Annotated in this window: 43 protein-coding genes; 14 read left to right on the top strand and 29 right to left on the bottom strand. The window is 61.4% G+C overall.

Going from position 1 to position 57,671, the window contains the following annotated elements; translation table 11 throughout:
• Positions 1-63 precede the first annotated feature (63 nt).
• Together ABD903_RS08640 and ABD903_RS08635 are read left to right on the top strand one after the other, a co-directional pair.
• Positions 64-1,416, top strand: coding sequence for a DUF4236 domain-containing protein (locus ABD903_RS08640; RefSeq protein ID WP_345223301.1), 1,353 nt, complete (start codon positions 64-66; stop codon positions 1,414-1,416).
• A gap of 105 nt (positions 1,417-1,521) precedes the next feature.
• Positions 1,522-2,400, top strand: a complete 879-nt coding sequence (locus ABD903_RS08635; protein WP_345223299.1) for a hypothetical protein — start codon at positions 1,522-1,524, stop codon at positions 2,398-2,400.
• 255 nt (positions 2,401-2,655) lie between these two features.
• Here the strand turns inward: ABD903_RS08635 and ABD903_RS08630 are convergent, their stop codons facing one another.
• Both ABD903_RS08630 and ABD903_RS08625 read right to left on the bottom strand, forming a co-directional pair.
• Entirely contained in the window at positions 2,656-3,549 is an 894-nt protein-coding gene (locus tag ABD903_RS08630; protein ID WP_345223298.1) for a hypothetical protein, read from the bottom strand.
• Positions 3,546-4,505, bottom strand: a complete 960-nt coding sequence (locus ABD903_RS08625; protein WP_345223296.1) for a hypothetical protein — start codon at positions 4,503-4,505, stop codon at positions 3,546-3,548. The genes ABD903_RS08630 and ABD903_RS08625 overlap by 4 nt, the downstream gene beginning before the upstream one ends.
• 376 nt (positions 4,506-4,881) lie before the next feature.
• On the opposite strand from ABD903_RS08625, the gene ABD903_RS08620 reads away from it, so the two are divergent.
• Positions 4,882-6,558, top strand: a complete 1,677-nt coding sequence (locus ABD903_RS08620; RefSeq protein ID WP_345223294.1) for a hypothetical protein — start codon at positions 4,882-4,884, stop codon at positions 6,556-6,558.
• Between the two features lie 95 nt (positions 6,559-6,653).
• Positions 6,654-8,753 (top strand): amidohydrolase family protein, encoded by a 2,100-nt coding sequence (locus ABD903_RS08615; protein WP_345223292.1) that lies wholly within the window; start codon positions 6,654-6,656, stop codon positions 8,751-8,753.
• A gap of 62 nt (positions 8,754-8,815) precedes the next feature.
• Here ABD903_RS08615 and ABD903_RS08610 read toward each other — a convergent pair whose 3' ends face one another.
• The 8 genes from ABD903_RS08610 to ABD903_RS08575 form a co-directional block, all read right to left on the bottom strand.
• Positions 8,816-9,454 carry a hypothetical protein gene (locus ABD903_RS08610; RefSeq protein WP_345223290.1) on the bottom strand — a complete coding sequence of 213 codons (639 nt, stop codon included), beginning with the start codon at positions 9,452-9,454 and terminating at the stop codon, positions 8,816-8,818.
• Between the two features lie 5 nt (positions 9,455-9,459).
• Complete coding sequence (locus tag ABD903_RS08605; protein WP_345223288.1) at positions 9,460-10,251, bottom strand: PDDEXK-like family protein; 792 nt, start codon at positions 10,249-10,251, stop codon at positions 9,460-9,462.
• Positions 10,241-11,818, bottom strand: a complete 1,578-nt coding sequence (locus ABD903_RS08600; protein ID WP_345223286.1) for an SNIPE associated domain-containing protein — start codon at positions 11,816-11,818, stop codon at positions 10,241-10,243. Before ABD903_RS08600 ends, ABD903_RS08605 begins: the two co-directional genes overlap by 11 nt.
• 231 nt (positions 11,819-12,049) lie before the next feature.
• Positions 12,050-12,520 (bottom strand): hypothetical protein, encoded by a 471-nt coding sequence (locus ABD903_RS08595; protein ID WP_345223285.1) that lies wholly within the window; start codon positions 12,518-12,520, stop codon positions 12,050-12,052.
• Positions 12,521-12,689: 169 nt separating this feature from the next.
• The gene (locus tag ABD903_RS08590; RefSeq protein WP_345223283.1) at positions 12,690-13,340 is read right to left on the bottom strand and encodes a BRCT domain-containing protein; all 651 of its coding nucleotides are present in this window, start codon (positions 13,338-13,340) and stop codon (positions 12,690-12,692) included.
• A gap of 103 nt (positions 13,341-13,443) precedes the next feature.
• Positions 13,444-14,253 carry a 3'-5' exonuclease gene (locus tag ABD903_RS08585; RefSeq protein ID WP_345223281.1) on the bottom strand — a complete coding sequence of 270 codons (810 nt, stop codon included), beginning with the start codon at positions 14,251-14,253 and terminating at the stop codon, positions 13,444-13,446.
• A 237-nt stretch (positions 14,254-14,490) separates the two neighbouring features.
• On the bottom strand, positions 14,491-14,745 hold the full coding sequence (locus tag ABD903_RS08580) for a hypothetical protein (RefSeq protein WP_345223279.1): 255 nt from the start codon (positions 14,743-14,745) through the stop codon (positions 14,491-14,493).
• Positions 14,746-14,820: 75 nt separating this feature from the next.
• Positions 14,821-16,167 (bottom strand): Y-family DNA polymerase, encoded by a 1,347-nt coding sequence (locus ABD903_RS08575; RefSeq protein ID WP_345223277.1) that lies wholly within the window; start codon positions 16,165-16,167, stop codon positions 14,821-14,823.
• 408 nt (positions 16,168-16,575) lie between these two features.
• Between ABD903_RS08575 and ABD903_RS08570 the strand changes: the two genes are divergently transcribed.
• The 3 genes from ABD903_RS08570 (at position 16,576) to ABD903_RS08560 (ending at position 23,279) form a co-directional block, all read left to right on the top strand.
• Complete coding sequence (locus ABD903_RS08570; RefSeq protein ID WP_345223275.1) at positions 16,576-19,329, top strand: PAS domain-containing protein; 2,754 nt, start codon at positions 16,576-16,578, stop codon at positions 19,327-19,329.
• Between the two features lie 1,612 nt (positions 19,330-20,941).
• On the top strand, positions 20,942-21,772 hold the full coding sequence (gene kduI / locus ABD903_RS08565) for a 5-dehydro-4-deoxy-D-glucuronate isomerase (RefSeq protein ID WP_345223272.1): 831 nt from the start codon (positions 20,942-20,944) through the stop codon (positions 21,770-21,772).
• A 481-nt stretch (positions 21,773-22,253) separates the two neighbouring features.
• On the top strand, positions 22,254-23,279 hold the full coding sequence (locus ABD903_RS08560) for a right-handed parallel beta-helix repeat-containing protein (protein ID WP_345223270.1): 1,026 nt from the start codon (positions 22,254-22,256) through the stop codon (positions 23,277-23,279).
• 166 nt (positions 23,280-23,445) lie between these two features.
• Here the strand turns inward: ABD903_RS08560 and ABD903_RS08555 are convergent, their stop codons facing one another.
• From ABD903_RS08555 to ABD903_RS08525, 7 genes are all read right to left on the bottom strand, one after another.
• A complete protein-coding gene (locus tag ABD903_RS08555; protein ID WP_345223269.1) occupies positions 23,446-24,675 on the bottom strand; it encodes a glycoside hydrolase family 88 protein in 1,230 nt (409 codons plus the stop codon).
• A 226-nt stretch (positions 24,676-24,901) separates the two neighbouring features.
• A complete protein-coding gene (locus tag ABD903_RS08550; RefSeq protein WP_345223267.1) occupies positions 24,902-27,373 on the bottom strand; it encodes a glycoside hydrolase family 2 TIM barrel-domain containing protein in 2,472 nt (823 codons plus the stop codon).
• On the bottom strand, positions 27,370-28,611 hold the full coding sequence (uxuA, locus tag ABD903_RS08545) for a mannonate dehydratase (RefSeq protein WP_345223265.1): 1,242 nt from the start codon (positions 28,609-28,611) through the stop codon (positions 27,370-27,372). The genes ABD903_RS08550 and uxuA overlap by 4 nt, the downstream gene beginning before the upstream one ends.
• Positions 28,612-28,663: 52 nt before the next feature.
• Positions 28,664-29,560: an SDR family oxidoreductase gene (locus ABD903_RS08540; protein WP_345223263.1), complete on the bottom strand. Its 897-nt coding sequence runs from the start codon at positions 29,558-29,560 to the stop codon at positions 28,664-28,666.
• A complete protein-coding gene (locus ABD903_RS08535) occupies positions 29,548-30,738 on the bottom strand; it encodes an alginate lyase family protein (protein ID WP_345223261.1) in 1,191 nt (396 codons plus the stop codon). Before ABD903_RS08535 ends, ABD903_RS08540 begins: the two co-directional genes overlap by 13 nt.
• A 3-nt stretch (positions 30,739-30,741) precedes the next feature.
• Positions 30,742-32,163 (bottom strand): RagB/SusD family nutrient uptake outer membrane protein, encoded by a 1,422-nt coding sequence (locus ABD903_RS08530; protein WP_345223259.1) that lies wholly within the window; start codon positions 32,161-32,163, stop codon positions 30,742-30,744.
• 27 nt (positions 32,164-32,190) lie between these two features.
• Entirely contained in the window at positions 32,191-35,247 is a 3,057-nt protein-coding gene (locus tag ABD903_RS08525) for a SusC/RagA family TonB-linked outer membrane protein (RefSeq protein ID WP_345223257.1), read from the bottom strand.
• Between the two features lie 318 nt (positions 35,248-35,565).
• Here ABD903_RS08525 and ABD903_RS08520 point away from each other — a divergent pair, with 318 nt between their 5' ends.
• Positions 35,566-36,588, top strand: a complete 1,023-nt coding sequence (locus tag ABD903_RS08520) for a LacI family DNA-binding transcriptional regulator (protein WP_345223254.1) — start codon at positions 35,566-35,568, stop codon at positions 36,586-36,588.
• Positions 36,589-36,722: 134 nt separating this feature from the next.
• Complete coding sequence (locus tag ABD903_RS08515; protein ID WP_345223251.1) at positions 36,723-37,646, top strand: alpha/beta hydrolase; 924 nt, start codon at positions 36,723-36,725, stop codon at positions 37,644-37,646.
• Positions 37,647-37,809: 163 nt separating this feature from the next.
• On the opposite strand, the gene ABD903_RS08510 is transcribed toward ABD903_RS08515, so the two are convergent.
• Positions 37,810-39,033 carry an acetyltransferase domain-containing protein gene (locus ABD903_RS08510; protein ID WP_345223248.1) on the bottom strand — a complete coding sequence of 408 codons (1,224 nt, stop codon included), beginning with the start codon at positions 39,031-39,033 and terminating at the stop codon, positions 37,810-37,812.
• 468 nt (positions 39,034-39,501) lie between these two features.
• Here ABD903_RS08510 and ABD903_RS08505 point away from each other — a divergent pair, with 468 nt between their 5' ends.
• Entirely contained in the window at positions 39,502-40,059 is a 558-nt protein-coding gene (locus ABD903_RS08505) for a dihydrofolate reductase family protein (RefSeq protein ID WP_345223245.1), read from the top strand.
• Between the two features lie 294 nt (positions 40,060-40,353).
• Here ABD903_RS08505 and ABD903_RS08500 read toward each other — a convergent pair whose 3' ends face one another.
• A complete protein-coding gene (locus ABD903_RS08500; protein WP_345223244.1) occupies positions 40,354-41,259 on the bottom strand; it encodes a helix-turn-helix domain-containing protein in 906 nt (301 codons plus the stop codon).
• 113 nt (positions 41,260-41,372) lie between these two features.
• Positions 41,373-41,720: an antibiotic biosynthesis monooxygenase family protein gene (locus tag ABD903_RS08495; RefSeq protein WP_345223242.1), complete on the bottom strand. Its 348-nt coding sequence runs from the start codon at positions 41,718-41,720 to the stop codon at positions 41,373-41,375.
• Positions 41,721-42,071: 351 nt separating this feature from the next.
• Between ABD903_RS08495 and ABD903_RS08490 the strand changes: the two genes are divergently transcribed.
• Both ABD903_RS08490 and ABD903_RS08485 read left to right on the top strand, forming a co-directional pair.
• Positions 42,072-42,470 (top strand): Tn3 family transposase, encoded by a 399-nt coding sequence (locus tag ABD903_RS08490; protein ID WP_345223240.1) that lies wholly within the window; start codon positions 42,072-42,074, stop codon positions 42,468-42,470.
• A gap of 40 nt (positions 42,471-42,510) precedes the next feature.
• Positions 42,511-42,882, top strand: coding sequence for a hypothetical protein (locus ABD903_RS08485; protein ID WP_345223238.1), 372 nt, complete (start codon positions 42,511-42,513; stop codon positions 42,880-42,882).
• 117 nt (positions 42,883-42,999) lie between these two features.
• On the opposite strand, the gene ABD903_RS08480 is transcribed toward ABD903_RS08485, so the two are convergent.
• The 4 genes from ABD903_RS08480 to ABD903_RS08465 form a co-directional block, all read right to left on the bottom strand.
• Entirely contained in the window at positions 43,000-44,094 is a 1,095-nt protein-coding gene (locus ABD903_RS08480) for a Fic/DOC family protein (RefSeq protein ID WP_345223236.1), read from the bottom strand.
• Positions 44,095-44,168: 74 nt separating this feature from the next.
• Positions 44,169-44,474, bottom strand: a complete 306-nt coding sequence (locus ABD903_RS08475) for an antitoxin VbhA family protein (RefSeq protein WP_345223235.1) — start codon at positions 44,472-44,474, stop codon at positions 44,169-44,171.
• 73 nt (positions 44,475-44,547) lie between these two features.
• The gene (locus ABD903_RS08470; RefSeq protein ID WP_345223233.1) at positions 44,548-44,907 is read right to left on the bottom strand and encodes a hypothetical protein; all 360 of its coding nucleotides are present in this window, start codon (positions 44,905-44,907) and stop codon (positions 44,548-44,550) included.
• Positions 44,908-45,063: 156 nt separating this feature from the next.
• Positions 45,064-45,393, bottom strand: a complete 330-nt coding sequence (locus ABD903_RS08465; protein ID WP_345223232.1) for a hypothetical protein — start codon at positions 45,391-45,393, stop codon at positions 45,064-45,066.
• A 1,208-nt stretch (positions 45,394-46,601) separates the two neighbouring features.
• Between ABD903_RS08465 and ABD903_RS08460 the strand changes: the two genes are divergently transcribed.
• Positions 46,602-47,552 carry a replication initiation protein gene (locus tag ABD903_RS08460; protein WP_345223230.1) on the top strand — a complete coding sequence of 317 codons (951 nt, stop codon included), beginning with the start codon at positions 46,602-46,604 and terminating at the stop codon, positions 47,550-47,552.
• Positions 47,553-47,724: 172 nt separating this feature from the next.
• Here the strand turns inward: ABD903_RS08460 and ABD903_RS08455 are convergent, their stop codons facing one another.
• From ABD903_RS08455 to mobC, 5 genes are all read right to left on the bottom strand, one after another.
• Complete coding sequence (locus tag ABD903_RS08455; protein WP_345223228.1) at positions 47,725-48,615, bottom strand: ArdC family protein; 891 nt, start codon at positions 48,613-48,615, stop codon at positions 47,725-47,727.
• A gap of 30 nt (positions 48,616-48,645) precedes the next feature.
• Positions 48,646-48,921: a hypothetical protein gene (locus ABD903_RS08450; protein ID WP_345223226.1), complete on the bottom strand. Its 276-nt coding sequence runs from the start codon at positions 48,919-48,921 to the stop codon at positions 48,646-48,648.
• A 220-nt stretch (positions 48,922-49,141) separates the two neighbouring features.
• Complete coding sequence (locus tag ABD903_RS08445; protein ID WP_345223225.1) at positions 49,142-50,581, bottom strand: toprim domain-containing protein; 1,440 nt, start codon at positions 50,579-50,581, stop codon at positions 49,142-49,144.
• Between the two features lie 99 nt (positions 50,582-50,680).
• Positions 50,681-52,255, bottom strand: a complete 1,575-nt coding sequence (locus ABD903_RS08440) for a DUF3945 domain-containing protein (RefSeq protein ID WP_345223223.1) — start codon at positions 52,253-52,255, stop codon at positions 50,681-50,683.
• 413 nt (positions 52,256-52,668) lie between these two features.
• The gene (gene mobC / locus ABD903_RS08435) at positions 52,669-54,678 is read right to left on the bottom strand and encodes a conjugal transfer protein MobC (protein WP_345223222.1); all 2,010 of its coding nucleotides are present in this window, start codon (positions 54,676-54,678) and stop codon (positions 52,669-52,671) included.
• Between the two features lie 692 nt (positions 54,679-55,370).
• On the opposite strand from mobC, the gene ABD903_RS08430 reads away from it, so the two are divergent.
• The gene (locus ABD903_RS08430) at positions 55,371-57,509 is read left to right on the top strand and encodes an FG-GAP-like repeat-containing protein (RefSeq protein WP_345223220.1); all 2,139 of its coding nucleotides are present in this window, start codon (positions 55,371-55,373) and stop codon (positions 57,507-57,509) included.
• Positions 57,510-57,671: the final 162 nt, after the last annotated feature.

Genomic DNA, 57,671 nt, shown 5'->3' with positions numbered 1-57,671 from the left:
AGTAGTGAGTTGGGACATTCACCGACCCATGTATATTGCGCATAGACTTTCTATCCGTTATCCATGGGATTCTCGTTTCGCAAATCCATTAGCTTCGGCCTGATGCGGGTTAATTTATCAACTCGTGGCATTGGCTACTCCGTGGGCGTGAAAGGTGCTAGGATTGGTGTTAATCGGCGGGGCACATATGTTTCGTTGGGGGCTGGTGGCATTCAATATCGCAAATACCTGCAGCAGACTACCCCTCACAGCCCGTCGTATCCTCCCGCGTCGCTGCCGCCTAAGGCTCAGGGGCACCTGCATACCATTACTTCCGATGAGATAACCCAGCTCAGTGACGTTGACTCGCAGGACTTCATCAACGAGCTAACCGAGAAAGCCGCCAAGATTTCATTTGCCATGTGGGGTACGCTGGCCTTAGCTCTTCTATTGTGCTTTGGCTTGTTCAGCTACTTCGGTCAAGTCACGCGCACGGAGGAAATCATCACCCCGAAGGTGGAAATCACCGCCTCCAGCGGTATCAAGATTCGGCAGCAGCCCGACCCGGAAGCTCCCGTGGTCGGCTCGGCGGTTTACGGTAGCATGCTCCCCCTCACGGACAGCACCATGAATCACTGGTATGGGGTGTCGACTGGGCAGTACGTTTCCAAGAAATTCGCCCGCATTACCCGCGTTCCGGAAGTCAAACAATACCTGCGCTTAGACGAGCAGCCTGGCTTGTTCTGGACCGGTCTTGCCTTTTGCCTGGCGGCTGTACTAGCCGCTTCCATTTATCTGGCACAGGTTGACAAAAGGCGCCTGACATTGGAAATCAACTATGAGTTCAACGATGATTTAGCCCAGGTACACGCCGACTTCCTGAAAGCCTTTGGCCAGATTTCCAATTCGCACAGAGTCTGGCAGTATTTGCACTCCGAACGTATCAACGACCGACGGCGCAATGCCGGGGCCAGTAATGCCATTTCGCGCATCGGCCTTGGGGGCGTTTCCTTAAATCGAAAGCCCACCCGTCATTTGCAAACCAATATTTCCATTCCGTATCTGGGTCTGCGCAACACCGAACTATACTTTTTTCCAGAACGCTTAGTCATTCGGCGCAACAACCAGTTCGCGGCCATCTTTTATAAGAACCTACACCTGATCTCGCGGGACTCTACCTTCATCGAAGAAGGCAGCGTCCCATCAGACGCGACCATCGTTGGCCACACATGGCGTTACGTGAACAAAAGCGGCTCCCCCGACCGGCGCTTCAACAACAACCGCCAGATTCCAAAGTGTGCCTATTCCGAGTATGTCTTCCGGTCTGGTACTGGTGTGTATGAGGTGATAACGACTTCGCGAAAGGGTGCACTCGATCTGTTCACCCGCTATATCGCGGCCATTGGAGAAGTGCAACAACGCATGAACCTGAACTAAGCTAAAAACGGAGATATCCTATACTATGTGCCTAGCAGTGAGCATAAAATGGACTGCGAAAATTAGCCACTCCAAGTGTTGAGGCACCCTTTTTTCAAACACAAGGTGCAGTCCATGTTAAAATTAATAATGCTGGCCCTAGCGCTGTTTTTCATCACTGAAAACGTGTTGGCTTACAATGAACCCAACCATTGCCTGATCACCCAGCGAGCAATCGACTTACTGAATCACCGATTCGGACTGGACTACATTACCGAAGCAGAAACCAACGCAATCCTTAAAGGCAACAGCAGCGAAGACGCTTTCGGGCACAAGTGGCTCATACGCCTGTGGAACCAACACTTTTTCAATCCCCTAAAGCCTAGGCAGCTTTGGGAAAGAAACAAATCGATCGATGTTCGATTCGAGCGTATCGCCGACCGGTGCGTCGCCAGGGCCACCGCCAGCGACTTTTTTTTCCGGGTCGGCGAAGTCGTGCACCATATCCAAGACGCTACCAACCCGGCTCACGTGGTTCCCGTCTACCACGGCGGACCGCTCAAGGACAAATTCGACGAGCAGCTTATCACGAATTATCTACCCGAAACGGTGGCTTTGGACACGGTTACCACTTACCCGGCGCCTTTCACGCTATCCATTCTCAAACCCGTGGCCGTGCGCACGCTTGACAACGTCAAGCAACCGTTCGTGATCCAGGTTGCCCACCACAACGCCGTTTCCGCCAAAACAATAGATTGGAGCTACTTCTGGCAGGAAAACGCGACCGCATGGTTTGGCGCGTATGGACTGCTTGGTGCCCCCACCAGCGACAAACCCAGAAAAAAGATAGACAACTACTGGAATACAGAGATACGCCATGGCGACACCTCCTATTCCATAGACAAAAGAGACTACGAGCGTTTCAGCTCGCAGCAGCTGGAAGTAGCAGTGCGGCACACCGCCAACTTTATTCGTTACGCCAAAACCTTGCACGGCCGCCCGTGACAACAAGCATTTCTACGACGCATCATCGCCGCGCAGCGGAGCCACTCGTTGCCGCGCCGCTTTATATACTTCTGGGCCGTACAGGCCCTGCTCGTTAAAGGCTCGTACCCCAACGGTTGGGCAGCAGCCGGATAAAATTTCGCTTCAGCGTCAATCCGTAATCGCGTAGTTCGACCCGTGGGGGAGGCTTTGCATGCACTTTCTCTGTCCATCAGCGGGGTTTGGGAATCGCGTGCCAAGGACCCACGTGGCGGCCTACCGGCCGGGGGCTACCGGTAAGCCCATGACGCGCTCGCCGTGGAAAAAGAGGGCCGTGTACTTGGTTCCGGGGAAAGGCTGGGTAAAGCGCGCGATGAGTTCGTCGGGGACTTTTTCATTCGTGGCCCGCACCCAATACAGGACGTTGTTGCGCAAGTAGGAGACGTTAGCTTGCTCCAAGGTAGGCGCCCAGAAACGCAGGCTGGCGCCGATCCGCCACGCGTCTTTGCGGAAAAACCGCGGGGCTAAGGCCAGCACGCGTCCGGGAATCGAGTACTTGCCGTACCCCGGCCCTTCCTGCGCCAGGGCGTCCAGCGTCAGCACGCTGCCCCCGGGAGCCAGGGAAAACAACCACCGTTCCGGCCCCGGGTACACCCCGGGGCGGGGTTTGCCGCCCAGCCGGTTGAACTGAAGCTCCCCCCCGGATACGCGGCCGATAAAAAAGGTGTTGACCGAGCCCAGGTTAACGAAGTTATCCACCCGAAACAAGGGGCGATCATACCGCAGGGACCCCTGGCTTACGTCCGCCGGCACGGTGGTCAGGTACACGAACCGGTTGCGCTGCGCCGAGACCAGCAGGTACTGGATTTCCAGTTTTTCCAGCTCCCCCGGGCGGGTTGGATCATCGCAATCGCAGCGCTCGACCGACGCCGGCTGGTCCGGGCGGCCGGAGGCGTAGTAACCGGCCGGGGGCCGGGGCCGGCAAACCTGCCGCACGTACAACGAAAAGGTTTGGTCGAGCACCACGCTGTCCACCACGGTCCCGGGCTGGCTGAGAAGTTCTGCCGCTAGCTTAGGGGTAATCATAGTGTAATACTTGTTTTTGAGCCGGCGGGCAATGCCGCAGCTGGCCAGCAACACCGCCATCAGGACGATCAGTACCTGTTTCATTGGATCCCGATGCTGGTTCGCGCCCCGACGTAGCTACCCCCAAAAGACGGGTAACGCGGGTACGGAATGTGGTGGTAGGCGTCGTAGCCGACGTAGTGAATGGTGTTTTGCACATCCACCCGGTTGTAAGGGTTGTTGATCCGCCAAAAGCCCGTCCAGCCGCGCCGTACGCTGCCGGCGGTCACGTTGAGGTAGCTTTTGTTGAAGTATTCCTGCTGCGCGTCTTTGTAGTTGACAAAGCCTTGGTCCAGGTCACTGGCCACTTCGAAGGCGTTGGGGGAATACCCGGAAAACTTGTGGTAGCTCAGCAGCACGTGGTCCAGTTCGCGGGTGCGCGGCAGGCTGAGGCCGAGAAACCCGCCGCCGGTGAAATAGCGGTCTTCCCCATCGCCCAGGCCCAGGTTCTGCATTCCGCCGCCGTCGTTGTAGTAGCCCAGAAAGGCCCCGCCTCCCTGCACGCCTAGGTAGCCGATGCGCTGCCGGCGCGACTTACGCGCGTCCCCGGCCAGCAGGAGAACCGTGCCGACCGAAGCCGAGTAGGCATAGGGGTTCTGCAGCGCCGGATACACCAGGTCGGTGAAGTAGTACAGGGGCCGGTTGCGCACCCGCAGCTCGGCGTTCCGGCGTTCCCGAAACGCGTAGCCCTGCCCGCTGGTAAGGGTCAGCGCCCCGATCAGATCACTGGAAAACCAGCGCCCGCTGCGGGCGCCCGACTGGGTGCCGATTCCTCCCCCGTAGAGCTGCCACTCCAGATTGAGCGTGGGGTAGAGCAGGCGCTCAAAGGCCGGGGCGCCGGCGCCGGCGTTGAAGCCCAGCCGCAGGTGCGGGGCTCCCCGCTGGAACTCCAGGGTGGCCAGCAGCGAGGCCCCCAGCTGCAGCGAGGTTGTGGAAACTACGTCCCGGACTTCGTACTGGGCCTGCGCACGCAGGCAGCCCAAGCCCAGCAGCAGCTGCAACGCCCAGCGAAACGCAGGAATAAGCCGGGACTTAACGCAGCCGCGGGAGCCGACGTTCGTTCCCCTCCCTACACGAAGCGCAGGTGCGCACGTTCCGGAGCTTTTCATTGCCGGTTGGACCAAGGCCCGTCCATAAGCGTGGACGCCGGCTGTTTTATTATGCGATCGCCTGGGATTCACATTGAAATAATTAAGCTGCATCCTTTGGTTATTATAATTTCACAAGTGTAATATTAATCCGCTACAGTAATTCCGGCTTTCATTCTTTTTTATTTCGATGCCCGTGTCGCCTAGTGTACTTCCCCTTGCAACGGCGGCCTTGTTGGTGCTGTGCGGCAGCTGCCGGGCTCCCCAAGCGGCGCTCCTTGTCCACCCCGTGAACGATCTGAGTTTGCGAGTGCTGCAGTTTTCCGGGGACGGCCGCCTGATTACCTCCCTGAAAGGCCTGAAGCGCAGCGAACGAGCCCTGTTTCCCCACCGAAGCGCCACCACGGATGCCTCGGTTTACATCCACGAGATGTTTGCCTCCCTGCGCCGGCAGCGTCCCCGGCACCTGGTGGTGTTTACCCACGGCGGGCTCGTGTCCTTCAAGGCCGGGATGGGGCGCGTGGTCGCCATCGAGCAAGACGAGCGGCTGAAGCTGTGGTCTGCTTCGGCCGACACGGCCTTTTTGTATTTAAATTGGAACGCCGGCCTGCTCTCCACCTACGGGGAGCACTTGGTTACCAACCAGGGCCAAGTACTGCCGGTCCGCTCTTTTTTCGAGCACGGGTTTTCGGGTTTTCGACGAGGCATGGGACTGGTAGCCGGCAACTTGTTGGCGGACGTAGGCCGGGGGGTTACCCGCTTTCCGCTCAATGCCAAGCAGTACGCCAGCGATGCCCCACGCATGTGGCCCCTGGCCACGGGCAACCCCGCCACTTTTTACCGGTTTGAACCCGGGCTCTTGCTGCTCGACCCCGCGTCCAACAACGAGCCCGTGGATGCGGTCAACCTACAGAGCGACAATCTGCTGCGGGCCTTCATCGCCCGGCCGGCCACGGCCATGCCGCTCTCGATGGACTCCGCGCTGGGCAACACCAGCCCGTTCTACAACCATTTCACCCAATCCATGAAATGGCTGCCCGCGCGGGCAGCCACGGTGTTACTCGGTGAGGTCATAGGGCGCCCGGCCTGGCGGTCCATGCTGCGCCGCACCCAAACCATGTACCACCGCCCAATGCCCCGGGCCGCCCTGCAGCCCGATTCGGCTACGAGCGCCGACAAGCAGCTGGCGCTACGCGATGCCGTACAGCGGGCCAGCCGCCGCGAAGAAACCGTGCCCTACCTGTTTCACCCCGGCCTCATGCTGGAATTTGCCGACAGCCTGGAGGCCTACCGCCAGTGGCGCAGCCGTCAGCCCGATGCAACCTGGGCGTCCCCGCTGCCTACGTCCCCTGCTCACCTCGGCAGCTCGGGGAAGCAGAAGCTACGGCCCCAGCGGCCCACTATAACACTCATCGGGCACAGCATGGGCGCGATCGTGATGAGCCAGCTGCTGGAGGAACGGCGAGACCAGTTGCAGGTCGACCACATCGTGTACATGGCGGCCGCCTGCAACCTGCAGGACTTTCGCTACAAGGTGGTGCCCTATCTGCAGCAGCGTCCCCAGACCCTCTTTTACAACCTTACCCTGCATCCTTACAGTGAGGTCAACGAAAACATGCTGCAGGGGGTGCTGCCCGCGCACTTTCCCCCCTTGCGCGTGCCGGTGGACGGGTCGCTGCTCGTGGCCATTGATCGGCTGTTGATTGACCCGCTGACCCCCATGGAACGTACCCTGGGCCGCTGGCACAACTTCGTGCTGGCCACCTTCGACCCGGGGTTCGTGCCCGAGCCCATGCGGCGACGCGTCACCCTCAAGGCGTTCGGCTTTGGCCCCTCGGGAAGTTTCGGGCCGCAGTACCACGGCGACTTCGATAACGTTCGCCTGCCCAAAAAAGGGCTACCGGTGTATCCCCATGCGCTGTGGAGCCGGGAGTTCCGAGAAGCCCGTATTCCAAGCCCTAAGTGAGCCCCGCACCCTGACCGAAAGCATCCTGCACTTGCGGGGCGGTCGCGGTTGGACCGCCATTCATACGAAAGTAATTTTTGCCTTACCGTTTACCTATGAAACAAATCTACCTCTCTTTGCTGGGAATTGGAGCCGCTGGCTGCGTCGGCCTGAAGGTGCCGTCCAACATTTCCTCGCGTTATCCCGTTGACTCGACCCGCAGCGGGTACGTGGATTTTCACAACCACACGACCATGAAGCCCTACACGGCAGGGGTTCAGGTACCGAAAGGCACGCCTGATGATCAAGTGGCTGCGCAACAGCTGCAGGCCGCCCGCCATAGCAATGAACACTTGGCGTGGACCCTTAACACCCGGGGCGAACGCAAGCGCAAAAAAGAAGGTGCTTTCTCTTCTTTCGCGGGGTATCGGCAGTCGCAGTGGGGCGCTTTGGGTACTTACCGCCTGATCTGCACCTCGCTCTACGGCTACGAGCGGGGGTTGGTCGACGACGCCCGGTGGTTTAACCGCTTTATCAAGTCCGTGGGGCGGCGCATAGGCATTGGACTGCCGGCCCACACCCGCCGGGAATTGCGCAACCCCTACGTTACGGCCTTTGACGATTTACAGGCGGAATATGCGTTTTTGCAGCGCCAAGCCAAGGTTGATCCCGAGAAACCGCGCGAGGGCGAAAAAATCAAACTGATTAAGTCGGCGCAGGAGATACGCCAACTCTCACCCGGGCAAACGGGCTTGGTACTGAGCATCGAGGGGGGGCACGCGCTCTTTGGCCCGCAGCCGCGTCTGGATAAAACGTTGTTGGTAGCGGACACCAAGGCAGCGTATGCCGACCAGTTAAAGGCCAATATTTCCACCCTCAAGCAGTGGGAACACCCGGTCATGTTCGTCACCCTCTCGCACCTGATCTGGAACAAACTCTCGGGGCACGGCAAGGGAACCGACATCGAGGGCAGCCCGGGCAAACTGCTCCACTGGCTGTCGCGGTTCACATGGTTTCGGGAAGGCGGCAACACAATGCCGGCCACCGGAATTACCGGTATTTCTGGCTTTTCTGCCGACGAGCCCAAGCCCTACACGGTGGTGTACGACAACGGGTTGGCCGGCAGTACCTCCGACGATCCCCAGGGCTTAGGCAAGCTCGTTGTTGAGCAGCTGCTGGACAAGAAGAACGGGCGGATTCTCATCGATATCCGGCATTCCGGGATCAAAACCCGCTTGGAATACTACACCCTGCTTAAACACCGCCGCGCGCAGGGTGATCACATTCCCATCATGGTCTCGCACGCGGCCATGAGCGGCAAAAGCCTCCGGTTCGCCCTGGCCACCGCCTTGCGTCCCCGAGCCGATAATTACGCGGAGTTTAAAAACCCGGCCGCATTCTACGAAGATGAGTTCCGGCGCTGGAAAACCCCGTCAGGACTGGACACGCTCTCGCCGACCCTCACGCTCTCCACGCATCCGGGCTCCCAAGTCATCCGCTCCCTGCTCATTGCCAAGGCCGGTTTCTCCATCGAGAACACCCCGTATTTCTACCGCGACTTTTTCAAGCCCCAGCCTTTGCGTCGGGATACGCTTACCTACCTGCGCGCCAGCGAAGTGCCCACGCCCGCCCAGCACCGCGCCGGTTACTTTCAACCCTCTAGCATCAACCTGGCCGACGAGGAGGTAGATATTATTTGTCAGTCCGACGGGCTGATCGGGCTGACCGTGGAGCAGCGGGCCCTCGGCACCCGACTGCCCGAAGCGTGGCAGGAACGGCTGCGCATTCACAAGTTACTCACCGACTCCATTAGCCACCACCTGAAGTCCGGGGTTGTCAATTTGCCCGCCGGCGTGAGCCCGCAGGATTTCATCGATCGCTTCGTGGTGGTGGCGCCTTTCGTACGCAACCTCTCCCACATGGTGCACGCCGCATCGCCGGCCAGCGACGTGTGGCGCCATATAGCCATCGGAACCGATTTCGACGGCGTCATTGACCCCCTCGATTACTTCCATACCTCCGATCGCCTGGGGCAGTTAGAGCAATTCGTGCACGATCACTTTGAACTGTACGACCGGTATTACCCCTACCTGAAACTGCGGCAAGCATTAGCCAATACCCCGACCGGAAAACCCTACCCCAAGCAGCAGGCCTTGCGCCAGCTCTTCTCGGAAAACGGCTCAGCATTTATACTCAAGTATTATCCTTCCCGCTAGCCCACTTATGCATACGAGTCCCACTCCGGCTACGATTACCTTTTCAATGCATTTTGCCTTGTCTACCAAGGTGCTCCAGCCATTGCTGATTGACCGTAGTGGCCAGGGAATTCCTTTGATGCAGAACGAGGGCTTTTTTCCCGGAAGTTGGGAAGCCGAGTTGCGGGCGGATGCCCGTGACCGGGTATTTTTTGGGTTTGACCGGTGTCTGAGTCCTTACGAGTTGGCCGCTGGCGATGAAGTGGTTCGTATTGACCATCGGACACACTTCCGAAGCTGAAATTGAATTTTTCACGCCCCATAAAGCGTCCTTCCCACCATACATCAATCCGTTCAAAGCAGTCCATAAGCCTGCTGCACTCGGTGTTTTGCAGCAACCGGGTCGCTTCAGCGATGGCGTAGGCTTCGTTGCTGCGAACCTCCAACACGAATTCCCCACCCCAGGCCAGTACCAAGCAAACGGAGCGGTCCCCAAAAGCGGTCAGGTACCAAATCATGGCCATTCGATCGGTCCCTTCCTGTTTGAAGGACCACCCCGGTACCGTGTGCTCCTGATGAAAGTAGGCGTGCGCTCTGGCAACTACGGTGCGGGTCATAACCCGCATCAGATTCTCGGTCTGCCGGCTTAATGCAATGAAGGCCTCCCACTTATCCAGCGTGTCAAAAAGGCGAACGGCTTGTGCTAATTCTTGGGTTTCCATGGACACTAATGAGCTTTCCAGAATTGAAGGTATTGCAGGGTAAACTCCCGGAGGCGATGGTTGTCGACGGGCAAACGCGGCAGGGCATTGCTAAGCCACTGCACGACCAGGTCCGGAAACAAATGCTGCTCCGGCTCCATGGGAATTACTTCCGGTAGATGTGCGGCCCAGGTCAAGCGTTCCCACTCTTTGGGCTTTCGCATGGATTGTTCGTCCGGCCGCTTCCACGCGGCCGGCGCCAAGTATACCATGCGGTAACTGTCCTTCGGCGGTTGCGCAATTTCCTCAGCTGATCGATGACGAGACACCTGCTGCCGATGGATTTCGCGGTACCAATAGCGATACAACTGGTGGGGTTGATCGACCGCGTAGTTAGATTTGTTTTCGATAACCACCACCGCGTGGGGATGAGCGCGCTTGAGCAGCACGTCGATTCGTCCTTGTTCGGCAGTAACGGTCCAGGTATGGCCGGCGCCGCATTGCGGCTGCCTAATGCCGAGCACTTTTAAAAACTCCTCCAAAAAAAGCCCTCCTTGCCCGTGCTGCGACCGAGGGTTCAAAAAGAAAGCCAGCAAGCGGCTATGGGTGGTTTCTCCGGGAGCGAAAAACCTGAACAGATTGATTTCGGCACTGGTCAACCGGTTGTATTCCCGGTTGACAGCTGCGTGTTGTGTTATGGCAGGAATCAGTTCAAGCAGAGCATGCTGCCGGCGGTGCCCGTTGCGGCGGTAGAACTCGGTAATTGAATCAACCACGCTACCGTAGCGCTCAGCATCTACACATTGATTAGTTACCATTTGCCAACGCCATAGCTCCCGCTTGTTCCGCTGCGTTCAATACCGCCAGCGTTTTGCGGTACTCCGCAGCCTCTGCGGCCAAAGTGAACTCGATTACCGCGTGGTGCACCTGCACCGCCTCCGCGATTTCCGGGAGCGACACGCGGAAAAACTCTTTCTTGTAGTTGACCTGGTTCACGCGCCGCGCGTGGAAGGCCCAGTGCAGCGTGTTCTCCAGCGCCGGGGCATCGTCGCAATAGATGATGGCGTGCACGTCGAACTGAAACGGCACCGACGCGTCGCCCAGTTCACGTACCCGGTCCATAGGCTCCAAGCGGCGGGTCATACCGATTTTGTACACATCTTCCCCAAACGAGCCGATGTTGGAAATAACGTACACGTGCCCGGAGCGGGTGAGCTGGGCCCGCGACAAGGCGCGTTCCTTGTTGGTGCTGGCCTGCGCGAGCTTGAGCTGCAGCTGCTCGATGTCGGCCAGCAGCTTAGCCTGCTTGGCTCCATTAGCCGTGGCTACTTCTTCCTGCGCTTTGCGCAACGCGTCGGCGTAGCGTTTTTCTTCTTTTTCGGCATCCAGTTTAGCTTTCTCGATTTCGCGCTGGGCCAGCTCTTCCTCCCGCATCTGCTCGCGAATTTGCCGCTGCTCTTCTTTCTCGGCTTGGAGCTTTTCTTGGTACTCGTGAGCCAAGTACAATTCTTTCAGTTTCAGCTCCAGATACGTCGGTGCGAGCGTGGCCTGCTGCACCACCACCAGCGAGTTGACGACCTCGTAAGCCTTGCGAATGCGGGCTTCCATGACGGTCACGTTGTTGTACTTGACCTTGGCCACGGCCGCGTCGCATTCGCCATTGAAAGCCCGCAGCATAAGCTTGAGCGTCTGGTTGGTTTGCTTCCGGCCTTCGGCGACGCTGCCGTTGACGGTCCATTCCGCCTCGCACGTGGCGGCCGTCTTGGCGGCTATCATGCGCTTCTGCTGCTCGCGCATGAGTTGCAGCTCCAACTGGTAACTGACCGAGGTGTCAAACGAATAGCGCGGCTGGTAGAAGCCAAACCCCTGCAGGTCGGCTTGCTCATCCAGCGCTTGCAGCTCGCTGCGCAATTGCTGCAAGCGCTGCTGTAAGGCATCGGCTTCGGACTGTTGCGCGTTCATGGACGCCAGCAACCGCTGCTGCTCGGCTTGGAACCCGGCCTCTTTCGCGCGCAGATCCGCCAGTATCTGCTGCCGCTTGGCGTCGGTTTCTGCCAGCACGCGCTGCTGCTCTGTCTGTGCTTGCCGACGCGCCGTGTCCAGCTGAGCCAGCACCTGTGCCTGCTCGGCAGCGGTGTCGGCTTGGATGCGTGCCCGTTCCGCCTCGACGTCCACGATGGTTCGGTAGCGCAGTAACTGCTGTTGGTGTTCGGTGCGCAAGGCTTGTTGCTGGTGTTCAGCAGCCGCGGCCTGTTGTTCCAACTGAATTCGGTGGTCTGCCTCCAACGACTGGCGGCGTTGCCCAGCAGCCCGCAAACGCAGCAATTGCCATAGCAGGACCAATACCGCGAGGCCCAACGCGCTCGCTAACAAAGTGGCATTCATATCAATGGAGGAGTTTATAGATGCGTTCTGATTCAACCTCAATGCCCCACCCCATATCAGTCTGGCTTACCAAGGGTCGCGGTAGTCGATGCCCGCGCGTAGTAGTCGGTCGTTTATACCACCGGGGAATGGGCAGCCAGCAAGAGCGTGCGCATGTTATGCGTACTGATACCATTGCAGCCGGCGGGTTCGTGTTAGCTCTCAACTGTTGAAGCAGCAGGCCAGGAAGGGTCACGCCAGTACGCCCCCGCTCAGCTGATACAAACGCTCCACGCGCTCGTGTTTCGCTTTTTCTACGCTGTTCACAAAAGCAATCACCGTTTCCCGTTTCAGCCCCTTAGTGGCGAAAGCCAAGCGCGTGCCGCCGTCAGAAGTGATGCTGATGATGTGCCGGCGGCTGGCCAAGTACGCCAGCACCAACAGCAACCCGACCGCAAGCGCCCCGGCCCCAAACGCCTGGGCATCGCCAGGTTGGAAGAAGGCTAGCAGGCCGACCACGGCCAGTAGTGCGCCGCTTATCCCTAATAGTGGTTGGCTTTGGTAGCGCACCTCGCAGGCGCTGATCTTCTCCAACATGATCGAGACCAAATGCGATTCGCTGGCGTTAGCGGCGTTGTAGCGAATCCGGTTCGAGGTGAGCAGGACGACCCGGTTGGGCGTGTAATCAAGGAGTTCTTCTCCGTCGAGTAAAAAGTCTTCCATAAGAGAGGGTAGAGAGGCTTCCGCCACGGCATAGGGCCGCATAGGAAATGGTCAAAAGGAATGATTCAACTTGGGTTGCTCCGGGTCCTGTAACTGCCAGCACATTCGCTCGGCAGCAAACCAGAACCGCTGCCAACATGCAAGCAATGCGGAAACCGCGGGCGGGGCATCAGCCCACAAACTGGCGCCAGTGATCCTCGGAGAGAATGCGAATGCCCGTGCCCTTCTCGCGCAGCTGCACCGCCTTTTCAATCTTGCGGCCGTGGCTGGTGTTGATCCAGTCGCGGCTGGCGAATACCCCCACCACCAGGTAGTCAGTCGACCGGGTCGGGGACGCGTCAGTCGCTTGGCCACCCAGGGCGTCGATGGCCTCAAACACCGCCGTGCGGGCCCCAAAGGCAAACTTGCCGGTGACCACGAACTGCTTGTCGGCAAACACCAGCGGGTGGGGTTGCGGCACGCACAGCGGCAAGACGGTCGAACGAGTTTCGGCGGTGGGCGTCGGCGCTTGGGCAAAGCCGCAGAGCTGTTCCATCACTTCCTGAAGTTCGGCCCGCTCCTCGGCGTCGCACACCCCGTCTTCGAAGATGCGCTCCACCCGGTGGAGCACCGCCGTCAGCGGCCATACCGGTTCCTCGGCCGCGTGTTTGCGCACCCACTCGGCGAAAAAGACTGCTTCGCGTTCACTGACCTCGCCGTCGGCCAAAATGCCGGTGCACAGGCCCACGAGCTGGTCCACGGCTTTGGCCGCGTTGTTGGCGCGGTGAAACAACGGCAGCGGTTGGCCGTGCTGATCTACAGGGGTACCGGGAATAGGCATATAGGATGAGGTGATGTGGCAAAAAAGAATAGGTGAAGCAGCGTTACTCCCATCGCCTGCTCCAGCTCGAATCGACGAGCAAAGCAGGGAAAAGTGAGGGCGATTACACCACCACGCGCTCGAGCACTTTGCGCACGGTCAGTTTGGTGGTCTCGGGGAAGCTGTCGCCCATGACCCACTTGATATAGCCCGGGTCGGCGTCGGTGACCGGCAGGCCCCGGTGCTTGCCGAAGTTCCACACGATGGTGCCTTGATCGTTGCGCACCAACTTGGCCGCCGGATCGATGCGGATGGTGCGGGAACGGCCGTGGTGCACCCCGTCGCCCAAGTCGCTCAGGCCACTGGCGCAGAATAGGTCCTCCGCGCAGACCTGCTCGTTCGCCTGCAAAAAGGTCGACAAAGGCCCGTGCGCCAAGGCCTCCAAGAGCTCAAACGTCGCCGCCGTGTCGGCCGCGGCGCTGTGGGCCTGGGCGTGGTCCCGGCCCAGGTACTGGGCCACGGCGGCTGCGAGCGTACGCGGGTTGAACACGCGGTAGATGTCGGACACGTCGATGACGGAGGTGTCCCAAGAGGGAAAATCCAACCCCGCGTGCGCAAATTCTTCGGCCAGCAGCGGCACGTCGAAGCGTTTGCCGTTGAAAGTGCACAAGTCACACCCGGACAAGTAGGCGTACAACCCCTTGGCCAGCTGCTTGAAGGTCGGTTCGCCGGCTACGTCCGCGTCGCGGATGCCGTGCACGGCCGAGGCACCGGCCGGGATGGGACGTCCGGGGTTCAGCCGCCGCGTTTTCGTCTCGCGCGTCCCGTCGGGGAAGATTTTCAGGATGGAGATTTCCACGATGCGGTCGGTGACCGTATCGGTGCCGGTAGTTTCGAGATCAAAGACGGCCAGCGGCCGGGATAAGCGGAGCATGCAGCGGTGCTAGCGGATTCAAACACGGGTAGGATTCCAGCAATGCTACTGAATTTTACAATAATTTATATATTCAATTGGATGAAATAGCCGCATTTATTTGAAGCGGTTGGTTGCGTGTTCGAACATGCTACCGACTGCCGTCCTCGCTCGCTCGCGCTACCAACCCGCAAAAGGAATAGTGGTACCACTCCGGTTTGGCACTCCTGGCGAAACGCGGGGCGTGACGCCGTACCACTACGCCGCCCGGCGGGCCCCGTCTTGTTCCAGCGCCGCCTTGATCAGCTCCGTTACCACCACCCGGCCCATACGCCGGACCTCCTCCGGCCGGCTGGCCAGGTAGCGAATGGCCAGGTAGCGGGCCGTCGAGTCGGGCCCTTCGCGGCGGTAGCGGGCGGCGGCGTGGGTTATCACCCAGGAGTGGTAGCCCTCGGCGTGGATGCGCAGCACCAGCGCATCCAACAGCGCGTCGTATTCAGTGGTTACGTGCATAAGTACAGGGGCATTGGTTTCCATAAAAAAGTTGAGGTTTAGCAAAGTACCAAAGGCCCGGCAACGGGTTTGAGCTCAGGCCGATACGGTCCACAATTCTCTCCAGCTGGTGTAAGCCGGGCTGCGCCGCTCGAAGCGCGTGGCCCACACTGGCGGCGGTTGCTGCTTGCCCACCAACGCGGCGGCCAAGGTGACCGTGCCGCGGCCGAAGCGCTGGTTGAGCCCGTCGAGCGCGGCCAGCACCGCCGCGCGCGGCTCCTCGATGCTCACCGGTGCCGGCGGGGGGCTGAACAAATCGAGCTGGCGCTGCCCCTCGGGCTCGAAGCCGCCGAGTACCACCCCCGTCTTGACGTAGCGCGCCCCGGGGCCGAAGATGCGGCGCAGCGCCGCCCGGGCCTGGGCCAGCAGCAGCCCGGTGTCGGCCGTGCCGGCAGGCAGGGTCACGACCGTGGAGCGCGAGTGTGGTGGCGGGGTGCCGTCGTAGCGGCTGGTTTCTACGAAGACGGTGAGCAGGTGCGCCGCCGAGCTTTGGGCCCGCAGCTTCTCGGCCGCGCGGGTCACGTGGTTGGCTAGGGCCTCCCACACCTGGTCGAAGGTCGTGACCGCGCCGCCGAAGGAGCGCGAGACGCACAAGCTTTGCCGCTGGCGGGTGCCGTCCTCGCTCTCGCCCAGGGCCAGGCAGGGAAAGCCCTGCAGCTCGCGCACCAGGCGCTGGCCCACAACGCCGCCGAGTTGCTGCTTGGCCCAGCCCAAGGGCACCTGCGCGAGCTGCGCGGCCGTGGTAATGCCCTGCTCCTGGAGCTTCTGGGCGTACTGGCGGCCAACGCCCCACACGTCCTCCGCTGGCACCTGTTCCAGGGCCCAGGCGCGCAATTCGGCGTCCTGCAGCCAGCACACGCCGGCCAGCTCGGGCCGCTTTTTGGCCACGCGGTTGGCCAGCTTGGCCAGGGTCTTGGTTGGGGCGATGCCCACGCAGGTGGGGATTCCGGTGTGCTGGTGTACGCGCCGGCGCAGGCGTTTGCCCAGCGCGGCCAGGTCGGGCTGCACCCACCGGGTCATGCCCCGCAGGTCGAGGAAACATTCGTCGACGGAGTACACCTCCACGGCCGGTGCTTCGGCCGCCAGCAGCCCCATCACCCGCCGGGACATGTCGCCGTAGAGGGCGTAGTTGCTCGAAAAGGCCTGCCCGCCGTGGCGCACCAACAACGACCGCACCTGAAAGTACGGGTCGCCCATTTTTAGGCCTAAGGCCTTGGCTTCGGCCGAGCGGGCCACCACACAGCCGTCGTTGTTGCTCAAGACCACCACGGGCACGCCTTCTAGCTTAGGCTGGAACACCCGCTCGCAGGAGACGTAAAAATTGTTGCAATCGACCAAGGCGAAAATACCGGCGGGCCGGCGGAAGGGACGCCGGTCCGGCAAGGCACGAGATTACTAAATTAATTGGCAGTTCGTTTTGCTATAAAATTTAGCAATTGATTATGGATTGGCTATCAGGGGCCGGCTCATCGCTGATTTCCTTAGCCTTGTGCTGCGGGTCGGAGGAACTGCCCACCTTGCGCAGCCTCAACTTAAGCTCCCGCACCCTGCTGGATGGAGGTGGTGGGCAGCTTGAGTTGGACCGCCACCCCTCGCAATAGATCGCAAGCGGATTCCTGTTCTGGACCAGGTACCCGGCCCGGGTAGCGCAGGTAGCAGACGTGCCCGGCGAAACCCCGTCATCGGCTGCGAAACCCTTAACTTGCACGGGCTTACCCGTAGCCGTTGCCGACCCTGCGCAGCCAGCCCCTGCGCAACTATGGTTGGGTGGGCTGCACGCCGCCGATTTCTATGTCCCTCCCGTCCCCTTCTGCCGCGCTGCCCCCGGTCAGCGCCGAGTTTTGGCTACCTCACGTCGCCGCACACCTGCCCGACGGTATACTGCTCGTGGACGCGGCCGGGTGCGTGCAGTTTCTAAACGAATCGTATTGCCGCCTTTGGGGGCTGGCCGAAGGCGCTGCTTACTGGACGGGCCAACCCGCCGACCGCCTGCGGGCGGTGGTACAGACCATGGTTGCCGAATCCGAGGCCTTCCGGCGCCGCACCGAGTCCTGGCGGGCTGACGGCGAGCCGGACCCGCGCTACCCGGTGGCCCTCGCCGACGGCCGCTGGCTGGAGCTGGATTTTGTGCCCTTGCAGGTTCCGGCGGCGGGCCTGCTGGTATACGTCCGCGACGTCACCGAGCGCCACCGCGCCGAAGCCAAGCTGGCCGAGCAGCGCCGGTTTTACGAGTCGGTCCTCAACGAGATTCCCAGCCAGATTGCGGTGTTTCGCCCGGACGGGCGCTACTTGTTTCTGAACGCCCAGGCCGTGCCCGATGCCGGGGCCCGGGCAGCGCTGCTCGACCAGTTCGTCGACGCCTACGTAGCCCACCAAGGTTGGCAGGCGGACATTGCCGCCGCGCGGCGGGCCCATTTCCGGCGGGCCGTCGCTGAGCTGCGGCCGCAAAGCTGGCAGGAAACCACCCCCGAAAACGACGGCCCGCCGCGCCACTACCTGCGCCACTACCAACCCGTGCGCGACGCGGCCGGCGCCTTGCAGTACGTGATTGGCTACGGCACCGACATCACCGCCCGCGTGGCGGCCGAAGAGGCGGTCCAGGCCAGCGAAGCCCGCCTGCGCGAGCAGCAGCAGTTCATGCAGCAGCTGCTCGACACGACCCGGAGCGTGGTGTACGTGCGCGACCCCGACGGCGACATCCTCTTCGCCAACCCGGCCATGCGCGAGCTTCAGACCCAGATGGGCGCCACCGAAGAGCTGCCGGAACCCTTGCAGGACCAGCGCCTGCAGGAACTGGCCAGCTACGCCGCCCTCGACGCCCGCGTGCTGGCCACCGGCCAGACGCTTGACGCCGAGGACCTGCTGACCATGCCCGACGGTTCGGCCCGGTGGTTTTACACCGTCAAGAGTCCGCTGCCCCGGTGCGGGGCCTCGCCCCACGTACTGGGCGTAAGCACCGACATCACGGCCCTGAAGCAAGCCCAGATTACGCTGATGGGCAGTGAAAAGCGGTACCGGGACTTGATGCAGTACGCGCAGGCGCTGATCTGTACCTACGACCTGCAGGGCACCGTGCTGTCGGCCAACCCGGCGCTGTCGCGCCTGCTGGACCGCCCCGAAACCGAGCTGCTGGGCTGCTCGGTAAGTCAGTTCATGCTGCCGGAGGACCAGCCGCACTTTGACGCGTACCTGGCCCAGATGGCCCGCGAAGGCGAGGCCCAGGGCGTGTTGCGGGTGCGGCCGAGCGGCAGCGCGCAGGTGCACCACCTGCTCTACCACAACTTCGTGATGCGCGAGCACGGCCAGGCCCCCTACATCATTTCGCACGCCCACGACATCACCAATCGCGTGCTGGCCGAGCAGCAGATGAAGCAGGCCAAAGAAGCCGCCGAAGCGGCAGCCCAGGCGCGGGAAAACTTCCTGGCCAACATGAGCCACGAAATCCGCACGCCCCTTAACGGCGTGCTCGGGATTGCCGCCCAGCTGGGCAAGACGCCGCTGGACGCACGCCAGCAAGAGCTGCTGCAGGTCGTGCAGGCCTCGGGGCGCCACCTGCTGGGCGTGCTCAACGACGTGCTGGACATGGCCAAGATCAGCTCGGGCAAGCTGGAGCTGGTGTCCGAGTCGTTCGACGTGTGCGAGATGCTCTACGAGGCGGCCCGGCCGCTGTTTGCGCAGGCGCAGGAGAAGGGCATTGAAGTTGAAGCCATCCGCTTGCACGAGTCCTGCCCTAATTCCTGGGTGGTGGGCGACGCGCACCGGTTGCGGCAAGTCATCCTCAACCTGTTTTCCAACGCCATCAAGTTCACCCCGCCCGGCGGGCGCATCACGGCCGGGGGTTACCAGGTGGCCGAAACGGCCGACACCATCACCGTCGAGTTCCGCTTCAGCGACACGGGCGTGGGCATCCCGGCCGATAAGCTGGCGCACATTTTCGACTCGTTTGCCCAAGCCCAGGCCGACACGGCCCGCCGCTTCGGCGGTACTGGCCTGGGCCTCTCGATCAGCCGGGCACTGATCGAGCAAATGGGCGGTTCGCTTACGGTCGAGAGCACCGAGGGCAAGGGCAGCACCTTCGCTTTCGCCATTACCCTGCCCCGGGCCGCACAGGCCCAGGCGGCAGTAGCAGCATCTGCCGCCGTTGGGGTGGGCTTGCAGGGCATGCGCCTGCTGCTGGTGGAAGACAACGAAACCAACCGGCTGCTGGCGCGCATGATCCTCGAGGACTGGGGGGTGGAACTGGACGAAGCCGAGGACGGCGAGCAAGGCGTGGCCCTGGCGGCGGCGGCCGATTACGACGCCATTCTGATGGACATCCAGATGCCGGGCCTGAACGGCTTACAAGCCACAGCCGCCATCCGTGCCCTGCCCGACCAGCGCCGGGCTAGCGTGCCCATCGTGGCGCTGACGGCCAACGCCTTCGAGTCCGACACCCAGCAGTACCTCGCCGCCGGCATGCAGGCCTGCGTGGCCAAGCCCTTCGACGAAAACGAACTCTTTCAAACCTTGGACCGCGTGCTCAGCATCAAGCGCCAAACAAGCTAGGCTGGAGTTTTTTGGCTTAGCCCATTTTGCATGCCAGCAAATAAATCCCGAAGCCGTGTTCCGCTAGGCCGAGGAACCGGATTGCTCCGCTTCATGGACGACCAGCTGAACAAGCTCGAAAGCGCCTTTTGTTCGCGTGGGGCATGTTCTACAAGCAGAACGGGCAGATTGCCTATGCCAGCCAAGAAGAGCAGCAACTGGCCGCTGCCTGCAAAACGTGATTGGGTGTTGGAATTGCCTCTACCCGAACCAGTACCGAAGGGGCAATGCGTCCCGGTAGGTACAGGAATGTTGCAAAGCGAACTGCCCACTCCCTCCCCTAAAGCCCCCGATTGGCGTGTGCAACAAAAGGCATGAAGAGCTTGCCCATCTTCATTAGATCATTCGCCAACTCTAAGGTTAACGCCTTCTAATATGATGGCAAAGACCAAGTAGGTCAGCAACGTTTCGGCCGGCTGGTAGCTGGCGTAAATACAAGCAAGGAAGAGGCCACGCATTGCCTGTTCCGTAGGCTGATTAGGCCAGCTACATTAAGTCAATCAGCGCCCTAACCTACCAGAGCTCCGGTCCACGGCGGACTGCGACCGGGAAAAGCATTTAATGAAGATCCTTAGGAAGAGCAACTCTTCATGCTTTTTGAATCTCGTTGTGGCGCTGGTTAGCGAACCACTTTTGAGCCCCGTAGGTAGGGGGACTAACAGGTATGCGTTAGTCGTTACACTCGAACCAAAGCCTGCTTGAGTTGCTGCGAATGCAACATCTCAAGCAGTACCTACACAACAAATCACGCAGTTCTGCAGTCCTTGCTTTGACCTGTTTCCCCGGAAATCAAGCCGCTAGCAAGCGGCTTGCAACTCCGCTTCGTAGTAGCAGTCCCAAAACCCATCGTTAAGTTGGTACACGTTAAGCCGGTGTACAAGACCGGTTCGGCGAAGGCGGGCCTTGACATGGCCGCGCCAGATGACGGTACAGGGGCCAACACCGGTACCCGGTATTACAGGCTGGCCGATTGCAAAAGCAAAAACCGAGTTTTTAAGGGGTGAGAAAAAAGCAGCCCCTGCCTCCGTTGCCTCGGGAATTACCTTTTCAGCCAAACAGGCTTGCTCGTGCCATGCCAACGGCTCTCCGCAGCTAAAGCATAGGGACGCGTCAAAAACATCGGCCTTGGCGGAACCACCAATGACCTCGGACTCATTCCCTGTCAATGCATCCAAAACCACTGTTCTCGAGGTTCTTTTACTAACTGCCATGTGCGGTTTGGCTTAATCCTTTAGCTAAAGTAACCTGCGCTAACGATTTTGGCAAAAGAGGGAGAGAAACCTAATGCAAAAGGCTATGAGTATAGAGTTAGCTGTTTACCTGAAACACAACCCTTGATGCCCGGTTGTATCCAAGCAAAGCGAATGACAGCACCTAACGGATTTTCCGGCCATACAAAGCAAACAGTGTGGATGCAGTGCCCGATGACAGCCATTTGGCGCGTTACTGGGCCCCGTGTTACTTTGGATAAGGCTGGCTGCATTCTACCAGTTAATTTCAAGCAGCGGATACAGCAGCCCAGGCACCTGATGCCGAATTTACCTTGGCTGGCCTTTTTTGTTAATTGAGCTTCATGCAAACCCGTTACGCCAGCAGCCCGCGCGAAACCGCCGCCCTGACGACCGACCAACTGCGGTCTGACTTTCTCATTGAGCGGGTGTTCACGCCGGGCCGGATCGAGCTGGTGTACTCGCACTACGACCGGATGATTATCGGCGGCGCCATGCCCACGGCCGAGGCGCTGGCCTTGCCCAACCCCGCGAGCCTGAAAGCCGAGTATTTCCTGGAGCGCCGTGAGCTGGGCATCTTGAACGTAGGCGGCGCGGGCCAGGTAACCGTGGACGGCACCGCGTACGCGCTGGGCCCCCAGGATTGCCTCTACGTGGGCAAGGCGTCGCGCGAGGTGGTATTCCGCAGCCAGGACGCCGGGCAGCCGGCTAAGTTCTACTTACTCTCGGCGCCGGCCCACGCGGTGCACCCCACCGCGCGCCGCACCCGGGCCGAGGCCACGCCCGTGGAGATGGGCGCGCTGGAAACGGCCAACCGCCGCACCATTTACAAATACATCTACGCCGAGGGCATCCCGAGCTGCCAGCTGGTGATGGGCCTCACGCAGCTGCAGCCCGGCAGCGTGTGGAACACCATGCCCGCCCACACCCACGACCGGCGCATGGAGGCGTACCTCTACTTCAACCTGCCCGAGGGCCAGCGCGTGCTGCACCTCATGGGCGAGCCCACGGCCACCCGCTCGCTGTGGGTGAGCAACGAGCAAGCCATCATTTCCCCGCCCTGGTCGGTGCACACCGGCTGCGGCACGGCGGCCTACGCCTTCATCTGGGGCATGGCCGGCGAGAACCGCGCGTACACCGACATGGACGCCGTGGCGCTGCACGAACTCCAATAGGCTTTGGGGTGCTGCCCACCAGCATTGCAGGGGCTGGAAAACAATTGCCGCCCGCGGTCCGGCTTTGCTGAGCCTGGCTTAAGGCCTGCCGTGGGAATCCCGGTGGCCAAAACACACATGAATTACTGACCGCACCCAGCAGCTTTCGGAGCTTCTTGAGTGGGCGCAATGCGAGAAGCCGGAGCGTAAACGTTTCCGTAAACGATAACGCTAATAAATCCGGATTGAAGCGAGGAAGCCGCTGGGAGAAAAACTAAGTTTAGGTCAGGCAGCAGGTAAATTTCTTATTAAGCAGGCGGCTGCCTTCCTACTCGCTGCCCCGACCCTACGCACGAAGCGCAGTAGGTTCTACCACTCGGGGAAAGCCCCACGATCTTAAATACCTGTTTCGGGACCCGTTTGAGCGGGTCCTAGGCTACTTATTGACTTTGCTTTTTCCGGGTCCCGGCCCGCCATTCCCTAACCCAACCAAAACCCTCGTATGCGCTCCACTTACCACCTCCTCGCAGCCACGCTGCTGCTCGCCGCTTGCGGCAAAAACACTCCAGAACCTACCCCCTCTGCGGCCCTGGAGGCCGGCACCCGTACCGAAGCGGCCACAGTCTCCGTCTCCACTGCCACCCAACTGCAGAACGCCCTTAATACGGCCACGGCCGGCACCATTATCAGCCTGGCCGATGGCACCTACACCGGGCAGTTCAGCATTCCGGCCGGGCGCCACGGCACCAGCAGCAGCCGCATCATCGTCACGGGCACGCGCCTGGCCATTCTGCAAACCAATTCCCGCAGCAGCGGCAAAGCCGCGTTGAACCTGTTGGGCAACAACTACTGGGAGTTCCGGGGCTTTTCGGTCACGAACTCCAAGAAGGGCATCATGACCGACAACAGCAACAACAACGTGTTCGACCGCCTCAGCATCCGCGACATGGGCGACGAAGGCATCCACTTCCGTACCAACAGCAAGTACAACGTGCTCAAGTACTCGGAAATTAAGAACATGGGCACCGTTACGGCGGGCTACGGCGAGGGTGCCTACATCGGTTCGGCCAAGAGCAACTGGAGCACTTACATGGGCAGCAGCACCACGCCCGACCGCTCCGATTACAACCGGATTGAAAACAACACCTTCGGCCCCGACGTGCGCGCCGAGCATATCGACGTGAAAGAAGGCACCACCGGCGGCACCGTGTCGGGCAACACTTTTAACGGTGCGGGCATGAGCGGCGCCAACTACGCCGATTCCTGGATGGATGTGAAGGGCAACGGGTACACCATCAGCGGCAACAACGGCAACACCGCCCGCCTTGATGGCTTTCAGACCCACGTGGCCCTCACCGGCTGGGGCCGCGACAACAAGTTTTCCGGCAACACCTGCAACGTGGGCGCCAGCGGCTACGGCTTCAACATCCAGCAAACCAGCGGCTCGGCCAACGGCAACATCGTGTACGCCAACAACAGCGTGACCAACGCCGGCAGCGGTTTCGCCAACATCACGGTGACGCCCTGAGCAGTCCAAATGTACTCGACCGGTAACGAAAAGGCCCGCCAGCAGACGCTGGCGGGCCTTTTCGTTGCTTCGTTCAAGCGGCTGACTTTTACCCGGCAGCGACTCCTTAGCTACAATCCATTTATTGATTGAGTGCGTCTCCTCTTCATGGCATCGGGAAAGCGGTTTACTGCACTGGCAGCGCCGCCCCCGCGGCCAGGCTTTTGCGCCGCAGCAAGGCTTCCATAAAGTAGTAGTCGGCGTAGCTCAGGGGCACGTCGATTTCGGTGCCGCCGGGCTTGGAGCCGGTGCTGTGCAGCAGCAGAAAACCCCGGCTGCCGCCGGGCTTGGCCAAGTACTTACCGGCCAGGCTGCTCATCATGCGGTCGGCCTGGCGACGGTACTCGGCACCGTTGGGGCTGTAGGTGCTCAGCTCGTAGAGGCCCGAGGCAATAACCGCAGCGGCCGAAGCGTCGCGGGGCTCGTTCGGGATGCCGGGCGCGTTAAAGTCCCAGTAGGGCACGCCGTCGGCGGGCAGGTTGGGGTGGGTCAGGATAAAGCGGGCCACGTTTTCGGCCTGCCGCAGGTAGACGGGGTTTTTCGTTTCGCGGTAACACAGCGTGTAGCCATATAGCGCCCAGCCCTGCCCCCGCGCCCAGGCCGACTCGTGGGCGTAACCCTGGTGGGTCTGGCGCTTGGTTACCCGGCCCGAGGCCGAGTCGTAGTCCACCACGTGGTAGGAGCTGTAATCGGGGCGGAAGTGGTTTTTGAGCGTGGTGTTAGCGTGGGCTACGGCGATTTTGTAGTATGTAGAATCGCCGCTGAGCCGGGTGGCGGCAAAGAGCAGCTCCAGGTTCATCATGTTGTCGATGATGACAGGAAAGGCCCACTTGTCGCGGCTGTGGTCCCAGGAAAGCAGGGAACCCACTTTGGGGTAGAAGCGCGTGCTGAGCGTGCGGGCCGCCTGCAGGATGACCGCGCGGTAAGCCGGATCGTTGCTGAGTCGGTAGCCCGTGCCGAAGCTGCAATACACCTTGAAACCCATGTCGTGGGTGGTGGCGTTGGTTTTTTCCCCCTCAAGGCGGGCGGTGTACTCCCGGGCCGCGGCCTGCCACTGGGCTTTGCCGGTGGCCTCGCTGAGCAGCCAGAGGTAACCGGGGAAAAAGCCGCTGGTCCAGTCCCGGGCGGGCACCACGATCAGCTCGCCGGTGGGCGTGAGGCTGCGCGGCGAGACCGGTACGGGTTTGCCGGGCGCGGCGGCGACCTGCTGCTGAATGGCCGGCGGCAGTTGGCGTTGCAGGATGGCGGCCTGGGTTTCGGCCCGCTTCAGCACCTTGCGCTGGGAAAAGGACTGGCCCGCGGCGGGGGCAGCAACTAAGGCCAGGGCCGCAGCCGGCAGAAGGATTCGGTAGCTCATGTAAATGAAAAGCGAAATGGGCCTGGCTCTTGGACCACCGGGCGCGGCGGCTTCGCAAGGATGCCATGCAGAACTAGTCGAACCGGACCCGCCGCTTTGCCGCTTCATTCGAGGCCGTTCTCTCCCCAAAAGAAGGCGACGAGGCAGGGGTGGCCGGCAAGTGGCGGCGAGGCTTGCGTTATCGGTCGGTTTCGTTCCGCATGGCATGCCGTGCTACCCGGGTGGGTTATAAGGGAAGCAGGACCGTATCCAGTCCCGGCGAGGCGGCGGCCACGGCCGTCTGACCCGGCCGGGCCTGCAGGCGGATGATGGCCCGGCCGTTATAGGCCTGCACCTTGCGGGCGCCGCTGCTGGTGCCCAAATCGTCGAGCAGCTTGCCGGCGCCGGCCAAAGAGAAGTGCAGCCAGTTGGCCGCGTCCAGGCATTGCACGCCTTGCGCGTCAAAGAGCTTGGCTTCCACGGTAACCAGGCCGTTGGCGTCGGCTATTTTCTCCAGGGTGAGCTTGGCCGGCTTGCCCCACTTCTGGGTTTGGTAGCGGAAGCTGATCTGGTCCTGCACCGTCTGCTTGCCCTGGCGGGCCACTACACGCACTTCGTTCGGACCCGTTTTAAAGGGCACGTTCCAGTACAGGCCGGCGGCCGGGAAATCCTGGGCATTACGCTTGCGCACGCCGTAGCTTTTGCCGTTGACGAACAGCTCGGCCTGTTCGCAGTTGGAGTACACCTTCACCATTTTCTGCTCGCCCTCCTCGCCCCACCGCACGGGCCAGGAGTGGCCGTAGATGTGGGCCATGGGCTGCGCGGTCCAGTAGGATTGGAAGACGTAGAACGCTTCTTTGGGAGTGAAATCGCGCTCCACCACGCCTTTCTGGTTCATGTAGGGCACGGGGTTATCGGGGCGCACGGGCGTCGAGAAATCCTTGAAGGGCCAGTAGGCCGTGCCGCTAAGCCAGGGCATGGTTTCCTGCTCCTTGAGGTGCCAGTCCACCAGATTGCAGAGGTAGGACTCGCTCCAGTCGCCGTCCTTGGAGGCACGGGCCGAGCCGCCGAACAGCGACGCGTCGCCGGCGCGCTCGTCGGCTCCTTCACCCCGGCTGACTTTGACCAGGGCGTTGTCGGGATTCTCGGAGTGGCGGCCGGCGTGGGAGTCGCCGCCCCACTCCACGTGCAGGAAGCGCTTTACGCCCTCGAATTCCTTGCGGCTCACGTCCTTGTAATCGGTGTAAATGCCGCGGTACCAGCCGGCCCAGATCGAGGGCGAGTACACGTCCACGATGTCCTTGCAGAAGTCGCACCGGCGGATGGCGGTGTAGCGGGCCGGGTCGAGCTGGTGCGAGAGGTCATTGAGCTCGGTCATAAAGGCCCGGATTTTCTGCTTGTCGAACTCGGGGAAGTCGTTGGGCCAGTCGTTTTCGTTGCCCAGGCCCCAGATGATAACCGAGGGCCGGTTGTAGTGTTGCTGAATCATGTTGGTGAGCATGCGCCTGGCCTGGGCCTGGTACACCGGCCCGCCCAGCCCGCCCCGGCACCAGGGAATCTCTTCCCAGACCAGTATGCCCAGCGAGTCGCAGAGGTTGAGCACGATGGGCGACTGTTGATAATGGCCTAGGCGAATGAAGTTGACGCCCATCTGCTTCATCATCACCATTTCCCGGCGGATCATGGGCTCGGTCATGGCCGCGGCCACGCCGGCGTGGTCTTCGTGGCGGTGGGTACCGCGCAGCAGCAGTCGCTGCCCGTTGAGCTTGAACGGACCCTTCTCCACGAACTCAATGTGGCGGAAACCCACCTTCTCGGTTTGTTTGTAGGCTTGCGTCCCGCTGCCCACCGTGGTTTCCAGCGTGTAGAGCTGCGGCGACGTGGGCGACCACAGCCGCGGGCTCTTCACCCTGAACTGGTGCACCGGCTGCTCGCCTGCCTGCCCTTGTAGGTTACCGCGAAACTGCCCCACCGACTTGCCGCGCGGGTCGAGCAGGCGCAGCGCCACGGGCGTAGCACCGCCTGCCGCTGGGTTTAGCAAGGCGGCTTTGACCGAAAGCGTCCCGGCTTTGCCGGCGGCGTCCACGTCGGTTTTGGCCATCAGGCGCTCCAGCGACACGGCCGGGCGGTATTCCAGGTTGAGGTAGCGGTAGAGGCCGCCGTAGAGGTTAAAGTCCGACAGGTCGGAAGGAATCAGCTCCAGGTCGCGGGAGTTGTCGCAGCGAATGCTCAGCGGCACCAGGCCTTTGAAGCGGGTTTTGGCTTCGTCGGTTTGCTGGAAAGCGGCCAGGGCCTCGGTGATGTCCACACTCCATTCGTCGTAGCCGCCCACGTGGCTGCCGACTTTGGTGGTGTAGAGGTACACGTCGGTTTTCTGGCCCGCGCCCTCAAAGTGCAGCAGCGTGCGGCCGCCGGGGTACGGGTTCTGCAGGGTCAACTGGGTGCGGTACCAGCCCGGCCCCTGGTAGTAGTTCACGTCCGGATCGACGGCGTCCCGGGCGTTAAAGCAGTGGGGCAGACTGACTGGCTCCCAGAGCGGCACGCTTTCCGGGGCGCCGGCCGGCACCGGGCGTACGGCTTCCCACACGCCGCCCAGGTCTTGGCGCACAAATTCCCAGCCGCCGGTAAGCCGCTGCTTTTGCTGCGCGTGAACGGCGCCGAGCGCGGCCAGCAGCGTGGCCAGCAACAGGTGGATTTTCCTCGCGGTCAGGCGCCTCATGTTGTAGGGGACGAGTGGAGTTGCGCGGCGTACGCCGCCGCAGCGGTGTGGGACGAATCGGCGGCAGGAAACAAGCTGCGGGCAATGCCCATTTCCAGCCCGCGCAGCTCGGCCAGGCCCCGCAGCCGGCCGATGGCGGAGTAGCCGGGGTTGGTTTTTTTGTGCAAGTCGTCGAGCATCTGGTGGCCGTGGTCGGGGCGCATGGGAATGGACTCCTGCCGCAGCTGCATGGCTTCCAGCAGTGCCCGCACCACGGCGTACATGTCCACGTCGCCTTCCAGGTGGTTGTCCTCAAAAAAGTCGCCGTGCTCGTTGCGGCGGGTGCTGCGCAGGTGCACAAAGTGGATGCGGTCGGCAAAGCGGCGGACCTTGGCAGGCAGGTCGTTGTCGGGTCGCACGCCGAAGGATCCGGTGCAAAAACACAGTCCGTTGGCCGGCGAAGGCACGGCCTCAAACAACGCCTGCAGATCCTCCGCGGTGCTCACCACCCGGGGCAAACCCAGGATGGGGTACGGCGGGTCGTCGGGGTGGATGACGAGCTTCACTCCTGCTTCCTCGGCTACCGGCGTCACGTGCGCTAGAAAGTAAAGCAAGTTGGCGCGCAGGCGGTCGGCGTCGATGCCCGCGTAGGCGTCCAGGGCCTGCTGGAACTGCGCCAGGGTAAAGCTTTCCTCGCTGCCGGGCAGGCCGGCAATGATGTTGCGCTGCAGCTGCGTGTGTTCTGTTTGGCTCATGCCCGCCAGCCGCGCCTCGGCTCTGCTTAATTCCTCCGCCGAGTACTCCCCCACCGCGCCCGGGCGGCGCAGCAGCAGCGCATCGAAGGCCACGAAGGCAGCCCGCTCAAAGCGCAGGGCGCGTGAGCCGTCGGCTACGGCGTAGCTCAGGTCGGTGCGCGTCCAGTCCAGCACGGGCATGAAATTGTAGGTCACCACCCGGATGTTGCAGGCAGCCAGGTTGCGCAGGGTTTGCTGGTAGTTTCGGATGAAGACCTCAAAGCCCGGCTGCTGGGTTTTGATGTGCTCGTGCACGGGCACGCTCTCCACCACGCTCCAGCGCAGACCCGCCGACTCCAGGTGCGCCTGCCGCTGCTGTATTTCCTCCACCGACCACACCGCGCCGTTGGGCACGTGGTGCAGGGCCGTCACCACGCCGGTGCAGCCCGCCTGCCGGATGTCGGTTAAGCTAACCGGGTCGTTCGGGCCAAACCAGCGCATGGTTTGCTCCATTAAGTATGTCATGGGTAATGCTGGAGTGCTGAATAAGAATGATACGAGGCGCGGTGAGGCTGTTTTACACGCCGCCGAAGATGGAAAATCCCCCGTCAACGCAGATCATGGAGCCCGTCACAAATTTTGAGGCGTCGCTGAGCAGCCATACCAGGGCGCCCTTGAGCTCATCGGGGTGGCCGAAGCGCTTAAAGGGCGTCTGGCGGATAACTTTTTCGCCGCGCTCGGTGAACGTGCCGTCCGGGTTGGTGAGCAGGTTGCGGTTTTGCTCGGTTAAAAAAAAGCCCGGCGCCAGCGCGTTCATGCGGATCTGGTCGCCGTAGCGGTGGGCCATTTCCACGGCAAACCACTGGTTGTAGCAGTCCAGCGCGGCCTTGCCCATGTTGTAGCCCAGCACCTTGGTGATGGCCCGCTTGGAGTTCATGGACGAGATGTTGACGATGCTGCCGTTGCCCGAGTGCGCAATGGATTCGCCGAACACTTGCGTGGGCAGGATGGCACCCCAGAGGTTCAGGTCCATCACCCGCTTCATGCCGGCCAAGTTCATCCGGAACACGTTGTCGGTGGGGTCCAGCACGCCGTCGGGGCCGTTGCCGCCGGCGGCGTTTACCAGCCCGTCGATGCGGCCGTAGGTGCTCACGACCCGGTCGCAGGCGGCTTCCAACTGCGCTTCGTCGAGTACGTCGGCCACCACGGCCAGGGCTTGGCCGCCCAGCTCCTTGACGGCTTCGGCCCGCTCGTGGGCCACCGCTTGGTTGCGGCCCAGGATAACCACCGTGCCGCCGGCCTCGGCAATGCCGTTGACAAAGGACTGGCCCAAAATGCCCGTGCCGCCGGTTACGACGATGACCTTGCCGTGCAGGGAAAAGCTTGCGCTAATGCTGGTGGGGTCGGGCAAATTGGGAGGTTTTGGGTGCGCCACCCCGTTCGGGGAAGTTTTGGAATTGATTACAGCGTCCATGGAGTAGGAATAAAATCGGGGTAACGCGCCAGTACCAAGGCGGCTTCCAGTTCGGGGTAGTGGGGCGCGGCGTGGTGGTAGAGCGCCAAAATGGTGGTGTGATTGGCCGGCGCTGCATCGGGCCGGTCCAGTTGCTTTTCGCTCAGCAGGTAAGGCTTAAACCAGGCCACGGCCGGGCGCAGCCCGCGGCCGTCGGGGGTGGAGTAGTGCCAGAGGTCCACGCCCACGTGCCGGGCCAGCACCGCCAGCTGTACCCAGCCTTGCAGGTTCATGGTAGTGTAGTTCCAGGGGCGGGTGCGCGCCAACTCCAGCGGCTGGGCACCGTCGAGGGCCAGCTGCACCGCGAGGCGCGGCAGGGTTTGGGTGTGGATGGTGCGCCGGGCCAGGGCCGAGTCGCCGGTAAACAGGGCAAAACTGACCAGCTGCACGTCGTAGAACGTGCCGTGGTTGTTGGAGCTGCGGCCTTCTTCCCGTCCCAGCTCGCTGCTGGTAAGCCACCGGGTGTAGAGCCGAAACCAGGTTTTCAAGCCGGTTTCCAGCGCCGCGTCCGCGCTGGGGCTGCCGCGCAGTAGCCCCAGCGCCTCCGGCACGTCCACCAGGTGGCGGGTGCGGATAATGCCGTAGCTGCGGCCTGGGGCCGTGCCCGGTATGCCCTGCCCAAAGTTCAGGTTGGGGTTCATGCGCGTGGCCGGGTCCAGAAAGAACACCCGCAACAGGCGCGCGGCATGGGCGGCGTACGGCTGCCTAGTTGTGAAGTAATACGCCAGGGCCAGGGCTTTCACGTCCTCGCACAGCTTGCTCAAGTGCTCGGCATCCTTTAGCTGCTGACTTTCCGGATTTACCAACCCGTCTTTTTGAATGTAGGGCCGTCCGCCGGGCTTGCGCGGGTCGGGCCAGAAGTACGGCGCCTGCGACACGAAATCATGCCGGTCGCCGCTGGGCGGCAGCTGCTTTTTGTCCGTCACGGTGTAGGGGCCGCGCTTCAAAGCCTGATCGGCCTGGCGGAGTACGGCTTGCACCGCCTGCGTTTCGGCGAGGCTGCCGCGGCGGTAAGCGGCCCGGTAAGCCGTCATGGCGGCCGAGTCGAGCAGCCGCAGGGTGTTGGGGGCCGCCGCTTGCGCCGCGCCCCCCAACAACAGGCCCCAGATCAGCCCCCACCACTTGCCCGCGTACTGCATCCGTTAATGCCCGGGATTCTGGGTTACGTTCGGGTTCAGCAGCAGCTCCGACTGCGGAATCGGGAACAAAAGGTATTTCGGGTCCACGGCATTGGGCTGGATGGCCGCGGGTTTGCGCACCTGGAGCAGCCGACCCAGGCGCACCAAATCGTACCAGCGGTGGCCTTCGATGCACAGCTCCCAGGCCCGCTCTCGCAGCAGCAGGTCCACAAACGCTTCCCGGGTGGTGGGCGTGGTGGGCAGGGCGGCCAGGCCGGCGCGCAGCCGCACTTGGTTGATGTTGATATACTTATCGGTGCCGGCGGGGTTCAACTCGTTCAGGATTTCCGAGCGCAGCAGCAGCACGTCGGCGTAGCGGGTGACGAGCCAGTTGGCCCGGGAGTCGTTGCCGGCGCGCCGGTCGTCGCGGAACTTGTTGAAGTAAAAGCGAGGCAGCGTGGTGGAGCCGGCTACGTTGCTGATGTTCCAGGCCCGGCGCACGTCGGTGGTAGCGTACGAGGCGGCAAAAGCGTCTTCCACCGTGAACGAGCCCAAGCCTTGCAGCTGCGTGGGCAGAAACTGGCGCACGATGATGTTGCCCGTGTTGGGCGGCAAATCAAACTGCACCGAAAAGATGTGCTCGGGCCCGTTTTCGCGGTCGGGCAGGAACACGTCGCCGTAAGTGGGCAGCAGCGAATAGCGGTTCGAGGCGATGACGCGGTTGCAGGCCTCCAATGCCTTTTGGTTGTCCTCGGCTTGCTGGGCGCTGGTGGTGGCGCGGGTGCGGTAGGCCTTGGCCAGCAGGGCGGCCGCTGCCCCGCTCGAGACGCGGCCTTTCTCGCCGGCCGGAATCAGGTTTTCGGGCAGGCAGTTGGCTTCGGCAAACTGCAGGTCCAGGATAATCTGCTCGTACACCTGGGCCAGCGGGGTGCGGGCTTGGCGCAGTTCTTCGTTGGGGCTGCGCACACTGGTGAGCCGCAGCGGCACGTCGCCGAAGCAGCGCACCAGGTCGAAGTAGGCCATGGCGCGCAGAAAGCGGGCGTTGCCCACCAGGTTGTTGCGCTTGGCTTCGTCCATGCTGATGCCGGGCACTTTCTCAATCACGTCGTTGGCCCGGTTGATCAGGCGGTACGAGCTGGTCCACCAGTTGCTGATTTCGGTCAGCGTCGCGTTGTAGGCAAAGCGCGAGAGCAGGGCCCGCTCGTCGGTGGCCGAGCCCACGCGCACCAGGTCGGTGGGCAGCTCCGTAATCAGCCACACGGTGCGGCCAAAGTACACCTGCGGCTGCATGGTGCTGAACACCCCGTTCAGGGCGGCCACGGCGTCGCCTTCGTTGCGGTAGAAGTTCTCGCTGGCCACAAAGTCGGCGGGCTGCTCTTCCAGGAATTTTTCGCACCCGCCCAGGCCCAGCGTAGCCAGGGCGCAGAGAAGCAAAGTCTTTTTCATGTCGATACCAGGTCGGAGGGAAAGAGTCTAGAAGCCCACGCGCACGCCGGCCGTAAAGGAGCGGGTGGTAGGGAAGGCATTGTAGTCGGTGTTGAGGCTTAGGTTCTCGTTGCCGAAGGAGTTTACCTCCGGGTCGTAGCCCGAGTACTTGGTCCAGGTGACCAGGTTCAGGGCCGTCACGTACACGCTCGATGACTTGACGATGCCCAGCTTGGGCAGGGCGTAGCTGAGCGTCACGGTCTTGAGGCGCACGAAGGAGCCGTCCTCCACCACGTCGCTCACGATGCCGGTGCTGCGGCGCAGCACGCTGTTGGCCCGCGGGATGGTGTTGCTGGTGCCGGGGCCGTTCCAGCGGTTTACCACCGATTTGAGTTTGTTGGTGGAAGTAATGCCCGACTCGAGCTCGTAGCGGTTCAGGTTCAGCACGTCGGAGCCTTGCACGCCCTGCACAAACACGCTCAGCGTAAGCCCACCGTACTTGAAGTTGTTGGTAGCCCCGAAAATGTAGTCCGGCTGGGCCTGCCCGATGATGGTACGGTCGGCGCCGGTGATGCTGCCGTCGCCGTTCAGGTCCAGGTAACGCGGGTCGCCGGGGCGCACCACGGGCGTGCGGATGCCGCTGGCGTTGATTTCCTCCTGGGTTTGGTAGATGCCGTCGAATACGTAGCCGTAAAACGAGCCGATGGGCTGGCCCACGCGCAGGATGCTGGTGAAGCCCGTGCCGCCCGGAAACAAACTGGTGCTGGAGCTGCCCACCAGGCGCTCGGTTTCGCCCTCGCCCAGAGACAGCACCTTGTTGCGATTCAGCGAGAAATTTAGGTTGCTGGTCCAGGAAAACTTGTCGAGCTCCACGTTGGTGGTGCTCAAGGCCAGCTCCAGGCCCTTGTTGCCCACCTTGCCCACGTTCACCAGCACGTTGGGGTAGCCCGTGGTGGGCGGCGTGTTCACGAACAGCAGCAGGTCGTTGGTTTGCTTCTGGTAGTAGTCGGCCGTGAACACGATGCGGTTCTGGAACAAAGCTAGGTCCAGGCCCACGTTGCCGGAAGCAGTGGACTCCCAGCGCAGGTCTGGGTTTTCGATGTTTTGCGAGGCCAATCCTACCAAGCGGCCGCTGCCCGAGGCGTAGGCCGCCACGTCGTAACGGGCCAATGACTGGTAGTTGGCTATTTCCTGGTTGCCGGTCACGCCGTAGCTCAGGCGCAGCTTCAGGTCTGAAAGGGCCGTGAAGCGCTGCATGAATTTCTCGTCGATGAGGCGGTAGGCCACGGCCGCCGAGGGGAAGTAGCCCCACTTGTTGTTCGGCCCGAAGCGCGAGGAGCCGTCGGCGCGCATGGTGACCGTGAACAGGTACTTCTCAAACAAGCGGTAGTTGACGCGCCCAAAGTAGGAGGCCAGCGAGTTGAAGTACCGGCCCGAGGTGGGCGGCAGCGGGCTGGCGCCCAACGCCAGGTTGTCGGTGCCGAGGTCGTTGGTAAAGAAGTTGTTGGTGCGGGCGTTGAAATCCACCCCGTAAAAGCGCTGCGCCGAGAAGCCGCCCACCACGTTCAGGGCATGGTTAGGGCTCAGCTGCCGGTCGTAGGTCAGCGTGTTTTCGTTTACCCAGCTGTAGCGGCTCACGCTGCCGCGGAACGCCGAACCGCCGGTGTTGCGGCCCAGGAAGATGTCGGAGGGCCGGTACAGCTCCTGCTGCTGGTTGTTGTAGTCCAGGCCGCCGGTTACGCGCAGCGTCAGGCCCTTCACCAGCTCGTAGTTGCCGGCCACGTTCAGCAGGCCGCGAGCAGTGCTGCGCCGGTCTTTTACTTTCTCCGCGTAAGCCACCGGGTTGCCCACGTCGTCCACGTCCGTTACGGGCGTGTTGGAGAAGGTGTAGATGCCGTTGGCATCGTACACGGGGTTGATGGGGCTGAAGCGAAGCGCGTCGAGCAGCACGCCCCCGAAGGAGCCGCCCTGGGAGTTGACGAAGGCCCGCTTCTCGAACGTGCCTGCCACCTGGCTGCTGAAATCTAGGCTGAGCTTGCGGCTGATTTTCTTGTTCAGGTTCAGGCGCACGGTGCCGCGCTGAAAGCCGGAGTTCAAGATGATGCCCTCCTGATCGAAATAGTTAAAGCTCAAGTTGTAGCGCGTCTCTTCGGTGCCGCCGTTAAAGCCCACCTGGTAGTTGCTAATGCGGGCGCGGCGCAGGATGGCGTCCTGCCAGTCGGTGCCCTCCCCCATCTGGTTGATCTGATCCTGGGTGTACAGTGGGGGCGTAGTGGCGTTGGTTTGCGCCCGCACCTCGTTGAGGTAGGTGGCATATTCCTGCGCGTTCATCAGCTCGTACTGCTTGCGGATAATCTGCACGCCGGAGTACACTTCGGCATTCACGCTGTTCTTGCCGGCCTTGCCTTTCTTGGTGGTGATGAGCACCACGCCGTTGGCCCCGCGCGAGCCGTAAATGGCCGTGGACGAGGCGTCTTTGAGCACCTCTATGCTCTCGATGTCGGCCGGGTTGATGGAGTTCAGGTCGCCCGCTCCCGGAAAGCCGTCGACCACGAACAAGGGCTCGTTGCCCGAGTTGATGGAGTTCGTGCCCCGGATGCGCACCGACACGTTGCCGCCCGGTTCGGAGTTGGTTTGCGTCACTTGCACCCCGCTCACGCGCCCCTGCAAAATTTGGTCGGCGCGGGCAATGGGCACCTCCGCTACCTGCTCCGCCGACACCGAGCCCACCGAGCCCGTCAGGTCGCGCTTGCGCTGGGTGCCGTAGCCCACCACCACCACGTCGTTGAGCGCCGTGGTTGCCTCCTGCAGCGTTACCGGGCCCACCGTGCCGCCGGAACCCACGGTTACTTCCTGGGAAGCGAAGCCCACAAAGGAAAACACCAGTACCGGCCTGCCCTCGGCGGGTAGCGTCAGGCTGAACTGGCCGTTGGGGTCGGTAGCTACGCCCGTGGTGGTGCCCTTCACCACCACCGACACCCCCGGCAGCGGCGTTTTGTCGGCGCCGTTAACGACCACGCCCGAAACTTGTCGGGTCTGCGCCTGGGCTGTTAAACCGGTTAACAGCGCGGCCGGCAGCAGCAAAAGGGTAACGGTTTTTTGCATTGTGGAAAGAAGCTAAGTGGGAAATCCTGGGGTAAGGTCCACAAATCTGTCCGCCGTAAATCAGGATACCCCAACTTTATTTACGTAAACGTTTACGGTGTTTTGGGCCCCTTTCCTTAGCCCTTTCAGGCTTACCTTATAATAGTTGAATAGGTTGATAATGCTTTAATCGTCAGTATTTTAAACCCTACATGTTTGACGAAAACCAAAATACACGTTGGCTGATTTGCGCCGGGTTTTCCGTAAAAAATGGCTCGTTTTACGGCCGTGCCCGGGTGCCCGGTAGTGCGTGCCTGCTTCCCTTCGTTACCTTGAAATATGAAACCGGTGAACCTGAAGAAACTCGCGGAGGAACTGAACCTCTCCATTGCCACCGTCTCGCGTGCCCTCAACGACCGGTATGACATCGCGCAGGCCACCAAGGACCGGGTGCGGGAGCTGGCCAACAAGCTCAACTACGAGCCAAACCCCTATGCGAGCAGCCTACGCCGGCACAAAAGCCGCACCATCGCCGTCGTCATCCCGGAAGTGGCCAATCACTTCTTTTCCCTGGCCATCAACGGCATCGAGGAAATTGCCCGCGGCAACAACTACCACGTGCTCATCTACCTCACCCACGAGGAGTACCAGCGCGAAGCCTCTATTGTGCGGCTGCTGGCCGGCGGCCGCGTCGACGGCGTGCTGCTCTCGGTGGCCAGCCGCAGCCACGACCTGAACCACCTGGACCTGTTGCGGGAGCGAGGCATTCCCATGGTTTTTTTCGACCGTGTGCACGCCGACATGGATACGGCCAAGGTGACCACCGACGATTACGAGAGCGGCTACAAGGCCACCCGGCACCTGCTCGACGCGGGCTGCCGCACCGTGGCCCACCTCACCCTGGCCGGCAGCCTCACCATCAGCCGCCGCCGCATGCACGGTTACATCGACGCCCTGCGCGACTTCGGCCTGCCCTACGACGAGACGCTGGTGGTGCCGGCCCAGCTCAGCAAGCCCGAGGACATCCAGGCCATCGAAGCCCTGCTCACCCACCGGCCGGCCATCGACGGCATCTTCGCCTGCGTGGAGAGCCTGGCGATGTGCAGCTACGAAGCTTGCCGCAACCTGGGCCGCGCCATCCCCGCCGACGTGAAAGTTATCGGCTTTTCCAACCTGGAAATGGCCGCACTGCTCGACCCGCCCCTGACCACCATCACCCAGCCGGCGTACAACATCGGCCGGGAAGCGGCCCGGATTCTGTTTCAGGCCGTCAACAAGAACCGTCCGATTCTGCCCACCCACAGCCTGGAGCTGAAATCGGAACTGATCGTGCGCGCCTCCACCGCGGCCTCTCCGCGCTAACGCCGGCAAAAAGCCCTCCGGCTCCTGCTTACTTGGGCCTAGGCGGGTGGGCAACCTCACTATGCTAAGCTGTATCGCCCTCCGCTTCTTCGCAAAGCTCCCCGCCCGCTACGGGCTGACTCGAGAATCCACCCATGAAAAAATGGTACTCGCTCCTCGTCACGCTCGCCTGCGCCCGCCTGCTGGCGGCCCAGAGCCACTTTACGATGCCCCTTTACCAAGGCACCGTCCCGAATTCCAAGCCTAGCGACGTAACGGAAACCGTTGTCACCCTGCCCAACGGGGGCACACGCATTTCCAACGTCGTGCAGCCCACGTTGACCGTGTTCCGGGCGCCGCCGGACAAGGCCAACGGAACGGGCATTATCGTTTGCCCGGGCGGGGGTTACGTCCGCCTTGCCATCGACAACGAAGGGGCCGGCATAGCCCAGCGCTTCAACGCGATGGGCGTGACCGTGTTCATGCTCAAATACCGCCTGCCCAACGATCAGAGCCAGCCCGACAAAACCATTGCCCCCTTGCTCGATGTGCAACAAGCCCTGCGGTTGGTGCGCCAGCAGGCGGCGCAGTTTGGGGTGAACCCCGCTCGCCTCGGCGTTATGGGCTTTTCGGCCGGTGGGCACTTGGCCGCCACGGCGGGTACGCATTTCGCCAAGCCAGCCGGCAGCCCCGGGAGCAACGCCTCCGTGCGTCCCGACTTTTTGGTGCTGGTGTATCCCCTCATCAGCTTTACCGACAGCCTGGTGCACGCCAGCTCGCGCACCGCTTTGCTGGGGGCCGCACCCACGCTTGAGCAAATCCGCTTCTACTCCGGCGAGCAGCAGGTATCGGCCCAAACGCCGCCTACCTTTTTGGTGCACGCCGCCGACGACCCGACCGTGAAAGTGCAGAACAGCCTGCGTTTCTACGAGGCCTGCCTGCGCCACGGGGTATCGGCCGAAATGCACCTCTACCCCAAGGGAGGGCACGGCTTCGGGCTGCACAACAAAACCACCAAAGACGATTGGACGGGGCGGCTGCACAATTGGTTCGACTCCAACGGATGGCTGACGCCCTGAGCTAAACTCCTTGACGGAGCGCGAAGTCGGCTAGCGGAATTCTATCCCGCTCCGCTATCGGCACGGGGCATGCCTAGGCTAATGCAATGCCAGGGCGTCAGAGGACGCGGGGTGCAGTGGGCCGGCTTTGACCCGTGGGTTTTTGCTTTCTTAACGCGTCCCGTTACAGGTACGACAGCCACCAATAGGTATGCCGCTGTTTGAAACGCTGGTACCAGCGGCAGGGCCCGTACAGCACTAACACCACCAGCCCCCACACCAGGTAAGCCCGCCCCAAATCGGGCGCATATGCGGCGGGCCAATCTTTGGGAGAAGCAAATGCCAGGTTTATGGCCTGGCCAAAAGCCAACGTTGTCCACGCCCAAGCCGCGCTGCTCAGGAGCGCAAAGTGCAGCAGGTAATAAAAGAACGGCACTTGCCCGAAGGTGCGCAGGACTTGACTAAGCCGGCCGGAAGCGGTTTCTGCCCCACTGAGCACCAGCAGCGCAACGCCAAGCGTGAGGCTCACAAAAAGCAAGGACGGCGGCGACTTGGTGACGTTGACAAACGAGAGCACCGTGTGCAGCGGGCCCTGCGGCTGTACGCTCCAGGGCGTAGGGTCACCGTACCCATTGATGGCCCGCATCACCACAAACAACCCCAGCAGCGCGGAGCCCGCCCAGCGCAAGCGCCGGTTGCGCTCGGGCAACGGCCGTTTAAACCACGGCCCCACCAGGTACCCCGCTAGCAACACGCCCAGCCACGGCCCCACCGAATACGCCACCAGCACCGGCTGCCCCAGCACCGGCAACACGAACGGTCCGTTGCGGAGCAGCGCCCACCCGGCGTTGTCCGCCGTCACGGGCGCCAGGTTCGGCAGCAGGTTGTGTCCGGCGAGGATCAGGAAAGTTAGCCCCGTCAGCCACCACCGGGGCAGCCACATCAGCCCCGCCAGCAGCACCATACCGGCCCCGATGGCCCAAATAACCAGCAGCAAGGTCAGGTTATGGCTCCAGCTCAGGATAAAGGTGAGCAGCACTACTTCCAGCAATATCAGCCACAAGCCCCGGGCGAGCAGAAAGCCGCTGACGGCCGCCCGGTTTGGCCGCTTTTCCGCGTACAGGTACACGCTGCAGCCCGACAAGAACACGAACGTGGGGGCGCAGAAGTGCGTGGTCCAGCGCGTGAGAAACAGTAGAGCCGGCGCGTGGGATACGTCCTCGGGCCGCACGGACGTGGGGCTGAAAAAGTCGCGGGTGTGGTCCAGGGCCATGATAACCATCACCAAGCCCCGCACAATATCAATGGCTTGCACCCGCGGCGCGGCGGCGCGGGAAAGAACGGCCGCGGCCGGAACCACAGCGCTAGTAGGTATCAGCGGGTTGGCCATCAAGGTGCGGGTGCCCAAAACTGGGGTGGGTTTTGTACAGTGGATTCAGAAAGCGCAACGGCAGGAAAAACCGCTGGCGCAGCAGCGCCTAAATCTACCTTTATCGCAACAAAATTGGGACCGGCCGAGGTGCATTTAGAGCCTGTGGTGTAAACGACTTGGCTGCTGCCGGCACCATCCTCCCCTCCGTGCTTAGGTTACGCGGTTGGCCTGGAACGCGGCAAAGTCCCTTCTGAGTGAAGCGGGCTACCAACACTCTCGCGGAGGCGACCCGAAGCAGCCGCCTCCACACCGAAGGCATCAGAGCAGTAGCACGGAGTATTAGTTACATCTTAGCGATGTGGATCTTTCCTTGTGCACCGTTATATGAGAATAAAACACCAGCAAGGCGCGTTAAATCAATGAGGTAAACCCCTTACGCTGCCTGGCCCGTGCGGCCCGCTCAATAACGTGTCACACCTTTTAAATAGCGAATTTCAACTTCTGATGGGAAAAGTTATTGCTTCCATATGGCAAACCGTTGACGGCGTGGTTGACGCGGCAACGATGGATAAGTGGTTTTTACCGTTTGACAGCGAAACCAGGGGAAACTACATCCGCGATACAATTCAGAACTGCGAAGCGATGTTGTACGGCCGGCTCACTTATGAGCTGCTGTCGAATCATTGGTCCGAGCAGAGAAACAATGAATTTGGCATCGCGAATAAGTTGAATAGCACCAAAAAATACCTTGTTTCTACTACTGTTAAGGCGGGCTCTTGGGGAGAAACCGTGGTAATTGATTCCGACGTTGCTGGGCAAATTGAACGCATCAAGCATCAAACCCAGGGTGACATCTTGATACAGGGCAGTGCTTCGCTGGTTAAGTTTCTTTTAACAGAATCGCTCGTTGATGAATTACGGCTTTTGGTTCATCCCTACGTGGCAGGCCACGGGAAAAAGTTGTTTGACACGGAGTTAAACCAAGAACTGGTTTTCCTTGGGCAACAAGGGCTTGACCGTGGGGTTATTTTGCTAACCTACGGGCCGGCAAGCCAGGGATAGTAGGGCTTTTGTTGATGGCGGCAGGGCTAGGGTGATCCCCAGCCCCCTTTTTCCTTACCGCCCCGATGCCCTATGCCATCTTGCGCACGGCCCAACTGGCCTTCTTATAGCAGCGGGGGGATAAAATTACTCTAAGCCGTTTGCAGCGGCTTTCGCAGGTTGCGCAGCCCGTTGGGCTCCACTTCCACTTGGCGGGGAAAGGTGTGCTTGCCTAGGCGGTTGATGTGCTCGTAGCGGGCGGGCGATAGACGGGTGGGCTGCTTCAGCAGCCCTTATTGGACCCGCGCGGGGCCCTTAGTGCGCCGAGAAGCGAAAGGCGGCGGGCGTGAGGCCGGTTTTGCTTTTGAACAAGCGCGTGAAATAGTGCGGGTAGTCGAAGCCGAGTTGAAACGCCGTTTGGCTCACCGTGAGCGAGGTGCTGAGCAGCAACTGTTTGGCCTTCTCAATCAGGGCGTGGTGCACGTGCTGTTGCGCCGTTTGGCCGGTAAGGGCCCGCAGCATGTCGCTCAGGTAGGCGGGCGAGACGTGCAGCGCTTCGGCCACGTGCTGCACGGTGGGCAGTGGTGGGGGGGGCGCCTGCGCAAAATGGGCCGCGAGGTGGGCCTCGAAGCGGCTGAGCAGGTCGTGCTCGACCAGCCGCCGGGTGAGGAATTGGCGGTGATAAAAGCGGTTGGCGTAGCCCAAGAGCACCTCCAATTGCGCCACCAACAAGTCCTGGCTAAAGGCGTCGATGGGCTGCTCGTACTCATACTGCATGCTGCGCAGCACGCTTTCCAACAGCCGTTCCTCCGGGGCGGAGACGTGCAGGGCTTCGTGGACTGCGTAGGCAAAAAAGCCGTAGCCCGTGATTTTCTGGCCCAGCGGGTACTTGCGCAGCAGGTCGGGGTGAAACACGAGTGCCCAGCCGCTCAACTCCGAAAGGTCGAGGCGGGCATCGGCCATGACGACCTGGCCGGGGGCCAGGAACGTGAGCAGGCCGTCGTGAAAATCGTAGGTCTGGCGGCCGTAATGTACGGTGCCTTTCAGCCCGCGCTTCAGGGCCACGGTGTAGAGCTGCGCCACTACAGGGGCCGGCAAGGTCTGCCCGCGCATTGCGGTCAGGTCGATGAGCGTGAGCAACGGGTGCGCCGGGGCGGGCAGCTCGTAGTAGCGGGTGTAGTCCGTGACGGTGTCAATAACTTGAAATTCAGGCGGTTTCATCAAGCCAAAATAAGGGAAGCAAAGTAGCCGTTGGCCAGCCTCCCTGGTGGTCTGGCCAACGGCTAGTAAAGGAAGCAAGACGGCTCGGCTTAAACGGCCCCGCTTGCGCGCTGCTAGTGAGCAACCGCCGCGTAGGGCCGGTAACTGGCCTGCATGTGAAACTCTTGCGTGAATGCGTCGCTCAGGGGCCCGAGCGCCGTCATGTGGGTGATTTCCGTGACTTCGCCCCATTCTTTCAACGGCACGGCCGTGTTCTGCATGTGCAGCCGGATGGCGGCCTCGTTGGCGTAGCGCTCGTGCTGGCAGTAGCTGCCGTCGGGGCGGCGGAAAATTTCGTAGCTAAGTACGTGCGGCTCGTTTTTCGTGATGGCCAGTTGCTGGGCCAGCACCTGCTCATAGCGTTCTTGGTGTTCGGGTTTCACGGTGAAGGCAAAAATCAAATCAACGGTCTGGTTTTCCATGGGTTGGGGGTAAGTGTTGGGAGTAAGGGTGCAGTAGCAGATGAAGCCTGCTTGGCCCCACAAAGGTCGATGGCTTACGGCGGGCCGTAGTCACACAAAACCCCGGATGTATAACACAAATCAACGCGAAGTAGCTGCCGTTGCATGGATTGCAAACCACCGCTCTCAGGAGATGAAAAGATGGCCTCGGTTAAAAGTTCGGTCCAAGAGTTAAACGCACGGCCACCCGGTGGGCATATCAACGCCCGCTGGCTCCGGCTCGCAGTCGAGCAAAGTGCTGTTCGCTACTGCTGCCTACTCCCCTTGGGGCTTAGAGTAATTTTATCCCCCCGCTGCTATAAGAAGGCCTTCATGGACGACCAGGACCTGCGCAAACGCATCGACGACCAGCTGGACAAGCTCGAAAGCACCCACTCGTTCGCGCGGGCCGTGTTCTACGGCCAAAACGGGCAGATTCCTTACGCCGACAAGGAAGAGCAGCAGCTGGCCGATGCCTGCAAACGGCTGGTGCAAAACGTGATTGGGTGCTGGAATTGCCTCTACCTCAACCAGTATTTACTCCAGGCCCCGGCGGCCGAGCGCCAGCAGGTAGCCGATGCCATAGCCGCCAGTTCGCCCGTGAGCTGGCAGCACCTCAACCTGCACGGCGAGTTTGACTTCTCCGACGAAGCCCTGAAAGACTCGCTCCGCTTCGATGTGGAGGCGCTTTTTGCCTTCCAGTGGGAGTCCCCTGCCGGCCCGCTCGTTTAACCTTTGTACCAAACTTTTAACCAAGGCCTACTTTGCGCCCATGAATCCAGTTCCACTTACTGGCCAGCCCGCGGACGACGCGGCGCCGCGCCACCCAGCGGCTTTGCGCCGCTGGGTGGCGCGGCGCCGACGCCGGGAGGTGCAGGCCCGGCTGCGCGGGCGCGAAGTGGGGCCGGCCTTTGCCCGGGAAACCCAGCACCTGGCGGTGGCCCACGCCCACCTGCTGGCGGCCCTCAATGGCCGCGGCGCGGCAAACGCGGCCGCCAACCGGGCCGCCGAAAGCACGGCCCTGTGGCGCACAGCCCTGCTTCTCGAGCACCTGGGCCTGCTTCCGCCCCTGCCCCCGGCGGTGGCGGGCCGGCTGGCTGCGGTCCGGCGTACCCTGGAGCATCTGCTCCGCCGGCCAAGCTAAACGGCCCGCGCTCAAATCGGCCGACTGTACCGCGGTGGTGCCCGGCATCGGTGAACGGACGCTACTGAACCTTCCCTGACAGGAGGCCTTTCGCCGGGTGACGGGTTTGTCCTTCTCCTAGCGCTTGGGCCCGCGCTGCTTGGGCCCTGGCGCTTTTCGCTTGCCCTCTTCCAAGACTGCGGCTTGGTGTTGCCCCAGCGCAGGCTGCTCCAACGCCACGAGCTGCTGCACGCTTCGCGCCAAGGCCACCGCGTGCAGCACCAGCGGCGCTTCCTGTTTGAGCACCGGGTGCTTGGACACTTCCAGCGCGGCTTGCTGCAGGCTACCACCTAGTTCGGTTGCCATAGCCTGGCCGTTCAGCACCTGGCTCATCTGCTGCAGGAGCTGATTGCCGCGGGTCGTATCGCCCCGGTCAATGTCGCGCAAGGCGCCCCCGATGACGTAGGCGCTGGACTGTAGGACTCGCTGGGCCTCCATGCGCTGCAGCTCGGGCGTGGGCGCCGCCAGGGGCCGGGCCTGGCTGGGGTCGCGCAGCTTTTCAGCCTCAGCGCCGGGAAGGGGCTTAATCCCCGTGCGCAGCAGCCGGGCCAGCGGCTCCAGGTTCTTTTCCGGCTGCAACGGACCGTAGGGCCGAATGATAGCCAAATCCCGCGTGTTGTTAAGCTGTGCGGCGGCGGCCGGCTGTAACTCGACCTGGTAGCCGGCCTGCCGGCCCAGGACGGCCATCACCGCCTGAATGGTGCGGCCATTACCCTCGCGGAAGGGATGGGCGTGGTTGTACTGGTCGAAGTAGTACGCCGCCCGCTGCGCGAACTGCACCGGGCTGAGCCCGCGCAGGGTGTTTTCCAGCCGGAGCTGGGCGCCAATGGCATCCAGCCGCTGGTCCAGTTGCGAGTAGGGTGCGTAGCGCATCATGTCACCCTGCGGGTTAAGCACGTAGGCCGGCTTCTGGCCCTGAAACGGGCCGTCGGGGCCGTGGGCACGGGTTTGTCCAGCCCAGCCGTACACATCCTGGAAAAGCTCCCGGTGCATCTGCTTGAGGTGCGCAGCATTAAACGGACCCGGTATTTCCTTGGTACCGGCCAGCAACTGGCCCATGATGGGAATCGAGTAGTCACCCTCCACCTGGCGGAGCTCGTCGGGGTTGGTGATGCCCAGCCGGTTGTAGATAATCTGGTCCCGGGTATTGAAGAAACCGTCCTGAATGGCCACAGGGGAAAGGAAGGAGGGTAAAAAAGAACCCGCCCGGCTCGGGACCGGGCGGGCTTATCCGCAACGAGTAGGCCCTACAGAAACTCCTGCTCGGGCTGCATCTCGGCGCGGTGCGGCGTTACGACCGGGCTGTTGCTCTCCCGTGAAGCTGCGGCTGCGCGGGCAGCCGCAGCCACCACGCGGGGCGCATCCTGGCGCCGCAGTTCGTCGGTGATGCCTTGCAGGGTTAATTCCCCCGCCACGTAGCGGGCGTAGAGGGCTTCGGCGCGGGGGCCGGGTACGGCCCCCTGGGCAGCGCTCCAGGCCCGGGCGTTATCGATGAGTTCCTGCCGCTGGGCGGGCGTCTGCTCCCGCTCGGAATACGTGATAGGCTGTTCCATCTGAAGGGGCATTGAGTGCGTTGGTACGCTGTAATAAACGTTTTTATAGCGTAAAAGGCTCCTTAAACGGGCATTATTGAGCCGCACTGAGAAACTGTAGCTGGCTTCGAAACGTGGCCAGTGCTTCCGCATCCGGCAGCAGAAAGCACGGGGTCTTGCTACCCGGCGGGTAGTGCAGCAGCTCGGTGGGCACGGCCAGGGTGCTGAGCAGGCGCTGCACCAGGCGCGGCTCCTCGCGCTTGAGCTTGCCGTTTTTGAGGTTGATGACGTTGGTGTAGGTGAGCTGATGCGTCTCACAAAAGGGCTTTAGGCCGCCGCTGCCCAGCATTTTCAACCGTCCCTGCGCGTAGCTGAGCGCCTCGCAGTAGGGCACGGTCAAACTCAGGTTGGGGAAAGGTAAGGGGGCCACTTCCGGGCACTGGGCAACTTCCATATATTCAGGTTTTATCAGCCGGGGGCGCTAATTCGCCGGCTAAGACACTACGAAACTACTACGCCCAGGCACGCCTAGGGCTAAAAAAGGACGAGTGGTAAAAAGTTGGTGATGAAATGCACCACGCCCACGCGAATGGGCCGAGGCTACCCCAAGCTAGTGCTGCTTGGGCCGGCCCAGCTGCGGGGTGGGGACCACCACCGGGTTCCGCATCTGGTAGTAGGCCAGCTCGAACACGGTGGGCAGGTCCAGCTTGGCCAGCTCGGCCAGGCGCTGCAGCTCCTCGAGCGTGGCGGTTTCGGGCTTCTGCATGCGCAGGGCCAGGGTGCGCGGCACCACTTTCCAGGCCTCTGACACTTCCTTGCGGGTGCCCAGCGAGTGGATCAGCTCCGCCAGCGAGCGGCAGGCCACGGGCACTTTCGGGGGCTGCTCGCGCTCCAGGGGAAGCACCTGAATGGTCAGCGGCGCGGGTTTAGGGGTTTTCATGCCGTGAAATAAAGAAGCTAAATTGGCATACTTACGGGCCTGCGCAATTATCGCATTAGAGGTGACATTTTTCCCTCTGTTGTTTGCTTATAAAAAGTGGTTTTTAAGGAGCTGTCTTCTCCCTGAGGCACGCCTGACTGGCAGTAGGTAGGGGCAGCTCAGATTGGAGCCGGCTCACTTCCACCTGATCACGGCTTCCTTCAGCTAGTGGACCAGTGGCGAAAGGATAGCTTTCGATTAGCGAAAGGATAGTTTTTGTAAGTCAACCCACGGGCTCCTTACTCCCAGTTCTCCCCAGCGGGCTGATCTGGTTCAGCAGCGAAAATCAACAAGCTCACCTAACAGAACAGCCTTTTTCGGCCATTTGAGGCAGCTTTCGAGTCACTCAGCATAGCGCCTTGGCGTCTTCGAAAGGATAGAAATGGTAAGTCAAACCGGGGGTTGACCCACCCGTGCCGGCCCCTGATTTGTAGGATAGTAGCCTCACGGGCTGCAAACGCTTACCATTTCTATCCTTTCAGCGAAGTCCGGGTGACTTGGCTTACCATTTCTATCCTTTCGCGCCTCAGGCACCTGGCTTGGACTAACAATCTCTATCCTTTTGCGAGCCCCTTACCAGCCATTTACCAACTCCGAGGTCAGGGAATAAGTAACTGCAGGTTCTTTTGGTGCTTTTGTAGCAGATGAATCTGAAAAAAGGCTCCTGTACAGCCCCGAGGCTATTTTTATACTATCTTTATGGGTGATGTGGTCGGCGGAAAGGTGTCATAGGTAATAAATAGTATAATTTTTTCTTTAAATAGTGCAATCCCATTTTGTACTAAAATATGCTCCTTGTTTTGTTGCTTTCCTGCCTCGCCCTCCCCGTTTTGTACTCTTTAAAAGCTCTTCTCGATTCGAACATCAACAAATTTGTGAGATTTATTTATTTGTCAAGTATTTACCCTATTTGCAGGGCTTGCAAACTGTTGATTAACTGAATTTTAAACCACTCCAAGGATAGAGATTGTAAGCGAAAGGATAGAGATTGTAAGCGGAAAGGATAGGTTTTGTAAGCGCAAGGATAGAATCCGTAAGCCAAAGGATAGGGATCGTAAGTGCTAAGGATAGAGATCGTAAGCGAAAGGATAGAATCTCAAGGAAGCCTTACCTTAATTGCTGCAACTTATTTACATTTGGCCGTATAGCCGTTACCAGACTCTACCCGCATGAGCGTTCCCGCTACCACCAGCCACCCGTCGTCGGGGGAATCCTTCCTGGAGATTCGCCAGCACAACGCCATCACCACGGCGCGCTACGAGATGAGCGCCTGCGAGATGGACATTGTCTTCTCCCTGCTCTCGGTGCTGCGCAAGGAAGACAAGCCGGGCACCATCTACCGCATTCGCGTAAAGGAGCTCGAGCAGATGACCGGCCGGTCCTGGAACTACCAGCGCCTGCTTGAAGCAACCTCCAACCTGCGCAGCCGCGAGTACCACATCGAGGATAACAAGCACGTGCTGCAGGTGGGCTTGCTGGCTTCCGCGCTCTACGTGAAAGGCGAAGGCATCATCGAGCTGGAAATCTCGGAGCGCATGCGGCGCTACCTGATCGACTTGAAGAACAACTTCACCTCCTACCGCCTGCAGTCGGTCTTCAGCCTGTCAAGCAAGTACGCCAAGCGCATCTACCAGATCGCCTCGCAGTGGAAGGACATCGGGGAAACCAAGACCTTTACCCTGGACGAGTTCAAGATCATGCTCTCGCTCAAGGACCCCAAGGGCCTGGAAGCGGAGCAGTACGAGAAGATCTCGGCCCTGCAGAAGTATGTCCTCGACGTGGCCACCACCCAGATCAACGAGCACACCGACCTGCGCATCAACTACGAGCTCATCAAGAAAGGCCGCTCCTTTCACAGCATCCGCTTCTTTGTCAACGGCCAGGTGCCGCAGCAGCTGCCCATTCCCTTCGAGGACGGGGCCGAGGAAGAAAAGCAGCGGCGGGCGCTGCACAACCTGGAAGAACTCGAAATCCGCGACCCCAAGCTCGTCAGCCAGATTTTGGGGGACGCTAAGAAGCTCAATGCCTTGTTCTCGTTTACCTACAAGTACAAAACCGGCAAGGTGAAGGCCGATAAGAACCCCGGCGGACTGTTTTTGAAAATGGTGGGACTGCGCTAGCAATTGTGGTAGTTCAGAAACGCAGCACAGAGTAAACCTAAGGGAAGAAGACGCGGTGCGATTATTATTGGCCTCCTGGTTCACTGGGATGCGTTGCCCAGCCAATACGTTTTCCTTTTGTTGGCACCCCCATAGCCCGGCCGGATTGCTCCGACCGGGCCTGAGCACTCCCCTACTCGCTAGGCTCGGCCTCAGAGGCTTCGTAGCTGGGCACAATCCCTAAGATGTAGTTGGCCGCTTTCTGGGCCTGGCTGGCAGCGGAAATAATCAGGCGCTTGTCGTTGCGCAGGGCCTGCAGCCAGTTGGCCAGGTAGCTGGCGGTGCTGGGCTCCGTTCGAGCTAAATCCAGCCCGGCGGCGTTGCTCAGAAAAGCAGCACCCAGTTCAGCCACTAACTCTTCCTTGGCGTAGGTCTCGGAGCCAAACGAGGCTTTTTCGGTGAGCGTCGCCCGGTCCAGGCGCTTCACATGGCCGGTGGAGTGGGCCAACTCGTGGAACAGGGTCGCATAGAAGTCTTCCGGGGTGTGGAAGTTGCCGGCCTCGGGCACGGTCACTGTGTCGGTGCTGGTGCGGTAGTGGGGCTCGCTGCCGGCGTAGTGCACGCGTGGACCGTCGACGTAGCCGGCCAGTATTTGCTCGGCGGCCTGCAGGGGTGTATGCTCCCGCTGGGGTAATTCAGGCAGCTGCCAGTCTACCCCGTCAATCTGAGAGATATTGAAGACGGTGGAGTACTGCAGGATAGCTACCTTCTTCTCTTTGCCCTGGGCATCTTCCTTCTTGGACACTTTATAAAACACGACGGGCATGCCCTTCTCTCCCTTGCGCACCTGTCCTCCCAGCTCCTTGGCCTGGTTAAAGGTCAGGTAATAGGGCTGCTCGTGCTGGAGCATACCCAGCAGAAAGGCATTGATGCCCTGGTACACGTGCTTGCTACGGTAGTTGCGGGGGGCGCCGTGGGCCGCGTTCCAGCTCTGCTTCCAGGGCGTTACCCCGTTTTCCAAGGCCAGGATAATGCGGTTGGTGATGATGTCGTACACGTCGGCGCGGGGGGTGGCAGCTTTCATAACGAGAAGGATTAAGGTGAGCAAAGCGGGTTAGTAGGCGTAATCGGGGTGCGCGGCGGGGCCTAACTCCTGGGCCTCCCGGGCCAGTTCGGTATCCTCCCAGGCCTCGCACTCTTTCAGGGCCAGCAGCTTCCAGCGCAGCAACTCGGCGGGGTTGGTGCTGGCGGTGAGCAGCGCTTCGGCTTTCTGACGGCGCTCCGGGGTAAAAGCCGGGTGGCTCAGCACTTGTCGTAGGTTCCGGCGGGCTGAGGAGATGAACAGCATTTGACCGGGGCAAGGAGGCGTGGAACCAGGAGTCAATTCCATAAGTAACAGGCTGTTTATTTGTGCGTTGCTTATACCTATTAAACGCAAATCGCCTCCTTATTGTTGCTTATTTAACTTATTTATTTATGCTTTTTAAGCATATTTTATGGTATGCCGATTGCTTTTTCCCTTTTGTTCCAATTAGCCCTGTTTGGAATCCAGGCGCCTTTACTTGGGCATCCCTGGTAGCCGGGTAATACCACTACGTGTCGCCGGGGTGCTACCGAGGCAATCGGGGGGTTCGTTGCTGCTCAGGCTTATGCGGCGGCATTTTCCCATCTCCCTCGAACCGGGGATTGTCCCAGTGCAGCTGACCAAACCCGTACTGGTCTTCATCCACCTCGCCCAACTGCTGCTTTACCACTCGCTGCAGCTGGTCCTGCTTCAGGTCCTGGTTCCAGTCTTTGCCCTGGCTTTTTGCAATTTCAACCTGGTGCTCAAAAGCCAGGCTGTGAATGGCCGCCTGGTTGAAGGCGCCTAGTGCGTCGCGGTTTATAGGGACGTGAAACTGGTAGGTATTAGGGGCCGACTGAACCGAATGAATCAGCTCGTTCCGGAGCGTCGGGCTGATGGCCTTGCCCGCCGTAGTACCGCTGTGCTGATAGTACTGCACCGTCGCGGCCGCATTGTAGACTTTGAGCTTATCATTGAGAGCCTGGAGACTGGCCACGTTGTTGGTGGTTACCTCAACTGTGAGCAGCCGCTCGTGCTCCCGTACTACTTTCATGGGGTTGTCCGCCCTGGCAAAACCAGCCAGCAGCCGCGTGTCGAAGTAATGCCCCTGGGTGTCGTTGTCAAACGCCGCCCGGACGGTGGGAATACCTGCCTCAGTAAGCAGACGCTTCAGTTCGAAGATCTTGTTCTGGGTAAGCGTACCGGCCGTGGAGGCATACAGGGCAGTATCGCCGGCATGCAGCTGCGCGTAGGACAGCGCGTCCAGCGCCGACTCACTCACCAGCAGGTAGGTGGCCGGCCCTGGCTCGGGCAGCTTGCTCAGCCACAGCGAGCGGGAAAACTGGCTTTCCGGGGCCTGGCCTTTAAATCCCTCCCCTTTCAGCTCCAGGCCCACCACGCGCCCTTCGTGATAGGCCGGGAAAGCCGTGTTGACGTAGGTTTTGGCCGGCATGCCCGGATGCTGCACGGTGTGGAACTGATTAAGGATGCGGCCGGCAAACTGCGGCAGGGCCAACGTGCTTTTGGTAATACCCCGCCCCTCCAGATAGGCGGTATTTTCCAGCGGGCGGCAGTTCCGGGTGTAGATGCTGTGGAACTTCTCCCCCGGCGCCGTCTCCGCGATGGGCGGCAGGTCCAGCTGGGGCCGCTGGGCCTCGGGCAGGTTCAGGTAGGCCCGGAAGTGGTCATTCACGGCCTGCCATACGCTGCGGTCGGGGGCCTGGGCAATGCCGCTGATGCGCCCGGAGTTGACCCGGTTCTTCATCCAGTCGATGACGCTGCCCTTGTCGCGGTCGTCCTGGGCGTTGAAATACATCCAGTCCCCGCCCCGGCCCTTGAAGACTACGAGCGTATCATCGCCTTCAAAGACGTGCCATTTGCCTTTGCCCAGCACCTCGCCTTTTTTGAGGGTGTAGCCATAGTGTCTCAGCAGTTCGGGCAACTCCACCTGCTCCTTGATTTTCTGAAAAGTCAGCTCGTGTTCCATACCAATTCCCTGAGAGTAAGGCACAGCAAAGCCAAGGCCCGGCGCTGAGCGTCCGGGCCGGGCCTGCCGGAAGGATGATGTGTAGGGGTGCGGTGCTCCTTAGCGCCGGGGCCCGCGGGTTTTGACCTTGGGAGCTTCTGCTGCCGGCGCTGCGGTAGTGACTGCCCGGGTAGCTTTCTTGGCTTGCACCTTGCGCGGGGCCTGCCGCTGTTGCAGCTCGTGGGCGGCGGGCTTGACTTCCAGGCTGGCCTTGGCGGCGTTCACCTGTACCGTGCCGTCGAACTTCGGGCCGCCGTTGCCGCTGGCCATGTTGGCCAGGGCCACTACTTTGCCCTCGCGCAGGTCCTGGCTTTGCTCGGGGCTGAGCGGCACGCCGGCTACGGCGTCGTGCAGGGTCACTTTATGCTCCGGCAGCACCACCACTTTATTCATCGTCCGGTCCACGGCCACGTAGCCGTTGTATTCCCGGCCCTGCTCGTCTTTGAGCCCCCGTACGAGGCCCGCATTGCCCTCTTTTTCCAGCTTCTCGCGCTGCTCCGCTGTGATGGCCTGCCCACCAATCTCGTTGGGAATGACCAGCTGCTGCTGGGGTAGCTCCAGCTTTGGCGTAGCCGAGCCGTCGGCTTCGCGGTGCAGCACCATCTTGCCCTCAAACCGCACGGGATCCTGCCCTTCCCGACCCGACACGGCCATTGGCAGCAGGTCCGTTTTCTCGCCGCGCAGCAGCTTGTGCAGCTGACCACTGGCAGTAAGCTCCTCCGATTTCAACCCGAGGGAATCAAGCACGTGCTGGGGCACATCCCGGGTTTCAAACAAAAGGGAAGGATGGGGCACCGGTGCCCTGCCGGCCGGAGTATCGGCAGGTGCTACTGGTGGGGTTGTTTTCTTCAACGCTGGTGCCGGACCGCTGCTGGCTTCCTCCGCGGTTGGAAGGGGTCCAGTGCCAACTTGCTGGGTTAAGCGGGCCTGCAGTTGCTGGCGGGTTTTCTCGAAGTCGACTTCCAGGGTCTGCCGCGTTTTTGGGCCGCCGTTCAGATGGGCATAGAAGTTCTTCAGGAAAGCCGACGCCGGATTGCCGCTGGTGTCAATGTCAAACAGGCTTTTGGCTTCGCGGATAACCTGCTCCGAGGTTTTTCCCTGCTGCTGGGCAACCTGCTCCACCCGCTGGCTGGCGGCGTGCTGCTGTACCTGCTCCGGGGCCGTGAGCGCGTGCTTGGGCACGGCCGACAATTGGGCGCTCAACGCGTCCCACTGCTTCACGCCGAAGGCCTCCTTTACCTGCCGGCTGCGCGGGGGCTCGTAACCTTCGTCGTAGCCGGCTTCCTGCCGGCGGGCGGCGGCCTGCTCAGGCTTCTCAACTACTGCCAGGCCATTGCCCACCAGTTTAAAGCCCTGCAGAGTGGCCTCCAGCTGGCCCAGCTTGTTGGAGGCCGGGTCGTAGCTGACGTCAAAGCGGCCGCTGAGCTGGCCGCCCGGGTCGCGTTCCATGGTCAGGGCGCCCACGGCCACTCCGGCTTCCTTTAGCTGGTCGAGATACGCCCGCATTTCCAGAAGCGGGGCTACTTCGCCACCTTTCTGTCGCCATTTAATCTGCAGCTCCCCGATCGGTTCCGGCGCCGCACTGCCGGGTGCCTCCAACGGGCTCGGGGCGGCAGCGGCTTGAGTCGGTGGCAATTCTGTGGCAGGAAGCGGTCCCTCTCCTACCGGCGTTGATAGCGCTGGCTTTACCGCCAACGGTGGTTCTTCCGCCTGCCTGGGAATCACTGGCTCCGGTAATCCGCTTGCCGGGCTTTCCTCGGCAGTAGCAGTGCTTTGCTCTGGGCGATCAGCTCCTGGCTCTATTACCGGTTGGCTGGGCACAACCGTTGGCGCGGCATCCGGAATTGGGGTCGGATTTTGATCTAGTTCTGCCATAGAAAGGAGGGTTTAAGGAGGAGGCCGAAGCGGAATTCGGCGCTGCAAACCTATCCGGGGCCCCAACCCGATTGGCGGAAAGTTGACGAACGGTTGAAATCGAGTGGTGAGACACGCACAGGTCACACGAACGGCTCTCCGGTAAGCGGCCGCGCCAACCTCCTTTATTCGTCTTATTTCTCCGCCTTTTCCCGGATGAGGTGCTGCAGGGCCGGGTCCTGCTTAATGCGAAGAAGCTCCCGCTCGCACAATTCCTTCACGTCGGTTTTGATGCGGTTGAAGTTGGCCTTAATCATCTCCTCGGCTTCGTCTTCGCCCGTCGCCGGATTAATAAAACTGGTGATGTCGGGTATGGGCAGGTAGGCGCTGGTCTCAGCCGCTACCGTTTTCACGTCCACCTGAATCCGGGCGTGAACCACCTTTTGGCCGATTTCCTCCCCGAAGTTGTCGGCCACCGCCCCCACGAAATTGCCCTGGGTGAGGTTGGCAATGGTGCTAGCCGGAATCATGCTGTCCATCTGGGTGGAGAGGCTGGTACTGGTTTCGCGCATGTTGATGCTCAGGCTCTGGCGCTGCTGCAGAATCTTGCCAAACCGCTCGCTCAGCCACTTGCCGCTGTTGCCCGCCACCTGGCCGCTGAAGACATTACCCACCGTGTTCTTGATGACTTCGGCTTCCTTCTGCCCGTAGTCGCGCTCGAGCTGCGAGAAGTCCTGAAAGCCCAGGCAGGTGCTGACCTTATTGCTGCGGGCCGTGGCAATGAGGTTGTCCAGTCCCTTGAAGTAGATGGTGGGCAGCTCGTCGATGATGAGCGAGGACTTGCGCTTGCCCTTCTGGTTGACCAGCTTCACCAGGCGGGCATTGTAGAGGCCCAATGCGGCCCCGTAGATAGCCTGGCGCTCGGGGTTGTTGCCCACACACAACACCTTGGGCTCCTCGTTGCTGTTGATGTCGAGCGTGAAGTCATTACCCGACATCACCCAATAGAGCTGCGGCGAGGCCAGCCGGCCCAGCGGAATCCGGGCCGAGGCGATCTGACCTTCGAGCTGCTCGATGGCGTCCTTCTGGAAGGCCGACACGAAGGGCTTGACCAGGTTCTCGATCTCGGGGTAAGACGCCAGGACCGGGAATATCTCCTCGTAGTCGCGGCTCAAAAACTCGATAACGTGCGGGAAGGTGCAGTACTTGCCCTTTTCAAAGAGCCGCAGAAACCAGATGATGGCAGCCACGAAGTTGATGGGCGACTCCACGAAGAAGTCGCCCTGCTTCTGAATCCAGCTCTTATTCAGGTTGAGCATGATGGTGGAGGCCGACTCGTAAGCGTCCACGATGTCTGACATGAGTTCGGGCAGCAGCGGGTTGCAGCGGTGGCTCTTGCGGGGGTTGTCGAAGTTGATGACGTAGAAGCCCACGGGTCGGTCAAATTTGTCCTGGTGGCGCAGCAGCGTGTTGTAGCAGATGCGGCTCAAATCGTCAAACTTGTAGTCGTAGATGTACATGCAGAAGCCCTTGGCCAGGTGCTGCCGGATGAACTCGTTGATGATGGCAAAGCTCTTGCCCGAGCCCGGGGTGCCCAGCACCATCGTGGCCCGGAAGGGGTTCACCACGTTCAGCCAGCCCTGGCGGCGCTTGCCGCGCAGCTGGTACTCGGTGCGCAGGTTTACCGAGTACTCGTTTTCCAACAGGCGCTCTTCCTGCGGGAAGCTCTCGTTGTCCTTGTTGAAGATGTCCTTCATCAGGTCGTTGTTGAAGAGCCGGCTCAGCCAGGCCCCGGCGCTGAGCAGCAGCAGAAAGCCTGCGGTCAGCAGCCCGGCGTACAGGGCCGTGGCCAGCCCGGCAGGCATCGACAGGACGCGCAGCAGGTCCGCGCCATAGAGCAAGGCGAGCCCGATGACGGCGTAGCCCGCCACCGAAATGCCCTTCACCTTCTCATCCTTGCGGCCCCGGGTGCCCAGACAGCTCAGCAGCAGAAATACTACGGCCAGGGTCTTGCTCACCCAGCTGCCCTTAAACAGGAAGGTGTTGCGGGAGAAGCTCTCCAGTAGGCGCTCGACCACGGCCGGCGCCCAGCCCAGGGCTTTAAAGTAGCCGAAGCAGTAGTAGTAGATGTTCAGGCCCAGCAGCACGATGGCAAACAGGCGCATGAACTCCATGATTTTCCGTAATCCTTTTTCGTCCTCCATCAGCTCGAGGTTGGTGTTGAATCCAGCAACCTACAAGCTTCACGGAACCCAAATGCGATTTAATTGACGAGTGGCATAAAGTCAGCTGTGAGGTGCTCCTTAGCCACATGAACAAAAGTTATCATGTGTACTTTTCCTACCGTTTTGATGGACTGCCTGCTGCTTGCTCTTTAGCCGTGCAGCGGCTCGTTTATTAAGTCAATTAAGGGTTCCAGCCACTGGCCATAGGTATTGATTTCGCCGTTGGTTACGCCTTTGGTGCATAACAGGTCCCCTAAGGTGTCTAGTATCGCTTCGGCCTGGTGTCGCGAGAGGTGAAGTTCCTTTTGGTGGTGGGGCAGGTCAGCCGGTTGCTGGAGAAAAAAGAGGCCGAAGCATCCTCGCCCAAGGCCATCACCAGTTGCTTGTAGGAACTGGCATCTAGAACGAGGCGGAGGGGTGTGGACATCATTCGTGCTTTATGGAAGGCAAAAATTACGCTAGTATAGGCAAGCACTATTTCCATAAGCAGTGTTTAACTCCTGCTTTGGCGGAATGGCCCTGTTGCATAAATGAATCGATTTTGCTTGCTATCGGAGTTGTAAATTTGCCGGAGTATACTTTTGCCCAGGCCTGGGCGGCTGCCCACGTCCTTCCGGTTTTCATTTGCTATTGACGTGCCTTTTTATCCGTTATTCCGAGGGGCTATCGGCGTGTTGCTCCTGAGCACGGGCGCCCTTGCCCAGGCCCCGGTACTCACCGGTATCACGCCCGCTGCCAACACCCGCAACGCCCCCCGCAACGTTGCGGTGGTGGCCAGCTTTAGCCAACCGCTCACCGCTGCCTCCGCGGCCGCCCTTAAAGTCTTCAGCAGCCAGCGGGGAGGCTTGCGTGGCGGCGGAATCGCCGCAGTGGCGGGGACCACCCTGGCGTTCGTTCCCACGCCGTTCGCTTTTCGGCCCGGCGAAACCGTGCAACTGACCGTGACGCGGGGGGCAACCGGCGCCGGAGGGGCGCTGGCCCAGCCCTGGGTGCAGCAATTCACCGCGGCCGTGAGCGGCACGGGGCGGGGCACGTTCGGCGGCGGCAGCGAAGTGTTCCGGACCGACGTGGTCGACGCGGCAACCGGGGACGTGGACGGGGACGGGGACTTGGACCTGGTGGTGGCCAGCCGCTTTTCTAACGGTGTAATCGTGGTGCTCAATGGCGGCGACGCCTCCGGCTCCGGCCCGGGCACCTTCAGCGGGGCGCCGCACAACGTCGCCGTGGGGACCGCGCCCGAGCGCGTGGAGCTGGCCGACGTGGACGGGGACGGCGACCTGGACCTACTCACCGCCAACGGGGTCAGCAACACGGTCAGCGTGCACCTGAACGGCGGCGACGCCAGCGGCTCCAACACGGGTCGCTTCGCCTACAGCCACGCGGTAGCAGTAGGCACCGAACCCCGGGGCCTGGCCGTGGGCGACGTGGACGGCGACGGCGACCTGGACCTGGCGACGGCCAACCTGCTCGACCACACCGTCAGCATCCGGCTCAACGGCGGCGACGCCACCGGCTCGGGCTCGGGCCTGTTCAGCAACGGGACCGATGTGCGCGTGGGCAACGGCCCCTCGGGGGTCGCCCTCGTCGACGTGGACGGGGACGGCGACCTGGACTTAGTCAGCGCCAATTACTATGCCGGAGGGGTGAGCGTGCGACGCAACGACGGCAACGCGCGCGGCACCTTCAGCGGCGCCCAGGAGCTGCCCACCGGCAGTTATTGCACCCGTGTTGTGGCTGGTGACGTGAACGGGGACGGAGCTCCCGACCTGGTTGCCAACGGCGCGGCCGGCCGCGTGTACGTGCTAGTGAACGCGGGCGCGGGCACCGGCGGGTTCGCCAGCGCCCGAACGTACCCGGTCCCCGGCCAACCCCGGGCATTGGCGCTGGGCGACGTCGACGGGGATGGCGACCTGGACCTGTTCGCGGCCCACGGGACCAGCACCGTCACCCTGCTGCTGAACGGAGGCGGGGCCAACACGGGACCCCCCGGCGCGATGAGCAACGCGCAAGCCGTCGGGGTGGGCGGCGACGCGATGGCCGTCGCACTGGGGGATGTGGACGGGGACGGCGACCTGGACCTGATTACCGCCAATTACGTCGGCAGCATGACCAGCGTCCGCCTTAACCAAGCGACCGCGCCGGCCCCGGCCCCGGCGGTGTCCGTTACCGGGGATTCGCTGCTGTGCAACGGCGGGCAGGTTCGGCTCACGGCCGCCGCCAACGCCACGGTTACATCCTACCGCTGGACCACCGGGGCCACCACCGCGAGCCTGGTGGTCACGCTCCCCGGCTTGTATGCGGTCACCGCCACTTTCCCCGGTGGCCTGACCGCTACCGCTGCCTACCGCGTCCACTTGCTCGAGCCGGCGGTCAAGATTACCGGCGGTGCCGGGCCGTGTTCGGGGCCGGCGCAGCTGTCGGCGTTGGCCCCGGGGGCCACCTCCCTGCGGTGGAGCACGGGCGACAGCACCGCCGCCATTCGCGTTCCGGGCCCGGGCACGTACAGCGTCACCGCCTTCTACGGATCGGGCTGCCAAGCGCAGGCCCGCTTTTCCCTCCGCCCGTGCCTAGTCGTTCCCAACATCATCACCCCCAACGGGGACCGGGCAAACGAGCGCTTTGTGATCGAGGGATTGCCGCCGGAGGGCGCCGCGCTGACCATCTACAACCGCTGGGGGAAAACCGTGTACACCACGGACGCCTACCGCAACGACTGGGGGGAGCACGTGGCCCCGGGGCCTTATTATTTTTTGTTAAAACCCGCCGGCACCGACACCTTCCAGAAAGGCTGGGTAGAAGTGGTACGGTAGAAGGGGTAGCGCAAGAGTAAGAACAGAAATTCCCGCAAGGGCAATTGAGCAAGCTGTTCCTCCAAGCTCGTCGGGTCGCGTAGCGGGCGCAGTTGCCCGGCGACAGCACCTACACCGTGACCCGTTCGTATACCCGCCAGGACACCATCCTCTGGGTGGTGC

Source organism: Hymenobacter koreensis (assembly GCF_039541855.1).
GTDB lineage: Bacteria > Bacteroidota > Bacteroidia > Cytophagales > Hymenobacteraceae > Solirubrum > Solirubrum koreensis.
Note: the sequence above shows the minus strand (reverse complement) of the source record. Positions and strands in the feature narration are given on the sequence as shown.

What these genes read in the sequence shown, in the direction of transcription:
- ABD903_RS08640 (WP_345223301.1), top strand. Translation starts at nt 64, where the DNA reads ATGGGATTCTCGTTTCGCAAATCCATTAGCTTCGGCCTGATGCGGGTT.
- ABD903_RS08630 (WP_345223298.1), bottom strand. Translation starts at nt 3,549, where the DNA reads ATGAAACAGGTACTGATCGTCCTGATGGCGGTGTTGCTGGCCAGCTGC.
- ABD903_RS08615 (WP_345223292.1), top strand. Translation starts at nt 6,654, where the DNA reads ATGAAACAAATCTACCTCTCTTTGCTGGGAATTGGAGCCGCTGGCTGC.
- ABD903_RS08610 (WP_345223290.1), bottom strand. Translation starts at nt 9,454, where the DNA reads ATGGAAACCCAAGAATTAGCACAAGCCGTTCGCCTTTTTGACACGCTG.
- ABD903_RS08605 (WP_345223288.1), bottom strand. Translation starts at nt 10,251, where the DNA reads ATGGTAACTAATCAATGTGTAGATGCTGAGCGCTACGGTAGCGTGGTT.
- ABD903_RS08600 (WP_345223286.1), bottom strand. Translation starts at nt 11,818, where the DNA reads ATGAATGCCACTTTGTTAGCGAGCGCGTTGGGCCTCGCGGTATTGGTC.
- ABD903_RS08595 (WP_345223285.1), bottom strand. Translation starts at nt 12,520, where the DNA reads ATGGAAGACTTTTTACTCGACGGAGAAGAACTCCTTGATTACACGCCC.
- ABD903_RS08590 (WP_345223283.1), bottom strand. Translation starts at nt 13,340, where the DNA reads ATGCCTATTCCCGGTACCCCTGTAGATCAGCACGGCCAACCGCTGCCG.
- ABD903_RS08585 (WP_345223281.1), bottom strand. Translation starts at nt 14,253, where the DNA reads ATGCTCCGCTTATCCCGGCCGCTGGCCGTCTTTGATCTCGAAACTACC.
- ABD903_RS08580 (WP_345223279.1), bottom strand. Translation starts at nt 14,745, where the DNA reads ATGCACGTAACCACTGAATACGACGCGCTGTTGGATGCGCTGGTGCTG.
- ABD903_RS08570 (WP_345223275.1), top strand. Translation starts at nt 16,576, where the DNA reads ATGTCCCTCCCGTCCCCTTCTGCCGCGCTGCCCCCGGTCAGCGCCGAG.
- kduI (WP_345223272.1), top strand. Translation starts at nt 20,942, where the DNA reads ATGCAAACCCGTTACGCCAGCAGCCCGCGCGAAACCGCCGCCCTGACG.
- ABD903_RS08560 (WP_345223270.1), top strand. Translation starts at nt 22,254, where the DNA reads ATGCGCTCCACTTACCACCTCCTCGCAGCCACGCTGCTGCTCGCCGCT.
- ABD903_RS08555 (WP_345223269.1), bottom strand. Translation starts at nt 24,675, where the DNA reads ATGAGCTACCGAATCCTTCTGCCGGCTGCGGCCCTGGCCTTAGTTGCT.
- ABD903_RS08550 (WP_345223267.1), bottom strand. Translation starts at nt 27,373, where the DNA reads ATGAGGCGCCTGACCGCGAGGAAAATCCACCTGTTGCTGGCCACGCTG.
- uxuA (WP_345223265.1), bottom strand. Translation starts at nt 28,611, where the DNA reads ATGACATACTTAATGGAGCAAACCATGCGCTGGTTTGGCCCGAACGAC.
- ABD903_RS08540 (WP_345223263.1), bottom strand. Translation starts at nt 29,560, where the DNA reads ATGGACGCTGTAATCAATTCCAAAACTTCCCCGAACGGGGTGGCGCAC.
- ABD903_RS08535 (WP_345223261.1), bottom strand. Translation starts at nt 30,738, where the DNA reads ATGCAGTACGCGGGCAAGTGGTGGGGGCTGATCTGGGGCCTGTTGTTG.
- ABD903_RS08530 (WP_345223259.1), bottom strand. Translation starts at nt 32,163, where the DNA reads ATGAAAAAGACTTTGCTTCTCTGCGCCCTGGCTACGCTGGGCCTGGGC.
- ABD903_RS08525 (WP_345223257.1), bottom strand. Translation starts at nt 35,247, where the DNA reads ATGCAAAAAACCGTTACCCTTTTGCTGCTGCCGGCCGCGCTGTTAACC.
- ABD903_RS08520 (WP_345223254.1), top strand. Translation starts at nt 35,566, where the DNA reads ATGAAACCGGTGAACCTGAAGAAACTCGCGGAGGAACTGAACCTCTCC.
- ABD903_RS08515 (WP_345223251.1), top strand. Translation starts at nt 36,723, where the DNA reads ATGAAAAAATGGTACTCGCTCCTCGTCACGCTCGCCTGCGCCCGCCTG.
- ABD903_RS08505 (WP_345223245.1), top strand. Translation starts at nt 39,502, where the DNA reads ATGGGAAAAGTTATTGCTTCCATATGGCAAACCGTTGACGGCGTGGTT.
- ABD903_RS08500 (WP_345223244.1), bottom strand. Translation starts at nt 41,259, where the DNA reads ATGAAACCGCCTGAATTTCAAGTTATTGACACCGTCACGGACTACACC.
- ABD903_RS08495 (WP_345223242.1), bottom strand. Translation starts at nt 41,720, where the DNA reads ATGGAAAACCAGACCGTTGATTTGATTTTTGCCTTCACCGTGAAACCC.
- ABD903_RS08490 (WP_345223240.1), top strand. Translation starts at nt 42,072, where the DNA reads ATGGACGACCAGGACCTGCGCAAACGCATCGACGACCAGCTGGACAAG.
- ABD903_RS08485 (WP_345223238.1), top strand. Translation starts at nt 42,511, where the DNA reads ATGAATCCAGTTCCACTTACTGGCCAGCCCGCGGACGACGCGGCGCCG.
- ABD903_RS08475 (WP_345223235.1), bottom strand. Translation starts at nt 44,474, where the DNA reads ATGGAACAGCCTATCACGTATTCCGAGCGGGAGCAGACGCCCGCCCAG.
- ABD903_RS08470 (WP_345223233.1), bottom strand. Translation starts at nt 44,907, where the DNA reads ATGGAAGTTGCCCAGTGCCCGGAAGTGGCCCCCTTACCTTTCCCCAAC.
- ABD903_RS08465 (WP_345223232.1), bottom strand. Translation starts at nt 45,393, where the DNA reads ATGAAAACCCCTAAACCCGCGCCGCTGACCATTCAGGTGCTTCCCCTG.
- ABD903_RS08460 (WP_345223230.1), top strand. Translation starts at nt 46,602, where the DNA reads ATGAGCGTTCCCGCTACCACCAGCCACCCGTCGTCGGGGGAATCCTTC.
- ABD903_RS08455 (WP_345223228.1), bottom strand. Translation starts at nt 48,615, where the DNA reads ATGAAAGCTGCCACCCCCCGCGCCGACGTGTACGACATCATCACCAAC.
- ABD903_RS08450 (WP_345223226.1), bottom strand. Translation starts at nt 48,921, where the DNA reads ATGGAATTGACTCCTGGTTCCACGCCTCCTTGCCCCGGTCAAATGCTG.
- ABD903_RS08445 (WP_345223225.1), bottom strand. Translation starts at nt 50,581, where the DNA reads ATGGAACACGAGCTGACTTTTCAGAAAATCAAGGAGCAGGTGGAGTTG.
- mobC (WP_345223222.1), bottom strand. Translation starts at nt 54,678, where the DNA reads ATGGAGGACGAAAAAGGATTACGGAAAATCATGGAGTTCATGCGCCTG.